We start from the raw sequence: 54,731 nt of genomic DNA, 5'->3' as shown, positions 1-54,731 counted from the left end.
GCGCCGTGAGCCAGCTGAGCCACCACAACTTCACCTGGCGGGAACGCCGTGGGGTGTACCGGCTCAACCCGCTCTACGCTTACCGGTGGGGCAGCGAGAAGCAGCTGCGCCTGGTGAAGTCGCTCAAGAAGACCCTGGTCGACCACGAGATCACCATTCCGACGGTGAGGAACGAGGCCACGCGATGAGCTCCGCTTCCATTCCTGGTTTCCACAACCCGGAGATCTTCGAGGTCCTGCCGAACGCCTGCCTGTCCCCCACGGCCCGGGACGTCTTCGACGTGCTGACTTCGCGCCAGGAGCCGGGCGGCCTGGTCAAGATCCGCCAGCAGGAGCTAGCCGAGCGCCTCGGGCTCACCCAGTCCGTGGTCTCCCGGGCCATCAGCCAGCTGCGCGACAAGGGCATCATCAGCGAGCGGCAGCGCCGCGGCGAGGTCCTCATCCACCCGCTGCTGGCCGGCTACGAGTCGCTGAGCCACATGGTCAACCACCTCAAGGCGCCCGACACGTTCGTGTGGCCGCTGAACTTCCCGACCGGCGACATCCGCCCGCCGCGCGCCCGCGACGCCCGCATCGGGACAGACTTCGACCCGGACCCCGACGGCGGCGAGGACGCCCCGCTGCCGGACGCACCGCCCGCCCTGCGACTGGCCGGATGATCCGCGACTCCTGCCCCGCCACCACGGCGCCCACCCCACCGGGAGGGCGCCGTCGTCGTTCCCGGCCGCCCCGCTGCAGCACGGTGGCCGGCCCGCTCGCCGTCGTCGGCAGCACGCTGTCTCGCGTCGTGCTGTATGCAGCAGCCGCATAGATCTTTTGGCCTGCTGTACGAGCAGCACCCTTGTCCTGCCTGGCCCATGCAAATGCTGCGCTGCCCCCGGACCCTCGCCGTACAGCAGACCGCGAGCACGACCAGGACCACGGGCAGTACCGACTACAGCACCGTCCCGGCCAGGGCCCGGCGGTCCCCCGTCAGGGCGTAGCGGCGGGCAGCGAGGCCGTTCTCGACTGTCTCCCCGATCTCGTCGCACAGGAGCGCCAGGACGTCGGCGGCCTCGGTGTCGGACAGGTACGCGGGGGCGACTTCGAGCATCAGCTCCCCGATCGCGTGGCTGCTGGCGGCGAGGTCGTCGACGACGGCGCGCAGCGCGACGACGGCCGGGTCCGCCGGCGGTTCGGCGGGCGCCGGGGGCGGCGCGCTGCGGACGTCGCGCACGGCCTGGCGGACCACGGCGCGCACCGTGGCCGTGTCGAGGGCCTGGAGGCCGCTGTGGGCGAGCGCGGCGAGTCGGCGGGTGATGATCTCCGCGACGGCGTCCGTACGGCCGGAGACGGCAATCAGGGCCCGCTGGGACAGCCCGTAGTCGAGCGCGGCCGCGGCGCCCGGGTCGCTGTCTCGCGTGCGAGACGTCTCGGGGCCGGCGGTGACCGCGTCGTGGATCGCGGCGAGCGCGCGGGCGACATCGAGGAGCCGGTACGCCTGGGCGCGGCTGATGCCGAACTCCGCCCGGCAGTACGACTCCCAGCTGCTGTGCCCGAGCGGCACCCAGACGCGGGCGGCGTGCGCGTCGCGGACCCGGGCGGCGAGGACCGCCACGGAGCGCCGGACGTCGTCCATCGCCTCGCGCAGCCCGGCCGTCATCTCCCGGGCGCGGGCCTCGCTCAGCGGCGGCCGCGCCGGTTCGACGCCGTGCTCCTGGTCCTCGCGCTGGTCGCCCACGACTCCATCGTCCTCCGCGCCGGCGGGCACCACCAGGGCGTGCGGGAGCACGAGACGCGAGCTCCGTCTCACACCCTCACAGCCTCACAGTTCACCCCGCCCACCTGGGGAAACGGCCTATGAGTCTCCTAGCCTCACAGCGTGACACCGGCACGCGGGGCGGGTCTGTCACGCTGATCCGCGACGGCGGGCGCGGGCCTGCCGCACGACGCGAAGGGGGCCCGGTGGCGGGGATCGAGCGGGAGCCGGCGGAGGTGCGGATACCCAAGGCGGCGCTGGACGCCTTCGCCGCGGCGCTGAGCGTGCGCACGGTGGCGATGCGGACCTGGCCGAACGACGGCCTGGAGTGGATGTACCCGGTGGGCACGTGGGAGGAGGCGCACCTGGAGGTCGCGCTCCTGCCCGGCGGAGAGGAGGTCTGGCTGCGGATGTCCACCGACCGCTCCAGCGTCGCCGTGTGGACCATCGAGCAGTGGTGGGAGTTCGCCGGGGAGCTGCCCGGCGCGATGCCGCCGGCCTGAGCCGCGGGCGGCCGGCGCACGGACGGCGGAAGTCGGCGTGGCTCCGGCGGGCCAGGGTCGTTGAGCACCCGGCCGGGGTGCTGGCCGCCGGAGCGACGCGAGCGAGGACCGATGCCGAAGAAGCCCCACGACCCGACGTACGGGTTCGACGCGGAGACGAACACGGTCCGGGTCGATCAGCACGACCTGGCGCGACTGCTGCTGATGTTCCGCAAGGTGATGCGCGAGCAGCCGCCCGGCACGTGGAAGCACATGAACGACTACGACCTGTCCTTCGAGCGCCTCGCGGACGCGGTCGACGCCAGCTCGGAGCTCCGGTACGGCAAGCGCTGGACGGGGCCCGATCTGCGGATGCGCTGCACCACGACCGAGGCGGCGTACGTCTGGCCGAAGGGCGCCCCGTACGACGGGGAGGCGACGTTCACCTGGCTGGTGCCGGGCTACGGCTCGCACGCCACCAAGGACGAATCCTTCCGCGGCGTCACGCACAAGGCGCTGTGCGGGTTCAGCTGGGCGAAGGACGATCGGCCGCGCCGGGTGGAGGGGCTGCCGGAGTGCCCGGAGTGCCGGCGCGAGGTGCAGCTCGGTGCCGACCGCCCGCGCGGCGCCTGGTGACAACTGCCGGGCGGATACGCGTTGCCGCCGGGTGGCAACGGGTGGATACGGCGGTGGCTACGATGCGCAACGGCCCGGCCCCGGCAGTTGCGATGCCGGGGCCGGGCCGTTGCCAGGGGTGGCTACCCGAGCCAGACGATGTTCAGGACGGTCAGGCTGTTCAGGGGCCGGTTGACCCAGTAGGTGACGGAGAGCTGGCCGACGGCCGCGTAGCGGACGTCCTCGCCCTCGTCGTCGTCGGTGTCGAACTGCCGGAAGCCGAACGGATCGCCGGCGGCCGCGGCGAGGATGTCCCACACGGTGTCCACCGCGTGCTCGGGCAGCGCGTCGAGGACCTTGGCGGCCGGGGCGGAGACGCGGACCGCGTACGGCGCCGGGCTCACCCGCGACGGCGGCGGAGCTCCGCCAGGTCGACGGCGTCGCTGTCGTCGTAGCCGGAGGCGACGAAGGCGTCGACGGCCGGGGCGTGCGCGAGGCGGCCCTGCCAGTCCTGGACGACCTCGTAGAGCCCGGCCAGGGAGAAGCTGCGGCGGGATTCCTCGAGGGCGGCCGACCAGTCGCGCTCGAAGGCCGGCACCCAGCGGTCCGCGCGCTTGTCGGCGCGCAGCTGGGCGAGGAGTTCGGCCGGCGCCCCGGGCGCGGGGGCGTAGGCGGTGACGGGTGCGTGGTCGGGCTGCGCGCTCATCGTGTCCTCCCGGCGGGTCCTCCCCTCACCGTACGCGCGCCGGGTGGCCGTGGATGCGGTCATGGGTGGATCCCCTCCTACCGGGTCAGGGTGCGGGCGATGGCCTGGGCGTGCTGGCGCAGCGGGAGGTCCTGCTTGTCCCAGGTGGCGGCCACGTAGTTGAGGAGTTCGGCCGTGGCGCGCTCGGAGTCGCTCGGGTCGCTGGTGAGCAGCTTGTCGGCGGCGAAGGCGACGTCGACGGCCGGGGTGGACAGGTCTTCCGGGGCGAGGGCGTTGCCGCGGTCGACGTCCAGGACCAGGAGGTGGCGGACCAGGTTGCGGGACTGGATGGTGATGGTGTCCTCGCACGGCGACTCCGCGTCCGCGATGACGAAGCCGGGGTGGTTGAGGATCGCCGCGGCGACGGCCTCGGTGAGAACCGGCTCGTGCAGCAGGTCGTCGTCGGTGGGCTCCGGGTCCTTGAAGGTCAGCGTGTAGTTGATGCCGGCCTCGGTGGTGAACCGCACCTTGTCGCCGCCCGGGTCGGCGTCCGCGGCTGCGAAGTGCGGGCTGCGGCGCAGCGCTTCGGCGACGCGGACCGGGTCGTGGTCGGCGTCGAACAGCGGGCTCTTGTCGCGGTCGATGGGCGGGAAATTAGCGGTCACGTATTCGCTCCTAGTCAGTAATCCAGATCGAGGTAATCGATGTCGTTGATTTCTACGTCCGACAGTCCCATAGCGCGACCGCCGCCGTCCTGGAAATAGACCTCCTTAAACCCTTCGGCGATGATTCCGCGCATCTGCTGGTCGCTGGCCCCCGCGTCGCGGGCGTCGAAGAGCTGCTGCGCGTACGTCGCGGGGAGGTGCACGGTGAGGCGGCGGAACCGTCCGTCGTCGGTCGATCCGGCGGACGACGTGTAGCCGAACCGGGCGCGAGTCTCCACCGTGATCCCGCCCGAGGTGGCGGCCTGCTTCTGCCGGCGCTTGCGTACCAGCGGCTGCCAGCGGGCCTTCACCGCGTCGTCGATCTTCGCGGCGACGTCGGCGCGGGCGTGCTTGCGGGCGCCGCGCCGGTAGCGGTTGACGGAGTCGGCGGTGACCCCGAGCTCCTGGGCGACGGCCTTGGCGCTGCCGAACTGCTTGATCAGGAACCCGATCTGGCCCTTGAGGGTCTTGGGCGGGTCCTTGGTGAACGCCTCGCGGTCGGCCCGCTCGATCGCGTCGTCGATCTCCCCCACCGGCTACTCCCCTTCGTCCAGGACGGCGTCGCCGCCCTTGATGTGGCGGGCCGGGTTGAGGCCCTTCTCCATGAGGTCGACCGCCCACAGCATCTGCTGGACGCCCTCCAGCTTCGCCAGGCCCGGGGTGGGCCCGAGGCGGAACCCGCCCGGCTGCGGCTTGCCCGAGGCGGCGTACGGGAGGAAGTCGAGCGGGGAGGTCCCCGGGCTCGGGTAGACGACGCAGTCGGACAGCACGGCCAGCGGGTACAGGCCGGTCATGTCCGCCATGTTGCGGAGCTTGCGGTGCATGTTGACCCGGGCCTTGCTGATGACGGCGGCCCGGATGTCGGGGCGCCACGTCGGCCGGGAGAGGGCCGGCCACGTCTCGCCCTCCTTGTAGTGCTTGCCCTGGGGGCGCTCGCGGAGCTTGCCGACGCCCCCCTTCACCGTGGCCTTGATCGCGGACAGGACGGCGGCCAGGGCCGGGTCCTTCTCCTTGTGGTGCTCCATCGCCGCCAGGAACTCGGTGTCGGACAGGTCCCGGGTGACGCCCATGTCGGCGAGGGTGTCGACGTAGGCGTTCTTGAGGCGGTCGTGCCACGGGTCGAGGTACGCGCCGGTCTCGCGGCGCAGGTACGCCTCGATCGGGTGCACGTCGTAGCCGAGCTCCTGGGCGTAGGCGAGGGTGTGCGTCTGGTACCAGGCCGGGCCGGTCGGCCGGGAGCCGTCCGGGGTGAACGGGGAGGGCAGGCGCGGGTCCAGCTCGATGTGGCTCAGGTCGGCCAGCCACGAGCCGGGAATCTTCGGGTTGAACTTCGGGGCGTGGAAGTGGTCGGGCGCGCTGAGGCCGACGACCAGGCGGGCCGCGGCGGCGAGGAACGCCGTGTTCAGGTCGAGGCCGACCGCCCACGGCAGGGTGCACTCCTCATCCGAGAGCGTGTCCACGTCCCGCACCCACTGGTACGCCTCCTCGTTCAGGAAGCCGCCGGTCCAGCCGGAGTTCACGACGACGGGGTGCTCCGGGGTGGCCTCCGGCGGCGCCGGGTCCATCGGCTCGGTGCCGAGGCTGCCCGCGTTGTGGCCAGACACCCAGTTCCCGGTCGCCGGGTCCTGTACGGCCTTGGTGGGCGGGCGCAGCGCCGTCATCAGCTCCAGGCCGGAGACGGCGGTAGAGCCGCGCGGAGTGATGACCCGCTGGGCGTACACGCCGAGGACGCGGGCGATGTCGGCCGGCTCCATCTCCGCGACGCCGGGCCAGGACCGCTCATCGAGGGCGTCCCAGGACAGGATCGCCAGCTGCACGCACTGCCGGTCGCGGCCCTGTGCCTTGCGGTAGATCCGCGCCCACGGGCCGAAGCCGCGCTGGGTGAGCTGCCACTTGGCCTTCGCGACCTGCTTGACGACCGGGTGGTCCTCCGGCAGGCGCAGGGAGCGGCGCTGCTCGTGGCCCTCCAGGCGCTCGGGCAGCCCGAGCTTCACGGCGGCTGCGGCGGTGAGGACGATCAGCGGGTCGCTGTCCTTGCCGTACCGGTTGAGCTTGGCGGCGCCGAGACCGGACTCGCGCAGCGTCCACTCCACCAGCTCCGGCACGGTGGTCGCCGGGCAGTCCAGCACGACACCGCCCACCGCGTACGCCGAGCCGTCACCGTCCAAGACGGCCAGCGGGCCGTGCGGGAAGCGCGGGTCGACCGCGGGCTTCGCGGCCTTCTTCGCCGCCGGACGCCGCGACGACGTCGCCGGGCGCGCGGCCGGACGGGCAGGACGCTCGGGCGCCGGCTTCACCGCAACACCGATGTCGGGCTCCGCCTCGTCCTGCTCCACGGTGGGCACGCGGGTGAACGTCTGCGGCACCTCGGACGGCGGCGCGACGGCCGGGGCGGCGGGAGCAGCGTGGGCGGGGTACTTCGCCGCCCACCCCTTGAGGAGCCGCTGGTACGCCTCCAGGCGCGGCGACTTCGGCTCGCTCCTGCCGTTCTCGTAGTTCTTGACCGTCTGCACGGTCGACTTCAACGCGGTCGCGAGCCGGGCCTGGGTGATGCCGGCGGCCTCACGGAGGCGGGCGCGCTCCGCCGGGGGCGGGAGCTGCGGCTCCTCCTCCAGCAGCGCGTCGATATTCGCGAACAGCTCCTCTTCGGATGCCATGTCGATCTCCTTTCGTGCCCTCACCCTAGCACTGTTTACCCTAGCCTTTAACCCACTTTTTTAACCCGTTCGGATTCACTGATCGGGCGGGAAATGGACGGCTCGAAGGGTCTGCCGCAGGCCCTGGCTCACACCTGACAGCCTCATCGCGCACTGCTTCCACCTGGGGAAACGCCGTGTGAGGCTGACAGCCGGAGCGTCACGCTGTCTGCTCCAGGCGAGGCGGTGCAGCCACGGTGCGCCCGGCCTTCTCGGCTCGGGCCCGGCGCAGCGCGGCGGCCTCGGTCGCAGCGGCCTGGCGGCGGCGCTGGAGGCGGGCCTGCTCGATCGGGGCCGGCGCATTGTCGGCGGCGACGTCGGACTCGGGGAACGCCCGGCGCGACAGCTCGCGCATCGCGGCGGTCTGCCGCTCCACCGCCTCCGCGATCCCCGGATCCACCCGGGACGGCGGCGCGGCCTGGCGGTGCGCCTCGATCGCGCGGCGGTAGCCGTCCGGCGGCGGCCGACGCTCCACCGCCACGGCGGGCGCGGCCGGCTCCGGTGCGACGTCGGCGCGGTCGGGCATCGGGACAGCGCCGGGCGGCAGGATCCGCAGGGCGCTCACGACCTGACGGCCCGCTGCCTTGTTGGCGGCCGCGACGACGCGGGTCTGCTCCAGGCGGGCCTTCGTCGCCCACGCCGACGACTCCGGGCACACGGTGAGCCGACCGGAGTCCGCGTCGAAGCCGACCGCCACGACGTGCCCGGCGAGCTCCGGGGCGATGGCTGCCCACCGCTCCCGCAGGGTGGCGCCGGCGGCCGGGAGCTCCCAGGCCCGTTCGGTAACCAGCGCGCCGATCGCTGCCCCGAGGCCCATCGGCTCGCGCCCGTCACGCCGCACCGTCGCACCGGTGCGCGGCTTCCTCTTCGCCTTCTGGCCGCTGCCGTTCTTCCGGGCCTGCTCCATCGCGGCCCGCAGCGCGACCCGGGCCAGGTCGACCTCGGACACCTCGCCCCCGCTCACGCCTGCCCCCAGGTGGTGTGCCCGAGGACCAGGTGGTGCGTGCCCGAAAGGCGCTGCGCTTCGTCGACCAGGCGGTTGCTGAACAGGCGCCTTGCCGACGTCTCGCCGTACTGGTCGATGTGGTCGAAGACGACGTCGTGGTCCTTCATCGCGCGCACCCGCCAGTCGCGTACCTGGTCGGGGGTCACGTCCTCGAGGACCAGCTCCTGGTCCTCGCCGACGTCGGCGGTCTCCGACTCCGGGGCGGGAACGGCGGCGGCCGGACGGGGCGCGGGCAGCACGACCGGGGCCACCGGCGCGGCCGGGACGACGTCCTCGGTCGGCGCGGCCGCCGCGGCTTCGGTGCGGGCCTGAGCTGCGGCGGCCTTCCGGGCCCGGTGCTGCTCCCACTCGTACGCCTTCGCCCACGCCCTGGCCGTCACGTCCTGGTGCAGCTGCTGCTCGGTCGCCGCACGCCGCTCCGCCTCCGAGGCGCCGGGCATCGCGGCGTCGACGGCGGCCGCGACCGCACGGCGCTGGTCGCGGCGGTCGGCCTGCTTCTCCGCGCACCGCGGGCAGTCCTGGCCGGAGTCGAGCAGCACCCGGTCGTCGCACCGCACGTCGCCGCACTGCTGACGCTGGGGCAGGGCCAGACCGATCAGCCAACCCACCGGGTCCGCGATCGGCTTGCCCAGCCGCATCTGGGTCTCCAGGTGCCGGGCGAGCCGGTCAGCAAGGACCTGCGGGGCGTCCGCGCGGCCGGCGAAGCCGATCACCCGGGCCAGCTCGCTGCGAGCGGCGGTCTCCACCAGCTTCCGGGCGCCCCGACGCTCCAGGCGCGCCCAGACCAGGCCGACCGGAGCCAGAACAACCCGCAGGTCCTCCGGCGGCAGGGGCACCCTCCCCCGCTGCTGCCTGCCCTGACCTCCGCCGTCCACGACGCGCACCGGAGCACCGGTCACCGGCCCGCGGCCGGGCTTCTCGCTGCTGATCGACGGGGACTTCTCCTGCTGTTCCCCGCGCAGCGGGCCGCCGTCCTCGCGCACGCACGCGCGGTCCGGCAGATCACCGGACCCACCACGGCCTTCGCCGGAAAAGCCACCAGAGAGAGCAAGTGAAGAGGCGGGAGTAACCAGGTGAGGGTGGTCAGTGTGAAGGGCTGCCGCAACGTCGGGCTCTGCAACATCCGCCACATCCGTCACCGGCACGCCGCTGACCTGGGGATCCGTCTCCGTCTCCGGCGCCTCACCAGCCTCTGCCGCAACGTCGGGGTCTGAAAACTCGGACTCCGGGGCCTGCGCACGGTCCTCCTGGACGTCGTCGGCGACCGTACGGCCGTGCGCGGCGGCGACCGCCGGCACCATCAGCCGCGACCGGTTCCGCAGGCCCGAGCCCGTCTTCAGACGCACCCGCAGCACCAGCTCGCGGTCCTCCAGGCGCTCCAGCACCCGCTCGCCCGCCGACGCCGTGCACCCGAGCAGCCGGGCCACCGTCGCCGCCGCGCGGCCGCGCTTGGTGTCCACCGTCCCGCCGCACTGCCGCACCCGACCGGTCTCCCGCGCCTCCAGGACCAGGAGCAGCAGCGCGAGGCGGTCCGTCGCCGCGGCGCGACCGGTACGCGTACCGATCAGCCCGGCCGGAGTGACCCGGCCGTCGCGGTGCTTCCAGCCCGGACCCATCACGGCCTCCAGCAGGCGCCACAGGGTGGCGTACTCCTTCTTCGCGAGGTTCAGCGGGTGCCCGACGACGTCCTGCGCCGCCCACAGCGGCAGCACCTTGCACTCCAGGCCGTCGTCCTGGCCGTACTCGCCCGGCGCCGTCTCCACGGAGACCACGCCGGAGCGGCGCAGCCCCGACACCACCTCGGAGGCCGTGTACGACGCGGACATCCCGATCCACCGGCCCAGCTCGGAGGTGCGGATCTCCACCACACCGGTCTCCGACGGCGTCCGCGACGCCAGCACGAGCACCGCCAGGCGCACCGCGTCCGAGGCCCCGGCCAGGCCGGCCGTGTCCAGCAGCATCCGCACCGCGCCACCCAGACGGGCGCGCGCGTCCGGCCCGAGCGATAGCGGATGACCCGCCGCCCGCTCCGGGACCGGCCCGGCCGGAGCGGACCGCAGCCGACGCCGCGAGCTCCTGCCCGGCGGGACGCCGACGGAGTTGTCGACGACGTCCCAGAAGTCGTGGTCCAGCACGGCGGCCGACGCCGCTCCCGCGCTCACAGGGACATCCCCGAGGTCAGGCGGTCAGCCGACCGGGCGTAAACGGTGTGACAGTTGGGGGTTGTGATGTACGTCACATTCCAGCCAGGGGGGACACCACAACCTGCGGTAATCACCCCAGAGGGGGTACTGACCTGGTCGTGGTCGACCTGACAAGACCTGCGGTGCTCGTGCACTATGGCGATACCAGCCTTCATATGGATCAACGCGGACGGCCCCCTGGCGGGGGCTTGACTCGATGGCTCGTGTGATGGGCGAAGGCCAGCGGCGGATCTCCTTTCCTCGGTGGTTTTCGAACTGGTGTTTCGAAGCCCTTGGCGGGGCCTCGGAACGTGAAGCGGCACTTCGGTGTTGCTGACCGCGAAGCCCCTTGGCGGGGGCCCGCGGGTACTGCAATGGCCCTGATAAGGGGCCGGTGGAAATGAGCGGCTTGATAAGCCGCGGCTCAGAACCGGTGACAGCCGGGATCTGAGCGGACCGCTCTGGTGGCGAATCCAGGCGGTAGACGGGCCGCGCGGGGCCGAAGGGGATGGCTAGTCCACTTCTTCTTGGCGCGCGCGGCCGATGGCCGGCTAGGTCATCCCAACCCCCTGAATCCGGAGGCTGGCGTCAGCATGCCCAGGCGCGCACCCGATGGCGTGATCGCGATGGAGGAACGGCGAAGCTGCGCGTGTAGTTCCGCGTCGGCGGGTAGCCTTCATCCCGCGAGCACCTCCCATCAAGGTGTGTCGCCCAACGAGGCTTAGCCCCGTTCGAGATGCCCCAGCAGACCAGGCCCGGTCGCTGGGGTTCTCGTCGTTATGGATCACTGCTGGGCACAGCCTAACCGCACGACCGGACAGAACTGTGGGACGAATTCGGGAAGCGTCCGAGGTGCCCGGAATGCCGCGCCCGCCTGACGGGAAGCGCGAAGCAATTTGCCCGCTACACGGGAAGTTCATTGGCCACCTCGCAGTTCGCGGAGGTGGGTGACGAACTCCTGGGCCTCGGAGGCGTGTCCGTAGTGAGTCTGGAGGGCCTGCCCGAGGTCGGCGGCCACCATTGCCAGGCTGGGCAGCGACTTCCGCTCCCCCGTCAGGGCCCGCTCCCCGTAGGCGAGCGCGGTGTCCAGGTCCCCCTCGCGGGCGGCGACCACCCCGAGCGTGACGCGGGCCTCCGCGATCCGCATAGGCGACCGCTCCGTCCCGTCGAAATCCGTACCCGCCCGAATGACTTCGTTGGCCAGCTGCTCCGCGAGCCGGTTCTCGCCGCTCTTCCTGAGCGCGTCCATGCGGTAGAAGTCGTATTTCGCGGGGTCGACCACGAAATGGTTCTCGATGTTCTCGGGGTACGGCAGCAGTTCGAGGATCTGGCGCCCCTTGTCGAGCGCGACCTCGGTCTGCGACCGGTCGCCCAGCCGCGCCCACGCCTTGGCCTTCTGCGCGTACAGCTGCGCGGCGACGCTCTCGGTGGGCGCCACGGCGATGCCGGCCTCCGCGGCCGCGATGACGCCGCGGTAGTCGCCCCGGGTCAGCGCGAACCACGCGCGCATCTCGTGCGCCCAGCCCTGCACGCTGAGCTCCCCGGCCTCCTGACCGAGCATCAGCGCGGCCTGCCGGGTCGCTTCGGCGTCGCGGGGCCGACCGGAGTCGTACTCGACACAGCCCACCAGGAGCGACAGTCGCCCGGCGAGCGCGATGATCTCGCGGTGCTGCGCCAGGCTGACCCGCTGGTGCTGGAGGCCGACGACGCGGGCGAGCCAGGCTTTGCCCTCCAGGAGCAGCTGGTCGGCGGGCATGTATGCGTACTCGCAGCACAACCGGTCCGCCGTGATCCGCAGCGCGTCCAGCGTCGCGACATCCACGTCCGAGGCCCGCAGCCGCGCGATGATGTCCACGGTGTCCATACCGCTGACCTGCAAGATTTCTGCGCGTCCGTCGCGGCGGGACCGCTCGGGGAAGAATGCGCCGGTCGTCGTGCCGAAGGTCTGCGCGATGGCGGACCTGTACTTCACGGGCTGAGCGTCCCCGGCCTCCCATCGCTTCCACTGCCGGAGCAGGTCCTGCTCGCTCACGACCTGGTCGTCGGGGAGCCGGACCATCAGCGCACGCACCGCGTCGACCTGCGACCAGTCGCGCGCCGCGCGCTCTTCGACCATCCGGCGTGCCCAGTCGGGACGCTCATCCATCGCCGTTCCCCTTCCCCGTACGGTCCAGCGGCGCAGCCTGCCCGACAGGGTGATGCCCGAGCGGAAGCCGGCCCTTCTGCGGCCGAGCATCGCACGGCCCCTTGATCGCGCGGAGGTGACAAGTGGCGGTGACATTCCAGATGTCACCAGCACTCGTCACTAGGCGCGGGGCCTGCCTTTGAGCACCGTCATGTAACGGAAGCGCTCCGTGAGGTGACTGGGAGGTACTCAATGGCGGCCGCCGTCAGGACGACGCAGAGCGCGGTCCAGCTCCGCCAACGTGGCGCTCGGGTCACCGGTGTAGACGAGGTGCGGTTCGTCAGCGGTGGGCGCCTCGAAGCGGTTCGCATGTCGAAGCAGGTCTTCCTCGCTGAACGAGATGCTGTTCGGGTCGATCAGCGACTTCGCGTTGCGCTTCCGGATCCTGTCCCAACGCACCTCGTGAGGTGCAGGCAGGTAGATGAGCACGGGTTCGCCGCCTGCCTCCATGACGGTCGCCGCCCACAAGGCACGCTCTTCCCGCGTCCAGAATCCGTGGTCGACTACGACCTCGTGTCCGGCCGCCAGGAGCTGCTGTACTTCCAGGGCGATGTCCTTAAGGACGGGCGCCTCCCGGACACGGAACTCGCCGCGAGGGAAGTCGCGACCGTAGTGTCCGTACCGGCGGAACATCTCCTCGTCAGGGCAGAGTCGCCGGAAGCCGGCCTCTTCCAAGGCGCGGGCGAGGGTCGTTTTGCCAGCACCCTGCAGGCCGGTCATGAGGATTGCGCGGGGCGCAGGTCCCGGCCGGCCGGACAAGGCTGCGGAGATGCGGCTGATCTCGGATCGTCCTTCCAGAGTCAGGGTGTCGGCGCGCTCAGCTCGAAGGAGCTCACCGAGGCGTGCTTCGAGACAACTGATGAGGGTGTCGTCCAGGAGGACGGCGTCGCCGGCGTTCACCGCAGCACCTGGGACGTGGTGCGCCGCGTGCGGCCAGGAGCGCCCAGGTCTACGCCGTACTCGAGGAGTTGGCCGTCGACATCCACGAACCTGGCAGTCAGCACCAGGATCGCCGCGACGGTTTCGGCGTCCAGCTCCAGGAGCTCCAGGTCCTCCTTCGTGGCGATGCGAGCGGTCTCCTCGTCTATGCGCTGCTCAACCTGCCGCCCGGTGGCTTCGGCGATGAGGTCCAGCGACAGCCCGCCCTTGAGGCGCTCGCTGCGCGCGAGCTCGGGCAGCACCTGGGCGAACTCCGCCGGGATCCAGGACGTCGAGTGGGAGACGATCCCGTGAGCGTCCCGGTATACGCGGCTGCGGCGAATCACGTCGTCACCAGGGTCGATGCCGAGCACATGCGCGACGTCCTCGGGGGCCGGCACCATGCCAGCGGTGTGGCCGGAGGACTTCTCGCCCACGCCCCACGACGACTTCGTCGTGCTGCTGCGGTCATGACGTTCCGACCCCGAGGCGAGCGACACGGGCCGCGCCATGACTTCGGTGCCGACACCCGGGATGCCGTTGACCAGCTTCTCGTCTCGCAGCAGCTTCATGGCGCGGTCGGCCGTTGCAGTGCTGACGCCCCACTGATCCGCCAGGGCCCGGATGCTCGGCAGCAACGCGCCCGGCGCGAGCTCCCCGGAATTGATGAGATCGCGGTAGTGACCCGCGATGCGCGCGTACGGCGGCCGGTTGTCGGCCCTCGGTTGCCCTGGCATGTCGCCTCGCCTCCTTCTTTTCCGTCTTAGGTGCCTCACTATACCGCTTGACACCTGAGGGTACCTGAGGCAACCTGATGTATGTAAGACGGTGATCCTCACGGAACACCGAGTAGTCGAACTACCGCAGTAGTCGTCCGCCCTTCGGGGCGGCCGGAGTAGTCCTCCCCAGCTTGCTGGGAATCCGAGGGCGCGAGAGCACCATCGAACTCCTCCGGAGCCTGACGGCCGCGACCACTGCGTGCACGTCGCAGCGCTGTGCGCTGTCTGTCCTACGGGACGTCGGCCTCGTGCCGTGCGGCCCGGCGGGCAGAGAACGCATTCGCGACGCGCCCCCTGCCACTCCGTCCACGAGGAGTCCAGATGTCTTCGACCCTTGAGCGCACCGCCCGTCCCCGCCGGAGCCGGACCCGCTCCCGCACCGTCAGCGCTCGCCCGGCGCTGGCGCTCTCCACCCTCAAGCCCCACCAGTACGACCTGCGCCCCGCCTGCGCCTCGCTGATCTGCCCCGACTGCGAGACGTGGGTGCCGATCACCGGCCTCGGTACCAAGACGACCAAGGTCGTGCCGCACGACACGGGCCGTACTTGGAAGGACGCCGCCGTCCGCTGCCGCCTGGGCAGCAACCGCCTGGTCACGGTCAACGTCACGGTCCGGAAGTGGCAGGAGCGCCTGGAGGACGGTCACGCGGAGACCGGCCACCGCCGCAAGACCACCGTGCTGCGCAAGCCGAAGGTCGCCGTCGCCCCGGCCGTCAGCCAGATCGCCGCGCAGAAGCGAACGCCGGTGGATGACGAACACGGTGACGGCCGCCCGATGTGGCTGGTGCGGAAGAGGGGATGGGCGCAGACGCAGGCCGCGGTCCGCGACGCCGACACCCGCCGCGCGCAGCTGCCCGCCGGTGCCGCGCCGCTGGGTGCGCCGCCGGTGCCGCTCACGACGCTGCACCCCCAGCGCCGCGCGAGCTGACCCGCTCCGGACGAACGACCAAGGCCCCGGCCACCCCGCAGAGGGGAGGCCGGGGCCTTGGCTGCTCGTACAAGCAGTCAGCTCCCCAACCGGGGAGTGATCGCGACAGCCCTTGGGATTGCGGCCCGGGAGCTGTCCAGGACCTGACTCGGAGGACCTGATGCAGCACAGCATGACACGCACCACGGCGCAGCCGCGGGCCGGAGTCATCGACGACATCGAGCGCGAGGACGACTCCAAGGGCTACGAGCCCGAGGACGCCGCTCGCGTCGACGTCGCCCTGGTGCTCCTGCCCAACCTGACCCTGGCGCAGGCCGGTTGGGAGGTGGCGGCGTGATCACCAGCCTCACTGACGCCGAACGCGAGGAGCTCTCGCAGAAGAACCGAGAGCAGAACCAGCGGTCGGAAGCCAACCGCCGATGAACATCCGGCAGTCCAACCAGCAGCGCTGACCCCGGCCCTGCCCGTCGTCCCCGTGCCCTCCCGGCCGGGGCCGGCGGAGAGCGCCGGGAGCTCCCCCGCTCCGGCCGTACGGCCGCCGACACAGAACAGCCCCAGGGTGGCCGCCCCGGGGCTATCTCCTGCACTGGACCTTCTGGGAGGCCCTGATGAACCGCTCCATCGTACGCACCCCGTACTACGGCGCCGTCTCCACCGACGCGCCCGCCCCTCGGCCCCGCCCGGCCTGTGCCGACGAGGACCCCGAGCTGTTCTTCCCGATCGGCGACACCGGCCCGGCCCTGCTCCAGGTCGAGGAAGCCAAGGCTGTCTGCCGTCGCTGCCCGCTGATGGAGAGCTGCCTCCAGGGCGCGCTGGAGCGGGGCGAGACCGCTGGCGTGTGGGGCGGGCTGTCCGAGCCCGAGCGCCGCTCCCTCAAGCGCCGCGCCGCCCGCAACCGCGCTGCCTGATCCGTTCTGACGGTTGCCTGATCTGCTCGCACCGACCGCTGCACCACGGCGGCCGGGACGGGCGGTGACGGGGAGCCGGACAGCCGACAGGCAGCCGATTTCGTTCCCGCCCGGTGGGAGCGGCAGACAGTTTCGGGCCCGCCCCGCAGCACTCCCCCGCACCGGCCGCCCGCCCCCTGGGAGGCCGGCCTTTCCGCCCGCCCGGAGCGGGTAGAGCCGGTGCCAGTTTCGTGATCAACCGACCGCACCGGCCGCCGTTTCGGGAACGCACCCTTCGCGTTTCGGGAGCACCGGCCGCCGTTTCGACCCCGCCCTGAACGACCCCCTTCGGAGGCCCCCATGACGATCACCGACATGCCGCAGACTGCGGCTCCCAACGGCCCCGTTTCGCACCCGCCGGGCCGCGCTTCGGACGCACCCGAGAAGGCTTCGGACACGGCCCGAGGCGTTTCGAGGCCGGACAAGCGGAAGACGATCAAGCCCAACCGCGACCGGCTGATGACCGCCCTGTCGCTCGTCGCCGCGATCGGCGGCACGCTGGTCGGCGTCATCGGCTTCGCGATGTCCTACAGCACCCTCGCCAAGGTCGCCCTGAGCTGGGGGTTCAGCAAGGAACTGGCTCCCTGGTTCCCGGTCGGCGTCGACGCCAGCATCATCGCGTTCCTCGCACTGGACCTGTACCTGATCCGCAAGAGCACCCCGTGGCCGCTCCTGCGGATGGCCGCGCACGCAATGACCGGCGCGACGATCTGGTTCAACGCCAGCTCACAGGGCCACATCGGCACCGACCCGGTGCAGGCCGCCAGCCACGGCGTCATGCCGATCCTGTTCGTGATCGGCGTCGAGGCCGCCCGCCGCCTGATCATCCAAAAGGCCAGGCTGGAGGCGGGAACGGTCACCGACCGCATCCCGCTGCACCGCTGGATCCTCTCCCCCGTCGCCACCCCGCGGTTCTACCGCCGGATGCGGCTGCACAACGTCACCTCGTACCCGGAGATGATCCGGCGCCAGCAGGAGCTCATCGGCTACGAGCAGTGGCTCAAGCGCAAGCACGACGGCGACCTCGGCAAGGCCACCGAGGACGAACTGCTGCCGATGAAGATGGCCGCCCATGGCTACACCGTCTCCGAGGCCCTTGCGATGCCTGAGCAGCAGGAACGCGCTGCTGAGGCCCGCGCGGAGGAGGCGGAGCGCCGGCGCCTGGACGCGGAGACGCGCCAGGAGCTCGCCCGCAAGAAGGCCGAAGCCGACCGGCTGGAGGCGGAGGGCCAGCTCGAGGCCGTCCGCGCCCGGGTGGAGGGCGAGACCGGCCAGGCTCGCGCCCACGCCCGAGCCCAGATCAGCGCCGCAGAGCGGGCCGCTGAGCTGGAGGAGGCCGCGCTGGAGACGGCCGTCATCGCCGAAGCCCGCGCCCGCGAGGCTGAGGCGGAGCGCAAGGAAGCCCAGGAGCGCGAGGCCAAGGCCGCCGCGGATGTCCGCGCGGCGGAGCTGGAGCGCCAGGCGGCGGAGAAGCGGAGGCTCGCGGCGGAGGCCGACCGGGTCGCCGCGGCGGAGGCTCAGGCCATCGAGACGGCGGAGATCGCGGAGGCCCGGCAGCGTGCCGCCGAAGCCGATCGGGTCGCCGCCGAAACGGAGAAGGCCGCCGCCGAAACCCGCCGCCGTGCCGCCGAAGCCGACCGGCTTGCGGCGCAGGAGAACGAGCGCAAGGCGACCGCCGACGCGAACACACAGGCGGCCCGCAAGCGTGAAGCCGAAACCGAGTACGCCGCTGCCGAAAGGCGGCTCGCCGCTGCCGAAGTCGAGCGGCGCGCGGTCGAAACCGAGGACGTGGCGAAGCTGATGCCGCGCGAGCGGGCGGTCCGCAAGGTCGCCCGCATGGCCTTCGCGGCCGGCGCGGTGTTCGTCGGCCTGGACGCCGACGGGATGCACCGCGAGCTGTGCCGGGTCGTCTCGATCGCCGACGTCCAGCGCGCGTTCGACGTGTCGTCCACCGACACCGCCTCCAAGTACCGCCAGGAGGCCGTCGCACTCATCGCCGGCGGATACCGCCCGGAGCAGTGACCTGCACAAACGAGCCGTTCGACGGTTCCACCGGCCCCCGAGATGCCGTCAACAACTCGGGGACGCGGTGAAGGCGCCGAAACGCCACGACAAAGCCTCCCAGATCGCCCCCGCCCCGAGAAGGAGATCCCCACCTCATGGATATCAACGCACTGTTCACGGATGAGGGCCTCCGGGCCTTCACCGCCACCGTCCGCGACCAGCACGTCCGCGACGCCCAGCAGTACGGGCAGATCGCCGACATCGTGCGCCGGCGCCTGGAGCAGACGCCGATCGAGGGCGACCGCTGGATGGCCAAGAAGATCCGGGCCTGGAAGGTGTCGCGGCAGCTCAAGGCCATGCAGAAGGCGTCCGGCGAGGCCGCGAGCAAGGCGGAGGCCCTGTACGCGACCTACGTCAACGAGGTCCTGGAGCTCCCGCAGCGCCGGGCGGTCGCGGAGGCCAAGAAGCTGGAGCGCAAGAACGGCCGCCAGGCCGCCGTCGGCGCGGCCGTCGCGAGCTCCCTGAACCGGACGGTGACCGCGCTCAACACCCCCCAGGAGCAGACGCCGGGCGCGATCCCGCAGGCGAGGCCGGCGGAGTTCGTGGCCCCGGACAACCCCTGGCAGCAGTGGCCGATGGCGGCCGGTGGTGAGCGGCCGACCAGCACGATCAACGACTACTTCCCGAAGGGAGAGCAGGGTTGAGCACGCCTCGGCAGACGCAAAACCGCGCGAAGCACTGGAACGCGCGGATCGCGGAAGCCACGACCGAGAAGGAGCGGGCCGGGGTCTGGTACGACGCGTGCCGGACCCTGGCCATCAAGGCCGAACGCGAAGGTCATCCCGAGGTGTGGCGCAAGCTCACCGAGGAGCTGCACGACTTCTTCAAGAACAACGGAGGGTGACGAAGTTCTTCTTCATCACCGCCTCTTCCTCGCCGCCTGGAGCACCCCAAGGCGCGCGCGTGTCGTGCGCGCGCGAGGGTGCCCCAGGCGGTGACCGTCTGTCAACTCCGAGAGGGAGACGTCATGGCCGACGACGACGGCCCGAACAACTTGATCCACTTCCCCCGCGTGGGCTACACCGCCCCTGCCGAACCCCCCGCGGAACCTCCCGCTTCGGCCCCGGTCGACGTGCCGTTCGCCGCCCCCGCAGACGCCTCTCCGGCCACTCCCGAAGCGTTTGCACCCGCGACGCGAACCGACCCGATGGACGTCATCGCGGCCCTACCCGAGCCCGGTCTCGGCACCCCGTTCAGCACCGGCACGGACCCCGCCGCGACCCCCGCGACTGCGCCCGCGGCGGGGGGCGGGATGGTCCCGGCGACGTTCCGGTCGGAGGGTGCGCAGCCCGCCGCGCCGCGCCTGGGTTCGCTGTCGCTGGCCGCGATCCTCGCGGTGTCCCTGGCGGCCATGCGCGGCATCCACTCCGCCGTCGCGGAGGGCCGGGCCAACCGGGAGCAGCGCGAAGCGGTCGCGAAGACCGCGAGCACCGCCAAGGACGGCTCCTCCGGGGGCGGTTCGAAGAAGCAGGTACAGCCCAGCCACGAGTACGGCCGCAAGACGCTCCAGCGTGGTCCTGGCGGGCCGGGAGGCCGCTCCGGCGGCTCCGGTCCGGGCAGGTCCGGGCGAGGCGGCAGCGGCTCGTACAGCGGCTCGGGCGGCCGGGGGCGCGGCGGATCGACGACCCGCTCGCCCAGCGGCTCCGGCGGTTCCGGCGGCGGCTCGCGGGGTGGGCGCGGCGGCGGTGGCTCCGGGCCCGGCCGCTCCAACTCCGGCTCCGGCGGCGGCAAGGGTGGCTCCGGGGTCACCCCGCTCAAGCGCACCTCGCAGGGCGGCGGCGTAAACCTCAAGAAGAACCGCGGCCCCGGCTCCTCCGGGTCCGGCGGCTCGGGAGGTTCGGGCGGCGGCAGGGGCCCGGGCAGCGGTGACGGTGGCGGTGGGCGCAAGCGCTCCCCCAACGGCGGCGGGTCCGGCTCCTCCGGCGGTGGCTCCACCACGAACCGCAAGCGCGGGCCCGGCAGCACCGGCGCCGGGGCCGGCGGTTCGTCCGGTGGGCCGGGCAAGAAGCGCGGACCGGGCTCCGGGACGGGCGCCGACAAGACGACCGGCCCCGGCGCCAAGAGCCCCGGCAAGGGCACGGGGTCGGGCGGGAAGGCGACGCCCGGCACCACCAGCTCGAAGGGCCCCGGCACCGGCAAGAGCTCGGGCACCGGCAAGGGCACGACGACCGGGCCGAAGAGCGGGACGAAGAAGTCGCCGCGCGGCACGACCGGCCCGTCCGGGACCCTGCGCAAGAAGCCCGGCACCACCACCTCCGGCACCGGCCCGAAGACGAAGCCGAAGGGGAAGGGCAGCGGCGGCGCGGGCACCACGGCGCCCGGCAGCAAGCGCGGAGGGAAGGGCAAGACCCACTCCGGCAAGGGCGGGACGGGCCCGGCCTCGGTGCCCAAAGCGCCGGGCGGCAAGTCCCGCAAGGGCAAGAAGGTCACGCTCACGCCGGGCATCGCGCACGGCACGTTCGCGGCGACCGACAAGTACGACTGCCGCTGCCGCAAGTGCCGGCGCTTCCGCAAGGAGTACAACCGCAAGGTCATCGGGGCGATGAAGTCCGCCGCCCGGGGCCGGACCACCTTCGGCGAGGCGGTGCACGAGGCCGCTGAGAAGCGGCTCAACCGCCGCCGCAAGAAGATGCGGTCGCCCATCGTCACGAAGGTCAAGGTCAAGAAGCCGAAGAAGAAGACCGGCCCGAAGACCAAGACCACCAAGGCGGGGAGCACCAAGCCTGCGGGCGCCGCCTCTACCGGCCCCACCGTGAAGGTGCCGACCGGTGCGGCGACCGCACCGACCCGCCGCACGCCCTGGTCCACAGCCAAGGCGCGGGCCCGCAAGCGTGCGCGGATGCGCACCACCACCGTCCCGGTCGCAGGCCCGGCACCGACGCCCGGCCCGACCGCGCCGACGGCCCCGACGGCCCCACCGGCTCCGGCCGCTGCGGTCGCCGGAGCCACCACCGCCCCGGCCCCGCCGGGCGGCGGCACGGTGCCGGGCACCGGCACACCGCGCCTGTCGCCGTTCGAGGCGATGGGCCTGGCCACGGCGGTGTCCGCTCCGGCTGAACCGATCACAGTCGAGCGGGCCGACTCCCCCGGAGACGCGTCCGACAGCACCTCGAGCACGAAGGAGAACAGCGTGAGTGACGCGTTCAAGACGGGCGGCCTCGTAGCGGCGAACCCGGAGCGCGACTCCTGGATCCAGCGGTGGGGCAGCAGCGGCATCGCGGACATGGACGCGCAGCACGAAACCGAGGTCACCCTCGACGACACCCTCGACGTCCTGGAGGAGCTCACCAAGCAGTCCTTCAGCGCGCACGAGACGTGCCTGAAGCTGTCCAGGAAGGCGCGGGAGATCCGGCACGAGCTGGACGAACTCGCCGCCGACCTGCGCTCCACCCACAACGTCATCGGCCGCCTGACCGGCGCCGCGATGGCGAAGCTGGCGGAGTCCATGGAGCTCCTGGCCCGCAAGGCCGACGAGATGTCCGTCAAGTCGCTGGCGGCCGCGGAGGTCTCCGAGACGACGGAGAACGCGATGTTCGACGCCTACCGGCCGTTGCAGCAGGCCACCGAGGACGCCGGTCTGCTCGTGCCCGCCGCCCGCATCCACAACGAGAACTGAGAGGAGATCAGCACGTGAGCGACAACCTCCCCGCCATCCCGGGCATGAACAACGGCGTCGCCAGCAGCACCGGCAACGCCAGCAGCGGCAACGGCTTCCTCGCCCTGGCCGGCCGCACCGCGAAACTCGCGGCCTCCGCCCTCTTCCTCAAGGAGGGCATGCACCTGCTCCGCTCCCACATGAAGGCCAACGCGAATGCGGCCAGTCGCCTGTCGGAGATGAACCACCAGGCCGAAGTCGAGCCCCAGTTCATCTCCATGATCGCGGACGTCTCCACCCACCTCAACGCGGTGGCGGAGGCGTCCGGCGAGATGGTGAACGCCGCCGACGCCGTCGACACCGACGCCCGCGGCTTCAACGGCGCGCACGAGCAGGAGTACCGCCCCGGCTACGAAGCCTCCAACGGCTCCGGAGTCCGGCAGGCCAAGCCCGGCTACTACCGGCGCTCCGGCCGCCGCAGCTGACCCACCCCCACCCCCGCAGCAGCCGGGGCCGCACCCGGACACCGGGCGCGGCCCCGGCTGCGCCCTGCCCCGAAACGGAGGCTGTGTTGAGCACCATCGACCAGGCGGCCCCGGCCGTCGACACCACCAAGGCAGTCCCGGGCCACGTCATCTACCGACGCGTCCTGGCCGAACGCACCTCCTACGCCCTCGCCGCGGCCGGTATGGCCGTCGGCCCGCAGCTGGACGACAGCGCTTGGTCCTACCTCGCCTCCGGCGGGATCGGACTGGGCACCCTGGCCTGGCTGTACGCGAAGACCAAGGACCCCGACCAGGGCCTGGGCGTGCTGACCCGGGCGCAGCGGGCGATCCCGTTCCTGACGGCCGCCGGCACCTACGTGGCGAACCTGATCACCCCGGGCTTCAACTGGTGGGAGGTCGTCGCCCCGGCCGCGTGGGCGGGCCTGATGGGATGGATGGCGCCGCTCACCCGCAGCGCCGGCCTAGTCCTGGAGCTCAGCGAGCAGCAGGCGCAGGCCGACCCCACCCGGGAGCTGACGTACACCGAGTTCCTCGCCGCGAAGTGGCAGCAGGCCACCGGCGACGGAACCCGCCTGGTGTCCATCACCCCGTTCCGCGCCGACCGGCCCGACTTCGAGGCCGTCGTCGTCGCCCAGGCCGGGAAGGCGGTGCCCACCTTCACCGACGTGCAGCTCGCCGCCGCGTTCGACTTCCCCGTTGGCACGGTCAAGCTGCGCCCGGTGCAGGGCTCCGGGCCCGGCCGGATGCGGCTGGTCGCCCGCCCCACTTCCGAGGACGTCGAAGCCGTCGCCGAAGGCATCCGCGGGCTGTGGGAGACCGCAGTCGCCGCCCCGGGCAAGGCCGCCCCCGGCGTCGACCTGATCGACTACCGGGCCGAACCGCACCGCATCGTGCTGCTGGTCGCCTCCCCGCCCGGCAAGGAGATCCACCTCCCGCACACCGCGATCTGCTCCGCCTTCGGCATCGACGACCCCTCCCGGCTGGTCATCGAGACCGACGGCATCCGCCAGGGCGTCGTCTCCATCTACAAGACGAACCCGCTGATGAAGGTCCGCAAGGCCACCGTCGAAGACCTCACGATGGACTCCAAGGGCCGCGTCACCATCGGCGTCTGCCACGACGGCAAGCCCGCCCGGATGCGGCTGTGGGATCCGAGCCAGGGCGCGCTGCGCGGCATCACCGCCGGCGTCACCGGCGCGGGCAAGTCCGTCCTGCAGAACCTGATCCTCGCCGCGGAGAAGCGCTCCGGCGTCGTCTCTTGGGTCGGCGACGTCCAGGGCGGCATGTCCCTCCCGGAGGCGGAGGGCAGGGTCGACTGGTTCGCCAAGGGCCCGGTGGAGACGCTCCTGATGCTCACGGCCGCGCACGCGGTCATGAAGTACCGCGAGCGGATCTCCAACGAGATGGGACGCGGCGACTTCGCCCTCGGGCGGCCCTGGCCGCTCATCAACATCACGCTGGACGAGATCAACCGGCTGCTGTCCCACCCGGACGAAGCGATGCGCAAGGCCACCGCCTACCTCATCGCCGACATCCAGAAGACCGGCCGCAAGGTCGGCATCGGCATCCGGCTCGCCGTCCAGTCCCTGCACCTCAAGGACCTCGGGGACGACGACGCGATCCGCCAGCAGGGCAAGGTCGGCGCGCTGTTCCTCATGCGCACCGCCTCCTCCTCCACCAAGGAGATGGGCCTGGACGGCATCGCCCCGGCCGGTTTCCAGATGGAGAACATCCCCGCCCGGATCTACGAGAACGGGCAGATCGAAGCGCTGTTCTCCGGCGCCGACGACGAGGACGGCGAGTCCACGGCCGGGATGGCGTACATGTTCCTCGACGGGCGCGCCAAGTTCATGCGCACGTTCTTCGCGGAGAAGGTCGACGGCGTCTACCCCGACCTGATCGCCCTGTACGGCGACGAACCCGCCAACGGGCTCACCGAGGGCGAGGCCCGTGCCGCGCAGGCCGGGGCCGCGATCTACGGCGTGCGGCACACCAACCCGTACGCCGACTGCGACACCCTCGCCCAGGCGTTCGCCGGCACCGACGACAGCGCCCCGTCGGCCGGCACCCAGGCCCCGGACGCCGACGCTGACAGCGACGGCGGGGAGCCCGCGGCGCCCTTCTCGGGCCCGTTCGGCGACATCCCGTTCGGCCTCGCCAACGACCCCGGCGAGGAGCCCGGCCTCCAGGACCAGATCCTCGATCTGCTCGCCGACGGCCCCGTGAGCCTCAAGGACCTGCGGGCCGCGCTACCCAGCTTTCAGCCCTCCAGCGTCAGCAACGCCTGCTCCCAGCTCAAGGCGAAGGGCCTGGCCAAGACCGTCAAGCGCGGCGTCTGGCAGCTCGCCGACAACTGACCCGCACCCACCACCCACTCACCGAAGGAAACCGATACCCATGGCCCTGTCGATCTCCCTGGTCGTCCTGCTCGGCATCATCGTCTTCGTCCTCGTGCGCACCGGCTACCAGCGGATCATGCCGGGCATCGCGGTCTGCCTGTTCGGCTTCTTCCTCGCCAGCACCGGCATCGCCCCCACCATCACCGGCGCCGTGTCCTCGCTCACCGGCTGGATCAGCAGCTTCTGACCAGCACCGCCCGACCCCGCCGAACCGAGAAGGAGAACACGACGATGAACCGCCCCCTGGTCCTGGTGGTCGACGACGCCGCCGCCGTCCTCGCGGCCAGCCCCGAGGCCCGCGCGCTCGTCACCGAGCTGCTGCGCACCGGCCGCCGCGACGGCCTGGTGGTCCGCTCCGAGGACCGCCGGCCGCTGACGCAGTACCCGACGGCCGCCGCGCTCGAGGCCGCCGCCGACCAGCAGTAGCCCCGCCCGCTCCCCCGCTCCCCCGCCCCTGCGCCCTCCCCGCCGACCCGGCGGGGAGGGCGCCCCGCGTCTGCCTCTGAAACGGAGATCACCGTGGACTTCGACCACATCACCCGCCCGCTCACCGACGCCGAAGCCAAGGCCGAAGCCGAGCGGATCATCACGCGGTCCTTCCAGACCGAGACGCCGCCCGTGCGGCAGTTCCCGACGTCGTTCCGCGACAACACCAAGGTCCCGGCGTACGGCGACACCCCGCCCGTCCATCAGGACGACAAGCGGATCGTGCCCGCGTGGGCGGCCGGGATCGCGGTCGCCTCCATCGGCGTCGGCGCCGGCATCACCGGCATCGGCTGCGGGGCCTGGCTCGTGCTCCAGGGCCTGTCCTCCGTCACGCTCTACGGCGTCCTCATGGTCACCCTGCCGTTCGCGGGCGTCGCCATGGTCGCCACCGCGATCGGCGGCGCGATCAACAAGGCCCGCAGCGCCGTCACGAACAACGTGTACGAGGCGCCCGTCGTGCAGAACACGCAGATCAACAACACCAGCAACCAGCGCGGGATGTTCTCCCGCACCCGCAACGACGTCCGCTGACCTCCGGGCGCCCTGCCTCGTATCCGACTCGCCCGCAGGCCGGGCTTCGGGTGCGGGACAGGCCGTCCGGCCTGGCGGATCAGTCGTAGTCGATCCAGATCCGGCCGTCGCCGTCGACCTCGGCACCCCGGATCTGACCGCCGACGATCGCCCCGTTGATCGTCACCTCGACGTCGTAGTCCACGTCGATCCACAGCACACCGTCGTCGTCGGTGAACGCGGGCCAGATCGTCCCGTCCGTGTCCACGACCTCTTCGAAGACGACTTCCTCCGGCTCATCGCGGGTGAACCACCCCATCGCAGCCGCCTCCCCTCTCCGGTCCTGTCGCACACAGCTTGTCCCACTCGCACGCTCCGTGAACACCACATCGACACCTTGGAGTTGACCGTGCCGTCCAACGACAACACCCCCCGCCCCGACCGCCAGGAGCTCACCTACCTCCCCGTGCCGTTCCCGAAGGCGCCGCCCAAGGAGCCGCGCCTCGCCGCGCTGCGCGAGCGGCTGCGCGAGGGGTGGAACCGGGCCTGGGACGTCGACGGCGTCCTCTACGAGATGTGGCAGGACGTCCTTCGCGCCCCCGAGGACGGCCCGCGGCACATGGCCCCCTGGATCCGCGCCGTGCTGATGGTCGCCGGGGTGTCCTTCGTCGTGCTGATGGCCAAGGCCGCCGGCGCAGTCGTCCTGGACGCGCTGCACCAGATCCTCACCGCCGTGCCCAAGGTGCAGGTCGGCGTCGACACCTCCAGCGGAGTCGCCGCCGTCGTCGACCAGCCGGTGCGCACGTACATCGCGCAGCACTCCGCCGGCCTCGCCGTCGAAGGCTCCACCGTCTACACGCTGTGGCTGCTCACCGGCATCGTCGGCCTGGTCCTCGGCTACCTCTCCCGGAACAACGGCGTGCGGGCGATGTGGACGGCGTGGGGCGCGGCCACCGTGTTCATGGTCTGGACGACCACCCCGGAAGCCGGACGCACCGTCGCGGCCGGGCTCGCCGTCCTCGCCTGGACGTTCCTTTCCGCGTTCGCGATGCGCGGCCTGACCCTGCGCCGCCGCGTCGTCGCCGGGCGCCCCGCGAAGGTCACCGTCAAGCCCGAGATCCACGTCCCCGTCCAGCCCCCGGCCCCGGCCGCCGAACAGCACCCGCACACCGGCTGCCCCTTCCGGGACTGACCTCCGGTCGCTCCGCCTGGTCCTCGCCCACCCCGCTCGGGTGGGCGAGGGCCGGACAGGCCGACCGGCCGCCTCGCCCCGCGCCCCGCCGACACCAGCACGACGTCGACGGGGCGCGGCGCGTGCTGTCCACCGACATCAGGAGGACCCGCTCGTGCTCATCCCCCGCCCGCGCCGCCGGATCGGCCGGCCCCGCCCGCAGCGTCCCGGCCCCCGCTACCCGCACCGCCCCCACCAGCTCCCCGGCGCCTGGAGCCGGTGATGCCCCGCCCCCGGAAGAAGCGCCGCCGCGAGATCAAGCGCGTGCCGCGCAGCACCGCGACGCTGGAGGAGTTCGACCGGCGCGCTTGTCCCGAGGGCCTGGTCACCCGGCGGCAGTTACGCGAACTCGGACTGAGCCCCGGCGGACACGGACCGGTCGCGGTGCTGCGCTGCAAGGGCTGCTCGTACCGGCCCGACCAGGCGTGCATCCATCCCACCCGGGCCTGGCTCTACAGCGTGGCGCTCGCCCGCCCGAAGCGCACGCCGACGCTCGCGCAGGAAGAGGCGCTGGACCGGGCGATGGCCGCGAGGTCCACGTGCCCGGAGTGCGGGCGCCGGTACTACTTCTGCCTCCCGCTGCGCACCCAGGGGTGCTGCGACCCCTGCGCCCGCGGCTACGAGCCCAGCCCGGACACCTACCTCGCTTCCACGGCCCCGGTGACCCACCGGCTCGCCGCCTGAACAACGAACCCCGTCAAGGAGAGTCACCGTGCCACTGTTCACCCGCACCGCCCCCGCGCCCGAGACCTGGACGCCGGAGGGCACGGTCGTCTCCCAGCGCTACAGGGCGCTGGAGGGCGCGACCGTCCTCGTCTTCACCGCCGACAACGGCCAGGGCACCTCCCGCTACGCCGCCGCGTGCCTGGGCTGCACCTACCGCTCGGACCGCAACGCCCGCGGGAACGTGATGACCGAGCCGGAGGCCGCGCAGGACGCCAACGCGCACGCCACGGAGTGCCGTGCGGTCCCGCGCGGTGTGCCCGACCGGCCCGACGACGCCGAGGCCGCCAAGCTGATCCGCACCCGGCTGTGGGCCCGCCGCTACGGCAGCGCCCCGCACCAGGTGCGGCTGTCCGACTTCACCGGGCTGCGCGTTGACCTCCAGCGCCCCAACACCTGGATCAAGGACCTGTTGAGCGACGTCGCGCAGGCCGATCCCGGCTTCCTCACCGCGATGTCCTCCAGCTCCGGGCAGGGCGTCCGCTTCACCGTCCAGCCCTTCACCCGGCCCTGACGGTGCGCGTCCGAACCGCCGTCCTGGTCGCGGCCGCCGTGCCCGTCATGGTCGCCGCGGCCGCCGCCGTCCTCGAGGCCGGCCGCTGGCGGCTGTACGCCGACCGGCACCGCATCGAGCTCCAGCCCCGGCCCCGCCGCTCCTGCCCCGACTGCCGGGGCGCGGGCGGCTGGTGGGTCGACGGCGCCAACCCGGAGATGGAGGCGTGCGGCTGCTGGGCGACCCGGCGCGAACTGCGGATCCGGTTCCAGCCCGTCGCGGCCTGGCCGGACGAACCGCCGTTCTAATAGGTCGTTGGTGAGCCCAAACACGGCAGTGCAAGGGCCCCGATGCGAGATGGAAGCCTGCCGCCGTTCTGGGACTTTGATCCCTGTGTTCAGACCGGCTCTGCCTCGCCCACGCTCTGCCGGGCGGAGACCTTCGGTAGTTCCGGGACCTTGATCTCTCGTCAAAGACCGGTCTCGCCCGGCAGGGACACGGATCCAGGTTTCATGTCCTCAGCCCGCCGACAGGGGCCACCTCTCAGCAGTTCGCGAGCCATGAGCTCTGCAGCAGACCGAGGTCCCTGTCGGTTGCTGGAGACACGAACGGCTCATGAGATGGCGTGCCTCGAGCACTTCTATTAGAGCGCCGCGTGCTCCGCACGGGTCCGACCTGCAGATTCATACGGAGGCACAAGGTTGAACAAGATCTTCTGCGGCATTGACTGGGCGGAGGGGCACCACGACATAGCCCTGGTCGACCAGGCCGGAACCCAGGTTGCGAAGCTAAGGATCAGCGACGACAGCGCTGGCTTTCACGCACTGATGGAACTTCTGACCCAGCATGGTGACAGCGCAGCAGATCCGGTGCCGGTCGCCATCGAAACGCCTCGCGGGCTTCTCGTCGCCGCCTTGCGGGCCACCGGCCGCCAGATCTACGCAATCAATCCATTGGCCGCGGCACGATATCGCGACCGTGCCAGCGTGTCCCGAGCCAAGTCCGACGCAGCAGACGCCCGAGTCCTGGCCAACATCCTGCGGACCGATCGGCACGCCCACCGGCCCCTGCCCGACGACAGCGAGACCGTGCAGGCCGTAGCCGTCCTGGCCCGCGCTCACCAGGACGCCATCTGGGACCGGCAACAAATGATCAACCGGCTCCGGTCACACCTACGCGAGTACTATCCAGCCGCCCTCACCGCCTTCCACGGTGCTGGCAAACCCGGACTCGACTCTCCACGCGCTCGCGTGATCCTGACCGCCGCACCCACACCGGCCGACGCCGCCAAGCTCACCCGCAGCCAGCTGCGCGCGTTGCTCAAGCGCGGTGAACGTCCACGTTGTGGGATCGAAGCCGAGGTCGAGCGACTTCGGACAATCTTCCGCACGGACTCCCTCCAGCAGCTGCCGCAGGTCGAGCGTGCTCTGGGACAGCAAGCAGTGGCACTCATCCGACAGGTCGACGCCGCTTGCGTCAGCGTGGCCCAGTTGGCAGTAGCGACGGAAGAGACATTCCTCGTGCACCGGGATGCCGAGATCATCACCAGTTTCCCGGGACTCTCAGTTCTTTCTGGAGCACGCGTCCTCGCAGAGATCGGAGACGACCGCGAACGCTTCACGGACGCCAGAGCCATGAAGGCATACGCCGGCGCGGCTCCCGTCACACGAGCCTCCGGCCGCAGCCACGTGGTTGTGGCCCGGACCGTCAAGAACCAGCGACTGGCCTCTGCCGGACACATGTGGGCCTTCGCAGCCCTCCGTACGCAGGCTCCACGCGCCCACTATGACCGACGGCGTGCTGGTGGAGAACGCCATACCGCAGCTCTCCGGAACCTGTTCAACAAGCTACTCGGCTGCCTCTACCACTGCTTGCAGAACCGCATGACCTACGACCCTGAACGGGCCTTCGCTGCCCCCGTCGGGCTCGCCGCCTAGAGCTTCGGGCCCACGAAGATGTCGACTGCGACCGCGGTCCAGCCGGGCTCGTTCACTGAAACACGGACTTGCCGCCTACCAGCTTCACCGATGAGGCTCACGAAGCGCGTCACACCCATGACATCACCGATGACCAGCCGTCCGTCAGCCAACGACATCGGCCTCTCGAAGACAGTCGTGAAGGAGGGATCAGGCCCCAGCCCCTCGTCGACGGGCTCGGTGAAGAGTCGGACCTTGATGAGTTGCACCTGAGCCTGAACCCGGACCACCACATGGGTGTCGCATCCGACCGCGGCCTCGCTTCCCAGCTCCAACGCCGGCAGCCAGTCGGTCGACCCCAATGCTAGAACCGGGTGATTCACCAGAAACTCAACGCCAGCGACCTGCATGTTCGGTCCTCTCCGGTGTCCGCCCTACGACGCGCGGCGATGATATCGGGCGGCTACGACATGTCATCCCACTTGCCTCCGACCACCGGGGCCGGACGTTACGCCAGCACCCACCGAGTTGACCTCCAGCGACATGAGATGTCTGAACGACCTCCGCCCCGGCCACGCAGGCCGGGGCGGAGCCCGCTCACGGGGTCGGCCGCAGCATCGGCAAGAGGCCGGCCGCCCCACTCCCTCACCCGCATTCGAGATCAGGAGAACCCCAGCATGCACCGTCCGTCCCTCACCACCGAGCGCCTGGCCCTCTTCGGCACCCTGCTGGCCACCTTCGGTGAACTGCACCCCGCCTGTGACCACTGGGTCCAGGGATCGAAGACGGCTTCGCGGAAGCGGCTCTACGGCAAGGACCTGGTCCACGCCGACGGCTCCCCCGCCGCGCCGGACTCCACCCGCCCGACCATGACCACCAGCGCCCTCGGCAGGCGGGCGGTGGCCTGCCACGTCGCCTCGTACACCGCCGTACAGCTCGCCGCGACCGTCGGCATCACCCGCGCCTTCGGCTACCGCGTCACGCCGACCGCGCTGCTCGCCGGCGCGGCCATCAACGCCGGAACGCACGCCGCGATCGACCGCGGAGCCCTTCTGCTGTGGCTGGCGAAGAAGACCAAGAAGACCGGCTACATCGAGCACTGCCAGGCGGTCCGCCTCGACGACGAAGGCGCGGTCACCAAGGAGATCACCGGGCCGGGCAGCGCGTGGATGGAGCTGGACGCGGCGCTCCACCGCGCGATCGGCATCGGCGCCGCCGCCGTCACCACCTGGCTCACCACCCGCCCCGGCGGCCGCCGGTGAGCCGCACCCGCCTGGAGCGCGTCCGCGCCGCGGTCGGCATCGCCTCGCTGGCTCTCCAGCAGATCGAGGACGACCTCAGCGCCGACGACGTCGACCAGGAGCAGCTCGCCGCGATCCTGCGCGAGCTCATCGAGGACACCGACCCGCCCGGCGGGTTCATGGCGGCCGTCGCGCAGCTGCTCACCGTCGCCGCGCGCCGTGCCGAGCAGGTCGAACCCGACCGCGACGGCGACGCCTCCTGCCCGCTGCACGAGGCCGCCGCCCTGATCACGGACAACGCTGGGCAGCGCCTCATCTGGGCTGCCCGCGCCCTTCACCCGCAGGGAGCGAGCTGAGATGGCGAGCGCGAAGGCCACGAACCCGCCCAAGGGGCAGTGCACGCAGTGCTGGTTCCACGCGTACGCCAGCCGCGAGGCCCACGCCGGGCTCGGTCCGCGTCAGGACTGCCCCCAGTGCGTGGACCACATGAAGAACGGCCACCCCGACCACATGATCGTCCGCTGACCGCGCTGCGCGAAGCCCCCGCCCTGCTCATCGCCCACGCCGGGCAGCGCACCCTCTGGGCTGCCCGGCGCCCTCACCCGCAAGGAGATCTCGCATGACCGAGCTGATCTGCTACCCGCCGATTCCCGAGCACAGCCTGGTGATCCTCATCGGCCCGTCCGGCGCCGGGAAGTCCACGATCGCGCGCACCTGGCCCGCCTCACAGGTCCTGTCCCTGGACGCGCTGCGCGAGGTCGTCAGCGACGACGCGGGCGACCAGGACGCGACCGGCGACGCGGTCGCCGCCATGCACCTGCTCCTGGAGGCGAGGATGCGCCGCCGGCTGTTCACCGTCGTCGACGCGACCAACGTCACCAGGTCCGCCCGGGAGCCGCTGCTCGCCGCCGCCAAGCGGCACGACATGCTGCCCATCGCGGTCATGGTCACCACGCCCGGCAGCGTCTGCATCGAGCGACAGGGCCCGCGGCCGGCCAACCGCACGGTGCCAGAGGACGTGGTCGTCAAGCAGCACCAGGCCATGGTCGCTTCGCACCGGACCCTCAAGGCCGAAGGGTTCCCCGAGGTCGTCTTCTCCGACAGCCTCTACCGGCTGCTGCCGTTCCTGGAGCGCCTGAGCGGGATCCGGCAGGCCGACCTCGGACTGGACGGCAGCGAGGGCCTCGGTGAGCTGAACCTCGTACGCCGCATGTTCGGCGACGAGATCCTGCCGTTGTGGCAGTGGAAGCCCGGCTCGAACGTCGCCGGCGGCGACCGCGTCGCGGAGATCCGCCTCGGTCAGCAGTACCTCACCCTCGCCCTGCGCACCGACGTCGACGGCGAGGGCGACGTCGGGTTCGACGTGATGGTGCCGTGCCCGCACGACGACGAGTGCACCGGCTACGCCTGGGTGCCCGCCTACAGCGTCACCTGCCTGTTCCGCGCGCTGAACGGCGACCTGGCCGACGACGAGGACATCGTCTGCACCGTCCACGGCCCGAACAACGACGACGACGACCAGGACGACGACGTCGACGGCCGCGCCGACCTCGAAGAGCAGGCCCTCGAAGCGATCCGCAGCTGACGGACCTCCGTGCCGCCCCGACCCCGGCCCACCGCCGGGGCCGGGGCGGTCGCGGTGGCCCCTCACACCGCGATCACGAGAGGAGATGGACGTCATGACCCAGCCCCCGAACTACGAGGTCGACGTCCCTATACGGAGCACCGAGACGCCCGGCCTGGAAGGCGTGCACGTCTTCACCGGCTGGGCGGACAGCCGCAGCGCCGCCGTGAAGGCCGCGCACGAGGTCTACGACGCGGCGCGGGCCGCGGCGGAGGCCGGACACGAGATTCCCCACGGAGGTTCGGGCGGCTGGTCGGCCTGCGGATACCGGCCCGGCTGGGAGCTCGACTGGCCCGCCGCGACGGCCGGCCCCTGGAACGACCCCTACAGCTGGCTCAACTCCAGCCCCTTCGAGATGTAGCTCTGCCCCGGGACAGCCGCTCTGCTTGACCGGCTTCGACGGCTGCCCCGGGCCCACCCAACCCGTACGAGACGAGAGGGAGATCCTCAGTATGGACTCCGTCCTGCACACGACGGGCCGGTTTGGCCCGCGCACCCTCCTGATCACCGCCGCCGCCGTGCCGCTGACCGGCTGGGCCGTCCACGCGACGGTGCTGCTCAAGCAGATCGCCGCCAAGGAGAAGGACCCCCTGACGGGCCTTCTGCGCCGCGACACCTACACCGCCCGCGCCCGCCGGCTCCTGGCCCGCCACGGCGACGACACGGTGCTGGTCATGGTCGACGCCGACCACTTCAAGCAGATCAACGACACGATGGGCCACCCGGCCGGGGACGCCGTCCTCGCAGCGTTCGGGGCCCGGCTCACCGCGTGGGCGGGACCGCGCGCGTCCGTCGGCCGCCTCGGTGGCGATGAGTTCGCCGTGGTCCTGGCGCTGCCCGCCGACCGCCGTGCGCAGCGCCTGGAGCAGCTGGTGCGGATGCTTCACACCCCGGTCGTCCTGGACGACGGCCGCACCGTCTCCGTCGCCGCCTCGGTCGGCGCCGCGGCCCCGGCTGCGGTCGGCTCGCGCGACCTGACCGTGTTGCAGAGGGCCGCCGACGCCGCTCTCTACGACGGCAAGCACTCCGGCCGCGCGGTCCTCGCGACGGCGCAGCACCGCACGGTGCCGTCCATCAACGGACGCCGGGCCGGGCGCCCGGGCACGGCGGTGTGGGGGCGGGCCGCATGAGCGCCGTGACACTGCCCGAGGGCGACTGGATCCGCGGCATCAGCATCCGGCAGCCGTACGCGGCCTGCATCCTCGCCGGGGACAAGACGGTGGAGAACCGTCCCGTCCGGTGGCGGACCGGCTGGGTGCTGCTGCACACCAGCCAGACCGTCGACCGGCCCGCCCTGCGCGTCCCGCTGATCGGCCGCACGATCCGCGACCGCCAGCTGGTCACCGGCGCGGTCGTCGGCGTCGCCCGGATCACCGACTGCCACCAGGACCTCAAGGGCGCGCCGCTCTGCTCGCCGTGGGCGCACCCCGGGGCCTGGCACCTCGTGCTCGCCGACGTCCAGGAGCTCCCCCTGCCCGTTCCCGCGCGCGGACAGGTCGTGCCGTGGAAGCCGACGCCGGACCTGCTGGAGCGCGTGTTCCAGCAGCTGCCCGGCTTCCGGCCGTGACCACCCGGAGCAAGAAGAAGCCGCCGTTCGAGCCGGGCCTGGTCCCGGCTCCCGGCGCGCTTCTGGAATGGCGCGACAGCCAGCATTTCGACCACTGGCAGGACCGCCCCTGCGTGCTGTGCGACAAGCCCACGCCGATGCGCTCCCACTCCGGGGAGCCCGTCCACAAGGCGTGCGCGGAGGACTGGATCGCCGCGAACCCCGTTGAGGCCCGCCTCGGCAGGTTCGCCTCCGACACCCAGCCCAAGAGCACCAAGCGCGCCACTCACGCCTGAACCCCTCCCACCGGAGGCCCCCATGAGCAGCACCGACCGCGACGTCGACCACGCGCTCGCCTACCCCGAACCGCCGGCCTCTCCGCTGTGGCACCGCCACGGCGACGCGAAGGCCCGGCCCCTCACCCCCGCTGAGCAGAAGCGCAACTGCGAGCTCCTGGTGCTCGCGCAGCGCACCCCCCGACCCCGCTCCCCTCGCACCACCGAGCCCCTGGCGGAGGCCAGCTGATGGACACCAAGCACTGCGCCGTCGACGGCTGGGTCGACGCGATCCCCGTTCCCGGCCGCAGCTCGGACACGGCCACCTTCGACCTGATCGTCCGGCCCGCCGACATCGACACCCTCGCCGACGACGCGCCCGACACGGTCGTCTCCTGCACCAGCGGCGACCCCCGGATCACCCACGCGCTGCTCACCGGCATACAGCCCGGCGACCTGCTGCGCGTCACCGGCACCCTGGTCCCGCCGCAGACGCCCGGCGAGGCCGCCCACTTCACCGTCGACGCCCTGGAGGTCCTGGACACCGCGCTCATCCCGACCCTGAGCGACATGGTCCTCGACCGGTACGCCCACTACGTCGTCGTCTTCGACGGAGAGCGCGACCAGGTCCCCGTCTTCACCGCGAGCGGCCGGTGGGTCGGCCTGGCCGACAACCCCGACGCCATCGCCACCCTCATCGACACCGACCAGCGCGTGAACGGCGGTGACGCCTGATGGCCACCACCGCGCCCGCCCGCACCGTCCTGGAGAGGTTCCCCGCCGGCCACCCCCGCGGCTCCTGGCCCGCCGACGAATACGCCGCCGCCCAGCGCGATCAGGGCCTCGACGCCCACGTCGTGATGGACCTGCGCACCGACCAGTTCCTCGTGGTCACCGACACCACCCACTGATCCACTTCACCGAGAGGTACACATGACCGAGAGCGAGACCACCCGCTACACCGCCGACGTGGTCGCCCTGACGCCCGACGGCAATGTCCTGCTGATCGAGCGCGACTGGCCGCCGTTCGAGGGCGCCTGGGCGTTGCCGGGTGGCCACCAAGACGAGGGGGAGTCCAGCCGCCAGGCCGCCGCTCGGGAGCTCCTGGAGGAGACGGGGGTGCCCGTCGACCCCGACCAGCTGCGCGCGATCGGCACCTGGGACCAGCCGGGCCGCGATCCGCGGGGCAGGTACAGCACCGACGCCTACCTCGCGGCCGTTCCCGCCGGCACTCCGATCGTCGCCGGGGACGACGCCCGCACCGCCCGCTGGTGGCCCCTGGACGCCCTGCCGGAACGACTCGCGTTCGACCACGCCGACATCCTCCGCGCGGCCACGGCCTCCTGAGCCACCGCCACGCGACACCAAGCGCCGCGCCCCGACCGGAAGGCCGGGCGCGGCGCTCCCCTGTTCTCTCCCCTCACCAGCACACCAGAGGAGCCCCCGCGTGTTAGCCACCCTGATCACCGCCGCCCTCGCGATCGTCGCCACCCTGCTGGGCGCGATCGTCTCCGGCCGCTTCCAGGAGCGCGCCGCCGAACGGCAAGTGCGCGTCAGCCACGGCGAGGCGATCCGACGCGACCGGCTGGAGGCCGTCACCGCGCTCGCCTGCGCCGCCAGCGACCACCGCACGGCGATGTGGAGGCGCGGCGACGCGATCCTCAAGGGCGCCAGCCCCGAGCGGATCGAAGCCCTGCGCAGTGAGAGCCACCTGACCCGCAGCGCGGTCACCCGCCCGCTGGTCGCGCTCCGCGTCCTCTTCGAGGACCAGGCCGTGCGCGCCGCCGCCGACCGCATGATCACGCTCACGTACGCGATGCGGGATGCGTACGCCACCACCGAGGACCTGACCGCCGCCCGCGAGGCCGCGAAGGACGCCCACGACGACTTCGTCAACGCCGCCGCCCACTACCTGCGCCCGGCGAGCACCCACCCCACCTCCGAGCAGGAGCCCACCCGATGAAGCGCCTCTCCTTCCGCCGGTGCGGGACCGCGCCCGGCGCCCTCTCCCCCGAGGACCAGGCCGTCGTCGACCAGTTCCGCGCGATGCTCACCGCCGTACGCAACCCGCAGCCCTGGATGCCCGGCACCGCGCAGGACATCGCTGTACGGGTCGGCCCGTTCGTGGAACGCGCGCACACCCGGCCCGGCGACGACCACGGCCCCGACGTCATCGCCGTCGCCCTGGTCCACCCCAACACCCCGTACGCCGCGGCCTACCTCCACAGCCGCCAGCTCCGCTACACCGAACGCGGCTGGCTCCGCTGCCCGACCAACGCGATCCTCGGCTTCTGGCAGCCCGGCTACACGATGCTCACCCACGCTGCCGCGAACCTCCCCCTCCCCGACGATGTCGGCATGGAGCCCGCGTACTACGCCCTCTACATCGAGGCCCGCAAACGCGACGACAGCCTCGACGGCTTCACCCTGCTGCGCCTCGGTCCGTACACCCAGACCCAGCACGCCCAACAGGACTACGACGACCGGCTCACCGCCGCCCTGGACGGACGGGAGACCACCCTCGTGCCCGGCTACCGCGTCAGCGTGCGGTTCGGGCCGTTCGACGTCAGCGGCCACCAGCTGTTCGCTGACCCTTACGAGGCCGACGCCGCCGCGCTCCTGGACGCCGCCGTCGCCAGGGTCAGCGCATGACCATCCCGACCCTGGCAGCTTGAAGACGAAGGCCCGGCTCCCCCGCAATCAGCTGCGGAGGAGCCGGGCCTTCTTGCGTTTCAGGGCCAAGAACGGGGTGAGGCCCAACCGCCGGCGGTTGGGCCTCTGAGGTTTTCTGACTGACCAGGCTCCACCCCGCAGGGTGATGCGCAGCCAGGATGCTGTCCGTCGGGACGGGCAGGCTCCCCGTTCTCAGGGAAGCACCTCGAACCTGACCCTGTTGTCCCATGACCAGGAGGGTCAGCGCAAGCCAACCCGCCCTATGCGGCGGGGTGTTCGAATTGCCTGGTCAGCGGCTTCTCCACGTTGAACGGAAGCGCCCCGACCAGTCCAGCGACCAGGCGGGGCGATCCAGTGTTTCACCCGCTACGGTTGCGGGCTATGCGAGAAACACAAGGAGAGACCGTACAGGTTTCGCCATTGAGCGACGACCTGGCATTCCTCGACATCGTCACCGAGTGGGACGTCGACTCGACCTTCCACGAGTGGAGGGCCGGCATCGTGGTGCCGGCGACCTTCCTGCCGGGTTCGCTGCCCCGCGTCATCGCCATCTGCAACCAGAAGGGCGGCGCGGGCAAGACCACGACCGCGCTCGAGTTCGCGATGGCCCTCGTTGCCCGCGGCCTGCGCGTACGGATCATCGACGCCGACCCGCAGGAAGCGTCCCTGTCGGTGTGGCTGCGGTACTTCTACCCCGAGGGCCTGGAGCCGGCCGACCGCAAGAACCTGATGCACCTGTACTTCGACCAGTCGGTGACGTTGCAGGAGATCACCTACGCCACCCCGTTCGAGGGCCTGTACTTCGTCCCGTCCTTCCCGGACCTGGACGACGTTGAGACCAAGCACCCGACCGGCACGGAGACGCAGCTCCAGTTCCACCTGTCCAAGGCCGACGACGGCATCGACGTCAACATCATCGACTGCGGACCGAAGCTTGGACCGCTCACGGTGTCCGCCCTCGTAGCGGCTCACGATGTCGTCATCCCGGTCCAGGGAGCCAGCGGTCTCGACGTGCGAGGCGCCGCTGCCCTCAACCGGACGATCACCTCCGTGCAGGCCCGGCTGAACACCGAGCTGCGCGTCGCGGCCGTCGTGCTCACCGACTTCGAGAAGTCCACCCTGTCCCGGCAGATCGGCGGCAGGCTCGCCAAGGCGTACCCCAACGCCGTGATCCTGCCCGCCCGTACCTCGGTGCGCATCGGGGAAGCCCAGCTCGCCAAGCAGCCGCTGCGGGTCTTCGCGCCCGGCGCCACCACGGTCCTGGACTACGACCGCGGCGCCAGCATCCTCTTCGGGAACGGAGCGGCTGCCTGATGCCCAGCTACGACGCAACCGATGCCCTGGACGACCTCTTCGGCGAAGAGGAGAGCTACTCCTCCGGGGGCGGAGCCGCCGTCGTGACCCGCACCGAGGCGATCCTCGACGGACCGGCGCCGGCCTCCAGCATCGACGCCGTACTCCGCCTCGCGGACGGACTGCCGAGCCTCGACGACGTCCAGGCCGTCGACGACCACGACACCTCCGAGCTGACCGAGACGGAGCTGGAGCAGAAGGAGCAGACCGAGGCCGTCATCAGCACGGCGCTCGCTGCGGGCGATGCCGCCGTCTGGGTCATCGCGCAGGGCCTGGAACGCGCAGCGAAGGGCCGGTGGTGGCGGCGCACCCACACCAGCCTCGGCAGCTACGTGGAAGCGAAGATCGGCCGCTCCGCTGTCTACGGCCGCCAGCTCCGCAAGAACGCGCCGCTTGCCCTGGAGACGGCCCACAAGACCGGCACCGTCCCCAAGCCCTCGCAGGTGAAGGTCACCAGCAAGACCGAGGAGCAGTACGGCCGCGAAGCCGCCGTCACCCTCTACGAGGTCGTCCGCGACGTCAGCTCCGAACTGGGCGCCCACCCCACGGCCGACAGCCTGATGGCGGTGCACAAGAGCTTGCCCCGCCAACTGCCTGAAGAGCCCGAGCAGCAGCGGGAAGTGATCGTCCAGACCACCCGGCGCACGCTCGGGCTGGGAACCGAAACACCCGCGTTCGAATCTGACTCGAACAAGAGCGCTTCAATTGAAGCGCCTTCGTTCGAATCCGAATCGAACGGCGGTGCTCCCGGGGAGATCCCTCACGGCGACGAAGAGGAACGGACGGAGGCGTCCGAGACCTCCGGCGACGCTGAGGACGACATCCAGGACGCCGAGATCGTCCCCGAGCACCTGGTCACCCTCAAGGACGCGCTCAAGACGCTCAACGCAGTGAACCGAGCCGTCACCAAGGACGTCTTCGCTCAGGCCGCCGCCAGCCCCGACGACGCGGTGGAGTACGAGAAGGTCCGGCAGGCCATCATCGCGAAGACCACCGCGATCCGGAACAAGGCACTGCACGCCCCCAAGGTCTGACCTCCCCGGCGAACTGACCACGGCCCATGACCCCCCGGTCGTGGGCCGTCGGCGTCCCTGCTCGCGGTCAGGGGCCGGTGAGGATGTCATGGGTGCCGATGCGACGCCAGATGATGTGCCGCTCGCCAGGACGGCATGAGGCCCCGTACTGCCAGGTGGCTCGCCCAGCCGGGCCGGTGCCTGCGGACCAGGTGAGTTCGTAGATGCCGGGGAACCCGCTGACCTGCTTGACGCGGAGGCCGGCGCGGAAGTGCCCGTCGGTGTCGCGCAGGTCGTGGACGAAGGCGGCCACGGCCCGGCGGAAGCGGCGGCGCTGTTCGGGGGTGAGGCGGCGGAGGTCGTGGTTGAAGCGGGTCAGAGTTTCGTAGGTCGGCACGTCGGTCCTTCAGGCAGCAAGAAGCCCCCGGCATTGCCGGGGGCGAGAGTGGGTGACGTGGTGCTGGGTGCGGCGTCCTCGGCCGCTGGGTGGGGGAGCGGTACGCAGTAAGGCGCTCGTTGACGCTGGACGCGTCTACTTGCGGTTTTCGGGGCGCGTGAGGCGTGTGTGGCGGGGTGGTCGCGCAGCATTTGCCTGGCCTCGGAGGGCGTTCGCCAGGCGGGCCGGACGTCGTCGCGGGCGCCCGTCCGGCGGGATCGGCCGTGAAGTTCCGGTGAACTCTCCCGCCGTACGGGATCGGTCTTTTTTCGCAGGTCAGAGCCGTGTTCGCTGCGGGGATGCTGAGTGTCGCGAAGGTTCAGAGGCGAAATTCCTGGCGTTACTACGTACGCGGTGTTGCCTTGGGTGACGGCCGCCGTCCGGCCCGCCAGGCGTTGAAGGACGCCCAGGAGAAGGCCGGCCTTCCGCCCGGGGTGTGGATGGGGCGCGGCCTGGCCGCCCTCGGACTCACCGCCGGGCAGACGCTGACCGAGCGGCAGATGGAGCTGGTCTTCGGGCAGGGCCGGCACCCGGACGCCGACCGGATCGAGCGCGAGCTCCTGGACGACGGCGCCGACCCGGAGACGGCCCGGCTCGCGACCGCCCTCGGGCAGCCGATCGAGGAGATCGAGAGGCGCAAGGCGACTCCCCTGCTCGCCCTCGACTTCACCTTCCGCCCGCAGGCGTCCCTGATCGTGCTGTGGGCGCTGGGCGACGACCACACCCGCCGCGTCATCGAGCGGGCCCACGAGAGAGCCATCGAGACCGTGCTGCGCTGGCTGGAGGATGAGGTCGCACAGACCCGGTGGTCCTCCGGCCGCCAGCGCGCGAAGGCGCCGGCCCTGGTGGCCTCGAGGTGGCGGCACTTCGACAACCGGGACGGCTTCCCGCTACTCCACGACCACCTGCTGATCCTCAACCGGGCGCAGCGCCCGGACGGGACCTGGGGCGCGCTCGACACCCGCCGCCTCTACCAGCACATCGTGGCGGCCGGGACGCTCTACACCCTCACGATGACCACCGAGGTGTGTGAGGAGCTGGGTCTGGCGACCGTGCCCCGGGAGGTGACGCCGGGTCTGCGCCCCGTGATGGAGGTGGCCGGGGTGGAGCAGGACCTCATCGACTGGTCGGCCACCCGCCGCGAGCAGATCGACCAGGCGCTGGTGGGACTCACCGACCGGTACGTCAAGAAGCACGGGCGCCTGCCCGGAGAGCGCGCCCGCCACGGGCTGGGCTGGTGGGCGGCGCAGGACACCCGCAGGGAGAAGAAGACCCCCAAGCCGCTGGAGCAGCTGCGCGCGTGGTGGCGTGCGTCGGCGATCCTGCGCTTCGGCCAGAAGGTGGTCGACGGGCTGCTGGAGCGGTGCCGGGCGGCCGGTGCGGTCATCCGGGCCCGGGTGAGACCGGTGGTCGACACCGCGCTCGCCGCCGTCGACGTCGCGGCCATCGTCTTCACGGTGCGCCGCTCCTTCGCCCGCCGCCACGTCCTGGCCGAAGCACGCCGGCACCTCTTGGAGACGCTGCGCGGCCGCGGCTTCACGCGCGGCCTGGACGACTACATCGCGGATGCGGCCCTGTCCCGCCACGCCCGTCAGCTCACCGTCCCCGTGCCCGGCCGCCGGACCCCGGCACCGGACCAGCTCACCTACACCGCCGACTTCGCCTGGCCGCACCGGTGGTGGGTCGCCGGGGTCGACGGGAAGCCGCCGCGGGAGTCGTCCCGGTACGAGCGGGCCCGTGTGGCCAGCCTCGCCCTGCAGAACGCGATCCGGGACGCCCGGATCCTGGCCGCCCTGGGTGGCGAAGCGCCGGCCGCGACGACGTCGGCCGCCGCGGGCGCCGTCGACCACCAGGACCAGGCGGCGCCGCACGGCGTCGACCACCCGGGCCGGGACGCCGCCCTCACCCCGGCGCAGCGGGCCGCCGCCGTCCACGTCCATCAGCAGGCCGCGATGCCCGAGGAGTACCTGGAGGGCCGTACGACCGATCCCGCGACGTGGCTGTACACACCGAAGAACCTCGCCCTGCTGGCCGCCTTCACGCAGGCATCCGAGGCCCGGGGCCGCCTCATCGCGGACGGAGCACAGCCGAAGCAGCCGGCCAAGGACGCGGCGGCCGACCCCGCCCGCCAGCAGCAGCACCCGGCGCAGCCGGATCAGGGCAGGGGAGCGGGCCCCAACCGCTGACGAGGATGCCAATCGGTGAGTGGACGCGGTGGACCCCACCGCCTACTCGGTGGGCGGTCGGGCGCCAGGGGGAGTGGAGCCCACCGTGAGGCTCCACCCGAGGGAGTAGAGGCCACCGTGAAGCGCACCGGGTGGGAGTGGGCTCCACCGTGACGTCGGGTGGACTCCACTGCGGCGCACCCGGCCGGTGGGAGGTGCGGGACATCGAGGCATCCGGTGCGCGCACCTGTCCTGGTGGTGCGCACCGTGCGGTGGCGGTGAACGGCATCGGAGCGCACCGGTGCGCGCACCGAGGCCATCGCGCACCGCCGGGCACCGCACCGTGGTGCGCGCGCCAGGCGGTGCGCACACACCGGTGAACTCTGCCCTGCGCACCTCCATCCGACCGGCAGGCGGCGGGCACCAGCGAACCAGCCCCAACCCCTCTGAATGTGATCTGCCGCACAATAGGGGCCCGCATAACGCGCATTCGGGACTCCGGGCAGATCACGGTCAAGGGGGCGTGTGATATAGGAACCCGGCTCCGGCCGGGCCTCCTTGGCGACCGGGCCGCGTACCGCACCGTACGGACCGGTGCGCACCACCAGGAGCGCGCGGCGCACCGCACCACCGCACCGGTGCGCACTACCGCCCGAACGGTGCGCGCACCGACCGCACCACCGCACCGCACCACCGCACCGGCAGTGCGCGCACCGCATCAGCGCACCGCATCGGGTGCGCACCAGCGCACCGCACCGAGCGCACCACTGCACCGGGAGTGGACTCCACCGTGCGGAGTGGACCCCACTCGGTGGACCCCACCCGCACCCGATGGCCGGCGGGGGTGGACTCCACTCGATCCACTACGCCGGGCGGGAGTGGATGGCGGCACGGCGGGGGAGTGGGCGCCACCCCGTTCCACCGTCCACGGCGGGCCGTGCACCCCCCTTGTCGACCTCCGCTACCTCCGACATCACCACTGAAAACGGGCAGCGCCCGGGGAGGAGATATCTCCGTCCCCGGGCGCTGTCTGGCCTCCGACTCAGTTCAGGCCGTAGCCGCTCCGGAACCCCGCGCCGACGTTCTCGCGGATGTCGTCCAGGAACTGACCCACCTGGCCCACCTCCTGCATGCACTCGATCAGGAACCCGGCCGCGATCCACGCGGTGTGCGCCCCGGCCCCGCTCGCCAGGCACCACCGCTTGAGGTACCGGCTCGCCACCGTCACCAGCTTCCCGGCGACGTACGCGGACTCGCAGTCGGCGTGCTCATCGGGCACGGCGGTGAGGTAGTCGGACAGCAGCAGCGCACCGAACTCACCGATCAGCCGCGCCAGCTCGGGGCCGTCCGCGTGGAACTCCGCCAGCGCGGCCTTCTCCTCCTCGCTGTCCTGCTCCCGCCAGACCAGCTCCACATAGTCGGCGGCCCGCCGGATCTGCTCCGGGGCGAGCTGGGTCTTCGGCGACGTCGTCATGACGGGCTCCCTCTGTTCGCCGGCCGGGCGCCCGCTGCGCCCCGCCTGTCGATCACACCCTCGGAGCGCGGACCTGTGGACAGAGGACGCGCACGCGGGAGCGGTGCCGCCGCATGTGGCGCTGGTCACGGACAAACCCGCACGACAGGGGCCTAGTCGCGGAGCAATCGGACACCCGCTGCCGCTGACCGTCAGACGACGGTCAAGGGGTGCTTCCTCACGGTGGCCCCGGCTCGTGTGCAGATCCGCGTGCGGGCCGGACGACTGCCGACCCGGCCGTGTACGGCCGGAGAAACCCGAGGACGCGATGACCACCGCACCCGACCCGCACACTCCGCCGGCCCTGGCGGACACCGCTGCGACGGCGAGCCCTACGGCGAGCCCCGCGACAAGCCCCGCTCCCAGCCCCGCAGCTCCCGGCCGTCGCTTGAGCGTTGTCGCTGATCAGACCCCCGATTCGCCTGCTCCGGCCGGTTGCAACTCCTCTTCTCTAAGTACTGATGTACCTGGAGAAGCGTCCCGGGCCCGGAAGGCCGCGGCGACGAAGGCGGGCGCGGACCTCCGCGGCGAGGTCCTGCTCACCCTCGCCCAGCTGCGCCTGGCCACACCCCGCCAGCTCAAGGCGCTGCTGCTGCCGCGTCAGCAGGGCACCGACCATGTCCGCCGCGCGCTGCGCAACCTGCTCGCCGAATCCCCGGCCCTGGTCGGCCGGACCCACCGTGCCCAGCAGAGCTACTGGTATTGCACCCCGGCGGGCCTCGCCGAAGCCGCCGCCTCCGGTGAGCTCGCGCCGACGACCGGCCGGACGACGGGTAAGCGCATCGCGGCCAGCAAGACGGGCCTGCGCGAGCACGGCCTCGCCCTGGTCGACACCGTCATCGCCTTCCACCGGGCGGAGATGGCCGACCACGCCGACTGGCGGGTGGAAGTCGCCCACCCCACCCCGGCCGGGAACCTCGTGCCCGATGCCGTGGTGCTCCTGGACGACGGCTCCAGCGCGTTCGTGGAGATCGACCGCACCATGTCGTACGCCCGCCTGCTCGCCAAGCTGGAGCGCTACGACGCCTACCGTGGCGCACCTGCGTCCGGGCGCGGGAACGCCGCCCGCGCCCCGCGCTCCCATTGGCAGGAGACCTACGCCGGGCCGTCGCTGGAGCGGCCCTTCCCGCCGGTGCTGTTCGTGTTCGCCCCGGCTCCGCGCCGCGCGGCCCCGGACACGAGGGAGGCCGCCTTCCACGACCGTGCCCGGCCGAACTGGCGGATCACCGTGGCGACGACGACCCTGCCTCAGCTCACCCGCGACGGGGCCGACCGGCCCGTGTGGCGGGTCGTCGGCCACGGTGAGGGCCGGCGGGCGCTGACTGCGCTGCCCAAGCCGCGGTGAGCACAGCGGGCCCGGCCTCCACCCAGGCCGGGCCCTGCACCTCCTGGTGTAGCGACCGCGCCGCACAGGCGGAGCGCCTGCAGATTCCCGAGCCGAAAAGTTGTCCACAGATCGCAGCTCAGGGCCCACTTTTCGCCGCGCTCTATCCACAGGCCAGCCGCTTTACGGTTCGTGTCCGCTTCCGGGTGTGAGGTGCCGGGACGCAGATCGAAAGGGCACGGCCATGGCACAAACCAAGTTCGACAAGCAGCTGGAGAAGGAAGCTGACTCCCTCGCGCGCGGGATCGGCAGGGTCCTGGCCGGCCGGGACCTGGACGGCGTGAAGCGCACCGACGCCACGTTCTGGCGCGCGGGCACCCGGGTCCTGCCGAAGGTGGAGGGCAAGGTCCGGCGCCGCTCCTACAAGCCCGGGTGGCGGCGCTTGTCCTTCCGCGTCGCGCTGGGGGCCGGGGTCGCGGAGAGCGGCTACCTGGCCACCCAGGACCTGGACGCCACCGTGCGATGCGTCCAGGAGCTGTGGGAGAACCGGGAGGCGGCGCTCGCCGCGCTGGAGCCCGGCGGGATCGGCGCGGCCTCCGTCCTGACCGTGGGCAGCGCGGCGTACATGGTCCTCACCCGCGAGCACCGGGAGCTGATGCGCGAGTGGGTCCAGCCGCTGCACGACGCGATCCACCGGCCCCTCGGCCTGGCGGAGCAGACCGACCCGCGCCGCTACCTCCACGTCCCGAAGAACTTCAGCGACGACGACGCGGAGATACGCATCGACCTGCCCCGGCATCTGGGCTTCTCCCGCGACGTCGTCGCCGACCTCGTCACCCAGAAGCTCGCCCTGGAGGGCGTGACGTTCGACTGGCACCCCGAGGGCAGCAAGCCGTACGTGCGGGTGAAGAAGACCCGCAAGCCTCCGGCGAAGGCCCTCTTCAAGGACCCCAAGACGCGGGAGCTGGTGGCCAAGGCCAAGGAGTCCGCGCCGATCATCGGGTTCGGCGCCGGCGGGCAGATCGTCTCCGTCGACCTGGACGCGGAGTCCCCGCACATCCTGGTCAACGCCTCCACCGGCGGCGGCAAGTCGGTGACCCTGCGGTGCATCGCCTGCCAGATGCTCCACCACGGCAGCCGCGTCATCGTCCTCGACACCAAGCGGATCTCCCACCCGTGGGCCAACGGCATCGACGACGTCACCTACTGCCGCGACATCGCCGACATCCACGACCAGCTCATCGCCCTCGGGCAGGAAGGCCGGCGCCGTACCCGCGTCGCCGACGAACTCGGCATCGACGCCGACCCCAAGGCCATCGGCCAGCGGCTGCTGATCCTCCTCGAAGAGGTCAACGCCACGATGAAGCAGCTGGCCCGCTACTGGGAGAAGATCCGCGAGTCCGGCGACCCGAAGACCTCCCCGGCCGTCGACGCGCTCAACGAGATCCTCTACATGGGCCGCCAGCTGCGCATGCACGTCCTCCTGGTCGCGCAGTCCGCCACCGCCCGCGCCCTCGGGGGCCCGGAGGTCCGCGAGCAGTTCTCCACCCGCATCCTGGCCCGCTACAGCGTCAACGCCTGGCGGATGCTCGCCCCGGAAGTCCACCCGGCGCCGAAGTCCACCAAGCACCGCGGCCGCGCCCAGGTCGTCTCCGGCGGGTCCGCGCGCGAGACGCAGATCCTGTTCTTCACGGAAGCCGAAGCCCGCGAGTGGGCCACCACCGGCAAGACGGCCGCCGACGCCTCCGTCCCGGTCCCGGTGCAGCTGCACAAGCCGCCCGTTGACACCCCGCCCAGCACCGGCGAACTCCCGCCCGCCTCCGAGCCGCCCACGGACGAAGACCGGTCCGCTGACGCCCGGAACCCGGCGACCGCGTCCGGTGAGCTCGCTACCGACACCACGGTGCCGCCGGCCACCCCGGCCCCGGCCGTGGCCGACGAGGACCAGGCGGTGGGGCTCCGCGAAGCCGCCGAACACCACCTCCCGTACACCGTCGACGCGCTGCGCTTCGCCCGCCACAAAGACCCGACCTTCCCCCGCCCGGCAGGCAAGCGCGGCGCCGAACTCCTCTACCGCGTCGGCGACCTCAAGAAGTGGGCCCGCAACCGGCCCCGCGCCGCCACCGGCACCACCGACCTCGACTGACCCCTCGGCGGCGAGCGGGTCGGAAATCCGACCCGCTGCCCACCGATCCGGACCTGTCCGCTTTCCCCGACACGATCCCCCCGGCCCTGGAGAACACCCGGTTCACCAGGCACCACACAGAACAGGAACACCGCCGCCATGACGAAGACCGCGCTCCCGACCATGCTCAGCTTCTCCGCCCCCGACCTGCGCGAGCAGATAGAGGCCCTGCCCGAGGGAACCGCCCTCATCGGCATCAGCACCGACGGCCGCGCCATCGCCGTCGACCTGACCGCCGAATGCCCGCACGTCCTTGTCTGCACCTCCACCGGCGGCGGCAGCACCACCGTGCTGCGCTCCCTGACCGCCCAGTTCCTCCACCAGGGCGCGCACGCCCTGGTCCTCGACCCCAGGCGGATCTCCCACCTGTGGGCCAGGGGCCTGCCGACCGTCACCCACCGCGGGAACGTCGCCGGCATCCACGACGCCCTGGTCGGCCTCGGAGAGGAGATGACGCGCCGCCTCGACCTCACCGACACCGAGCTCGACGCCGCGCCCCGGCTCATCGTCTCCATGGACAGCGCCAACAGCACGCTGCGCCAGCTCACCCGCTACTGGGAGACGTTCCGCGACAAGGACGCCCCGCGCATGTCCCCGGCCGTCACCGCCCTCGAGGCCGCGCTGTGGACCGGACGCGCCGCCCGCGTCCACGTCATCCTCGACGGCACGCCCGCCACCAGCATCCTCGGGGCGACGCCGCACGAGATGTTCGGCACGGTCGTCCTGGCCCGGGTCACGGCCAGCACCTGGCAGCGCCTCGCCCCGCTCGCCGGCCCCGCGCCGAAGCAGAGCCCGCGTGCGGGCCGCGGCCACGTCGTCCAGCACGACGAGGTGCACGAGACGCAGGCGATCTGGATGACCGACGCCGACGTCGTCACCTGGCTCACCGACCCGGACGACACCCACATCTGATCGAGCGCCGGACACGCCACGGGCCCCGGGGGGATCAGCTATGACATCCCCGGGGCCCGGAATGGGTTCACGCTGTCCAACGACCATGCCGACCGGCGGTCACTATGGCCTGCCAACTCATCTTCCCCACCTTGGCAGTTCACGCCGATACCCTGCCGTCCATGGGTGGCCTTGATGACGAGATCCGAGCAGCACGAGCCCGCGCCGACTCCTGGGTGAACGCTGACCAGCGGCGAGTCGAGCGGGAACAGAGCGAGGCAGCAGAGGTCCAGCGGCTCCTGGCGGAGGCGGTGGAGCGCTTGAGGCCGTACGGCTCCGAAGTCCTCGTCCAGGTGAAGCCCGCGCTGTTCCGCGGCGGGTACTCCGCGAACGGCCAGCGGCTCCGGGAGGTCGCCCGGCATCGCTGCTGGAAGCTCGCCAGCATCTCCGGCCGTCGGCGCGACGAAGACGGTGATCTGGAGGACGACTGGATGGAGTCGCCGGTCCTGCTGCTGGAAGACGGCACGGCAGGCCGCTTCTGGCTGGACAACGACGTCCGTCCCGAGCGCGAAGGAGAGTACGTGTCTTCCTACGCCCCGGACCCGATCACGAAGAAGACCTTCGTGGACACGTCGAACAGTGACCTGCCCGCGCAGGTCAAGCGGCGCTTGGGCGAAGCCATCGTCAGCTACGAGCGCGCGGGGAAGTGACGGTCGGCGGGGGCGCCGACGCCGGAGTCCCCGCACTCTCCCGGAGGCGGCCTTGACGTCGGTCCCGGGCTGCGGGACGGTCTGCGCAACTACGCGCAACCGAGTCACTGGGGAGTACGTGATGACGCTACGGTTCGTCGGGATCGACCCCAACACCGGCGGTGAGGGATCAGCGACGGTGTGGGTGGAAGAGGAGAGCGCGGACCTGGTCCTCCAGGGCGAGGAAGCCGACGCGCTCCTCAAGTCCCTGGTCGGCTCCACCGAGTGGGTGGCCGGCCACAAGACGGGGATCCCGCCGCACGAGCGGGTGATCCGGATCCCGTTCCACATGGTGCAGATCTTGAGGGAGGCGTGCGATGCCGCTGAACGCGCAGCAGCTGAACACCGCGACGTTCGCTGAGCTGCTCGCCGACACCCACCACACGGCGGTCCACCTGGAGATGCGCGACCTGTACGCCGTCGGCGACGAAGCCGACGACTACGCCGACTTCCTGGCCACCGGCGTCCCCAACCTCGACCCGGCCCGCTCGTTCTGGCCCCAGTGGATGCCGCTCGTGCAGAGCGCGGTCGCCCGCGGCGTGGTGATGCGCCGCGCCCGGATCGTCTCCGAGCCGGTCACCGACTACATCCGCTACGAGCACGCCATCACCCCGCTCAACCTCCAGGCCGGGGAGGACGTGCGCTGGCTGCCCCGCCGCCGCGCCTCCGACATCGCGCTGCCCGGCAATGACTTCTGGCTCCTGGACGACCGGCTCGTGCAGTTCCACCACTTCACCGGCACCGGCGACTGGGCAGCCGACGGCAAGGAGCGCACCACCGACCCGGCCGCCGTCGCCCTGTGCCGCGCCGCCTTCGAGACCGTGTGGGAGCGCGGCGTCCCGCACGAGAAGTACACCGTCCAGAACCACTGAGCAGAGCACCGTGAGCGCATCCCCATCGTCCAGCGCACAGGCCGCCCGCGAGGCCCTGGCCGTGCGCCTCAGCCACCTGCGTAAGGACGCCGGCCTTTCCGGGAAGGACCTGTCCGCCCGGTGCGGCTGGCATCCGGCGAAGACCACCCGCATCCAGAAGGCCGACGCCCCGCCCTCCGACGCGGACATTCGCGCCTGGTGTGCGGCGTGCGGCGCGGACGACCAGGCCGACGACCTCATTGCCACCGCCCGCGCCGTCGACTCGATGTATCTGGAGTGGCGCCGCCTGCACAAGGACGGGATGCGCAAGGTCCAGCAGAGCTGGAACACCCTGCACGAACAGACCCGCGTCTGCCGGGTCTACGTCTCCAACGTGTTCCCGGGCTTCTTCCAGACGCCCGGCTTCGCGACCGCCCTCATGGAGCAGATCACCCGCTTCCAGGGCACCCCCAACGACGTCACCGAAGCGGTCGCCGCCCGCATCGCCCGCTCCCGCTTCCTCTACGAGGGCGGGCACCGCTACGTCGTGCTCATGGAAGAGTCCGTCCTGCGGTTCCGCACCGCCGACCCCGAGGCGATGCGCGGGCAGCTGCGCCACCTCCTGGCGGTGATGCCGCTCGCCTCGGTCTCGCTGGGCATCATCCCCTTCACCGCGCAGCGCACCGTGTGGCCGCTGGAGGCGTTCTACCTCCACGACGACACCGTGGCCGTGGTGGAGACGCTGACGGCGGAGATCAAGGTGACGCAGCCGCGCGAGCTCGCCGACTACGCCAAGGCGTTCGCCGGCCTCACGGAGATGGCCGTCTACGGCGAAGCCGCCCGCGACCGCATCACGGCCGCGATCGACGCCCTGGGGTGAACTTCCGCAATTTCCCGCAATCTCGTTGAGGACGGAGCCGGAGCCTCCGTAGCGTCGAACGACACCGACGCGACTCAGCACACGGAGGCGGTGCCCATGCGCGCACCCACACCCGACGGCCCCGCACCCGACGGACCCGGCCTCCAGCGGCCCGACTTCGGCCGGCCTTCCCCCGCGCTGCTGGAGCGCGCCGTACGCGGCTACGCCCGCTTCCTCGCCGACCCGGACCCGGACGCCGACAGGGGCGACCACGGCCAGGCCGACGACGCGGCGGGCGTGCGGTGAGCGGGGCCTACGCCGTGCTCCACGATCCCGAGGGCCTCATGGACGCCGAACTGCCCCTGGACCGTGCCCCGCACGAGGCCCTCGTCACCGCCGTCCTCGCCTGGAAGGACCCGGACCTCGCGCCCCGCGACTACGAGCAGATCGCCCTCCAGCTCACCGGACACGCCCGCGCGGTCTCCGCCGACGTCCGGCGTCTCGCCGCCGCCCTGCCCAAGAGCGACGGCCGCGGCGCCCTCGCCGAAGTCATCCTCCGCGAAGCCGACGGCCGCCTGTCCGCCCCGCTCCAGGGCACCGCCCGCTGCGTCCAGAACCGCGCCCGCCTCGTACAGGCCCTCTACACCCGGCTGGACCGCCTCACCGAACCCACTCCGGCCACCGCCTAGTTCGCCGGGGGAGCGGCCCGAAGATCCCAGGGCCTACACGCACACCAGTGCGATGCTCCCGGCTCAGAACCCCGGGCATCGCACCCCAGTGCGTGTAGGACCTGGGAGCGGCGCCGCTGGCCCCGGACAGCGAAGGACCCCGGGCGCCCGTGCGCTCGGGGTCCTGTCGCCTCTATCACCGCCGCCGCTCACCAGTCGTCAGGCGCACTGCCCACCCACGCGATCGGCCGGCCCTCGCTGGTGCGGCCCCAGTGCGGTTCCTCCATCGAGGTCTCGTGCCCGCCGGGCAGCACGCAGATCCGCCCCCAGCGCCCGTGCTTGCCCCCACAGAGCCCGGCGAGCCCGTCCGCGTCGCCCGCCGCCACGGCCTGGTCGTAGCGGTCCTGGAACGGCTGGAGACGGGCGCACAGCTCCAGCCCGAGCTCCGTCTCCGCCGCCTCCACCCGCTCCCGCGCCGCCTGCACCCCCGGATCGAACAGCACAGCCGAGATGACGTCCTCCGCCTCCTCGAAGGCCCTGGTGCGCGCGTGCCGCCGCACGGCGTCCCGCACCCGCTGCTCCCCGGCCGCCTGGTCGCCCGCGCTCATCACGCCGCCCCTTCCGTGGCCGCCCACTCCAGCCCGAGGCCGGCCAACGCGGCGAGCTTGTCGACGGTCAGCTTGGCCCGGCGGCTCCTGCTGTTGCTGAGGAACACCCCGAGCTTGACCTCCGTCCCGTCCGGCAACGCCTCTACGTGGGCCCTGGGGACCGTCACAGAGCCCGTACGGGCCTTGTACTGCGCCAGGGCCGCAACGCCCCTCTCGAAGGCGCTCACGGGCGCCGTGGACGCCTCCGTCGGCGCGGCCAGCTCCATCGGGGCCGGAGCGGCGAGCGGGGTGACGCCGACGGCCTCCAGGCGCTCGCGCTGCCCGTCGGCCAGGGCCGCCCACACCTCGGGCTGCCGCTGCCGGGCCAGCCACTTGCCGACGTCCATGCCGTGCACGGTGAACCCAGGCAGGACCTCCGCAGGGCCTTCCTCGTCACGCACCAGCTCGCGCAGCGCGGCGTAGTGCCGCTGCCACTCGGTCGGCCACGACGGGTTCCAGTCCTCGTCCACGGCCAGGAGCGCGGCCTCCCACTCCGGGTGACCCTCCAGCGCACCCGGACGGCGCAGGTTGGACAACCACTGCCCCACCGGCTTGTCGAGCGCGGCCGCCGCCCGGGGAGCGCACAGCGTCCAGTGCTCCTGGAAGTACACCCGGGCCGCCGCCAGGTTCTCCTGGAACCGCGCATCGGCCGCCGACCAGGCCATGCCCAGCTTCTCCAGCCGCGCCGCCCGACGGCCGCTCATCTGCCCCGCCCCGAACGCCCGTCGCTGCTCCGCGACCCACTGCCCGAGCGGGAACGCGCCCTCCTTGTGCTCGTACGGCACCCGGGCGTGGCCCTCGCGCTCCGCGTAGTCCTTGAGCTTCGCCCAGCCGCGCGCCCAGTCCTGCCGCTCCGTGTCGATCACGTTGAAGGACACCCAGTTGGCGACCATCACCGGATCACGCGGAGCCGCAAACCGGAGCAGGAGACGGGTTTCTTCCTCGTTATCGGCGGGCGCGGCACCGATGTATTCGGAGGGCTGCGCGACGTCCTTCTGAGGCTCCTGCGGAATCGCCAGCAATTCGACGGCCTCTTCATCGTGAGCCCGAAGACCCTCAAGGACCTTCACCAACGGCTTATACGAACCGGAGGTGAACATGTCCTCCGGGCTTTCATCGGGCTGGAGAAATACCGGCACGATCAGAGAGGCGAGCTTTCCCTGTCCGGGCTTCTGGCGCAGTGCGCGGCCGATGGCCTGGACGATGTCGTGCGGGGCGCCCTTGGGGTCCAGGAGCGCCACTGAGTCCACGGCCCGGATGTCCACGCCCTCCCCGAGGACGCGGCAGTTGGAGAGCACGGCCCGCCGGGCGGTGGTCCCGAACTTGCCCAGGACGTCCCGCCGGCGCTCGGGGACGTGCTCGCCGCACAGCCAGTCCGCCCAGATCTCGGACGGGTACTTCTCGGGCTGGTCGGCGTGCAGCCGCTTGGCCACGCGCTGAAGGCCCTCCGCGTACGCCGCGGCCTCTATGGTCCGGTGGTGGAAGGTGATGCACGTCGACAGGTTGTGCTGCTCCATCGTGTGCAGCAGCGCGGCCTGGAGCGCCCCGAGGCGCTGTCCGCGGACCTCCTCGGTGTGCCGCTCCTCGCCCATGAGCCGCTCGGGCGTCACGACCGGGTCCTGGAGCTCCAGGACGATGATCTGGTACCGCGCCAGCAGCTTCCGCGACACCGCCGATGCCAACGAGAGCTTGTAGAGGACCGGCCCGAAGACCTTCTCGTCGTCCATCGAGGCCGCCATCTCGCGCGGCAGCGGGTCACGCACCCCTTCGGCGACCTCGCGGTTCAGGCGCTCCTCCCAGATCCGGGGCGTCGCCGTCAGGTACAGCCGGCGGTGCGCCGGGATCTTCGTCTGGTCGTGGATGTCCGCCCACGCCTTACCCATCGACCCACTGGTCCGGTGCGCCTCATCGACCACCGCCAGGTCCACCGGCGCGAGCTTCTGCCCGTAGGCGCCCTCGAACGCCTCCACGAGCACGCCCAGCGAGGCGTACGTGGCGTAGATGGTCACCGGCCCGGCGCTGTGCCACAGGGCCAGCTGCACGGGGTTCGTGGTGGACCGCACCCCCAGGTGGAACAGCTCCGGGTCGTCCAGCGGCGAGCACACCATCACGGCCGGCCCCTTGTGCCCGGCGCCGCTCCACGCCTTCACGGTCTGCGCCAGGAGATCGAGGGTCGGCACCACCACGAGAATGCGGCCCTTGGGCACAATCCGCTTTGCGGAGGCCGCCGCGATGATGGTCTTTCCCGTCCCGCACGCGGCGTGCACCTGCCCGCGCAAGCCATTCCAGGGAATGCCGCCCGGCGGGATATCGAGGCCGCGCACGATGGCGGCTACGGCCTCAATCTGGTGTTCACGCAGTTTCACGGCCATTCCCGTGTTCTCCTTTTCGCGGAATGCGACGCGTAATAGGAATGAGAGTCCGGCGCGGTGAGTGGCGGGCCGGGGTGATGGTGTCTGGTCCCAGACTCTACACACTGAGCACCCGTGATGCATCACCCACGCGACAGCTTCCCCCTGTAGGCTGATGCTTGGCTGAATCTCGCCCCACACGTACGGTTCATAGGGTATGCTGGCGGGGTATTGGTAGGCGTGAGCGGCCGGTTTCGAGGGAGGGGGAGGGGTTCGGGTGAAGCGCAGCGGAGCCCGTCACTACGGTGAGGCCGGCACCCGATCGGGCCGACGGTCCGTCACCCTCGTTGCGGGGGTGATGGCTGGGAACCCCAAGCCCTACACAGTCCCGCGAGTGATGCACCTCCCCTCATAGCCAGCCCGGGTGATCGCGCTTGCGCGGTCGCCTCCAATTCGCGCTTGCGCGAATTGCATTCCGTCAGGAATTCCGTTTACGGAATTCCATTCCCGCGCTTGCGCGGGAATCCGAATTGCGCTTGCGCAATTCGCGCTCTATGCCCCGGCTTGCCGGGGCATATCC

General features: G+C 71.7%; 64 protein-coding genes (1 of these 64 running past the window's edge). 47 read left to right on the top strand and 17 right to left on the bottom strand.

Features of this window, described 5'->3' with window-relative positions; all coding sequences use genetic code 11:
* Positions 1-188, top strand: partial view of a replication/maintenance protein RepL gene (locus ACFV9M_RS35735; RefSeq protein ID WP_362499913.1) — the 3' end only. Its footprint begins 370 nt before the window's first position; 188 of the gene's 558 nt are visible here — the last part of the coding sequence; its start codon lies off the left edge, out of view; its stop codon occupies positions 186-188.
* Complete coding sequence (locus tag ACFV9M_RS35730; protein WP_224291230.1) at positions 185-658, top strand: helix-turn-helix domain-containing protein; 474 nt, start codon at positions 185-187, stop codon at positions 656-658. The genes ACFV9M_RS35735 and ACFV9M_RS35730 overlap by 4 nt, the downstream gene beginning before the upstream one ends.
* A 275-nt stretch (positions 659-933) precedes the next feature.
* Here ACFV9M_RS35730 and ACFV9M_RS35725 read toward each other — a convergent pair whose 3' ends face one another.
* On the bottom strand, positions 934-1,770 hold the full coding sequence (locus tag ACFV9M_RS35725) for a hypothetical protein (RefSeq protein ID WP_385072840.1): 837 nt from the start codon (positions 1,768-1,770) through the stop codon (positions 934-936).
* 173 nt (positions 1,771-1,943) lie between these two features.
* Between ACFV9M_RS35725 and ACFV9M_RS35720 the strand changes: the two genes are divergently transcribed.
* The gene (locus tag ACFV9M_RS35720) at positions 1,944-2,240 is read left to right on the top strand and encodes a hypothetical protein (RefSeq protein WP_385072843.1); all 297 of its coding nucleotides are present in this window, start codon (positions 1,944-1,946) and stop codon (positions 2,238-2,240) included.
* A gap of 111 nt (positions 2,241-2,351) precedes the next feature.
* Positions 2,352-2,855, top strand: a complete 504-nt coding sequence (locus tag ACFV9M_RS35715; protein ID WP_385072845.1) for a hypothetical protein — start codon at positions 2,352-2,354, stop codon at positions 2,853-2,855.
* Positions 2,856-2,977: 122 nt separating this feature from the next.
* Here ACFV9M_RS35715 and ACFV9M_RS35710 read toward each other — a convergent pair whose 3' ends face one another.
* The 10 genes from ACFV9M_RS35710 to ACFV9M_RS35665 form a co-directional block, all read right to left on the bottom strand.
* Positions 2,978-3,238, bottom strand: a complete 261-nt coding sequence (locus tag ACFV9M_RS35710) for a hypothetical protein (protein WP_369384208.1) — start codon at positions 3,236-3,238, stop codon at positions 2,978-2,980.
* Complete coding sequence (locus ACFV9M_RS35705) at positions 3,235-3,540, bottom strand: DUF6247 family protein (RefSeq protein ID WP_385072993.1); 306 nt, start codon at positions 3,538-3,540, stop codon at positions 3,235-3,237. The genes ACFV9M_RS35710 and ACFV9M_RS35705 overlap by 4 nt, the downstream gene beginning before the upstream one ends.
* 77 nt (positions 3,541-3,617) lie before the next feature.
* The gene (locus ACFV9M_RS35700) at positions 3,618-4,184 is read right to left on the bottom strand and encodes a hypothetical protein (protein ID WP_385072848.1); all 567 of its coding nucleotides are present in this window, start codon (positions 4,182-4,184) and stop codon (positions 3,618-3,620) included.
* A gap of 14 nt (positions 4,185-4,198) precedes the next feature.
* Positions 4,199-4,756, bottom strand: a complete 558-nt coding sequence (tpg, locus tag ACFV9M_RS35695; protein WP_385072851.1) for a telomere-protecting terminal protein Tpg — start codon at positions 4,754-4,756, stop codon at positions 4,199-4,201.
* A gap of 3 nt (positions 4,757-4,759) precedes the next feature.
* Entirely contained in the window at positions 4,760-6,880 is a 2,121-nt protein-coding gene (tap, locus tag ACFV9M_RS35690) for a telomere-associated protein Tap (RefSeq protein ID WP_385072853.1), read from the bottom strand.
* A 199-nt stretch (positions 6,881-7,079) separates the two neighbouring features.
* Positions 7,080-7,883 carry a DUF721 domain-containing protein gene (locus ACFV9M_RS35685; RefSeq protein ID WP_385072856.1) on the bottom strand — a complete coding sequence of 268 codons (804 nt, stop codon included), beginning with the start codon at positions 7,881-7,883 and terminating at the stop codon, positions 7,080-7,082.
* The gene (locus ACFV9M_RS35680) at positions 7,880-10,087 is read right to left on the bottom strand and encodes a hypothetical protein (protein WP_385072859.1); all 2,208 of its coding nucleotides are present in this window, start codon (positions 10,085-10,087) and stop codon (positions 7,880-7,882) included. The genes ACFV9M_RS35685 and ACFV9M_RS35680 overlap by 4 nt, the downstream gene beginning before the upstream one ends.
* A gap of 937 nt (positions 10,088-11,024) precedes the next feature.
* On the bottom strand, positions 11,025-12,254 hold the full coding sequence (locus tag ACFV9M_RS35675) for an XRE family transcriptional regulator (protein WP_385072862.1): 1,230 nt from the start codon (positions 12,252-12,254) through the stop codon (positions 11,025-11,027).
* A gap of 228 nt (positions 12,255-12,482) precedes the next feature.
* The gene (locus ACFV9M_RS35670; RefSeq protein ID WP_385072865.1) at positions 12,483-13,193 is read right to left on the bottom strand and encodes an AAA family ATPase; all 711 of its coding nucleotides are present in this window, start codon (positions 13,191-13,193) and stop codon (positions 12,483-12,485) included.
* Positions 13,190-13,948: a GntR family transcriptional regulator gene (locus ACFV9M_RS35665; RefSeq protein ID WP_385072867.1), complete on the bottom strand. Its 759-nt coding sequence runs from the start codon at positions 13,946-13,948 to the stop codon at positions 13,190-13,192. The genes ACFV9M_RS35670 and ACFV9M_RS35665 overlap by 4 nt, the downstream gene beginning before the upstream one ends.
* A gap of 363 nt (positions 13,949-14,311) precedes the next feature.
* Between ACFV9M_RS35665 and ACFV9M_RS35660 the strand changes: the two genes are divergently transcribed.
* The 12 genes from ACFV9M_RS35660 (at position 14,312) to ACFV9M_RS35605 (ending at position 25,445) form a co-directional block, all read left to right on the top strand.
* Positions 14,312-14,917, top strand: a complete 606-nt coding sequence (locus ACFV9M_RS35660; protein ID WP_385072870.1) for a hypothetical protein — start codon at positions 14,312-14,314, stop codon at positions 14,915-14,917.
* Positions 14,918-15,089: 172 nt separating this feature from the next.
* Positions 15,090-15,254 carry a hypothetical protein gene (locus tag ACFV9M_RS35655; RefSeq protein ID WP_385072873.1) on the top strand — a complete coding sequence of 55 codons (165 nt, stop codon included), beginning with the start codon at positions 15,090-15,092 and terminating at the stop codon, positions 15,252-15,254.
* Between the two features lie 271 nt (positions 15,255-15,525).
* The gene (locus ACFV9M_RS35650) at positions 15,526-15,825 is read left to right on the top strand and encodes a WhiB family transcriptional regulator (RefSeq protein WP_082415443.1); all 300 of its coding nucleotides are present in this window, start codon (positions 15,526-15,528) and stop codon (positions 15,823-15,825) included.
* Positions 15,826-16,164: 339 nt separating this feature from the next.
* On the top strand, positions 16,165-17,886 hold the full coding sequence (locus tag ACFV9M_RS35645; RefSeq protein ID WP_385072876.1) for a DUF2637 domain-containing protein: 1,722 nt from the start codon (positions 16,165-16,167) through the stop codon (positions 17,884-17,886).
* Positions 17,887-18,023: 137 nt separating this feature from the next.
* Positions 18,024-18,572 carry a hypothetical protein gene (locus ACFV9M_RS35640; protein WP_385072879.1) on the top strand — a complete coding sequence of 183 codons (549 nt, stop codon included), beginning with the start codon at positions 18,024-18,026 and terminating at the stop codon, positions 18,570-18,572.
* Entirely contained in the window at positions 18,569-18,772 is a 204-nt protein-coding gene (locus ACFV9M_RS35635) for a hypothetical protein (protein WP_385072882.1), read from the top strand. The genes ACFV9M_RS35640 and ACFV9M_RS35635 overlap by 4 nt, the downstream gene beginning before the upstream one ends.
* A gap of 123 nt (positions 18,773-18,895) precedes the next feature.
* Positions 18,896-21,544: a hypothetical protein gene (locus ACFV9M_RS35630; RefSeq protein ID WP_385072885.1), complete on the top strand. Its 2,649-nt coding sequence runs from the start codon at positions 18,896-18,898 to the stop codon at positions 21,542-21,544.
* Positions 21,545-21,558: 14 nt separating this feature from the next.
* Positions 21,559-22,008, top strand: a complete 450-nt coding sequence (locus ACFV9M_RS35625) for a conjugal transfer protein TraB (RefSeq protein WP_385072888.1) — start codon at positions 21,559-21,561, stop codon at positions 22,006-22,008.
* 86 nt (positions 22,009-22,094) lie between these two features.
* Complete coding sequence (locus ACFV9M_RS35620; RefSeq protein ID WP_385072891.1) at positions 22,095-24,386, top strand: hypothetical protein; 2,292 nt, start codon at positions 22,095-22,097, stop codon at positions 24,384-24,386.
* Between the two features lie 40 nt (positions 24,387-24,426).
* Positions 24,427-24,615 carry a hypothetical protein gene (locus ACFV9M_RS35615; protein WP_385072894.1) on the top strand — a complete coding sequence of 63 codons (189 nt, stop codon included), beginning with the start codon at positions 24,427-24,429 and terminating at the stop codon, positions 24,613-24,615.
* Positions 24,616-24,659: 44 nt separating this feature from the next.
* Positions 24,660-24,854, top strand: a complete 195-nt coding sequence (locus ACFV9M_RS35610) for a hypothetical protein (protein ID WP_385072897.1) — start codon at positions 24,660-24,662, stop codon at positions 24,852-24,854.
* A 93-nt stretch (positions 24,855-24,947) separates the two neighbouring features.
* The gene (locus ACFV9M_RS35605) at positions 24,948-25,445 is read left to right on the top strand and encodes a hypothetical protein (RefSeq protein WP_385072900.1); all 498 of its coding nucleotides are present in this window, start codon (positions 24,948-24,950) and stop codon (positions 25,443-25,445) included.
* Positions 25,446-25,524: 79 nt separating this feature from the next.
* On the opposite strand, the gene ACFV9M_RS35600 is transcribed toward ACFV9M_RS35605, so the two are convergent.
* Positions 25,525-25,743: a hypothetical protein gene (locus ACFV9M_RS35600; RefSeq protein WP_018569247.1), complete on the bottom strand. Its 219-nt coding sequence runs from the start codon at positions 25,741-25,743 to the stop codon at positions 25,525-25,527.
* A gap of 90 nt (positions 25,744-25,833) precedes the next feature.
* On the opposite strand from ACFV9M_RS35600, the gene ACFV9M_RS35595 reads away from it, so the two are divergent.
* The 5 genes from ACFV9M_RS35595 (at position 25,834) to ACFV9M_RS35575 (ending at position 29,808) form a co-directional block, all read left to right on the top strand.
* A complete protein-coding gene (locus tag ACFV9M_RS35595) occupies positions 25,834-26,616 on the top strand; it encodes a hypothetical protein (protein WP_385072903.1) in 783 nt (260 codons plus the stop codon).
* 261 nt (positions 26,617-26,877) lie between these two features.
* Positions 26,878-27,339 carry an RRQRL motif-containing zinc-binding protein gene (locus ACFV9M_RS35590; protein WP_385072906.1) on the top strand — a complete coding sequence of 154 codons (462 nt, stop codon included), beginning with the start codon at positions 26,878-26,880 and terminating at the stop codon, positions 27,337-27,339.
* A gap of 28 nt (positions 27,340-27,367) precedes the next feature.
* A complete protein-coding gene (locus ACFV9M_RS35585; protein ID WP_385072909.1) occupies positions 27,368-27,892 on the top strand; it encodes a hypothetical protein in 525 nt (174 codons plus the stop codon).
* A gap of 2 nt (positions 27,893-27,894) precedes the next feature.
* Positions 27,895-28,179, top strand: coding sequence for a hypothetical protein (locus ACFV9M_RS35580; RefSeq protein WP_385072912.1), 285 nt, complete (start codon positions 27,895-27,897; stop codon positions 28,177-28,179).
* A gap of 393 nt (positions 28,180-28,572) precedes the next feature.
* Complete coding sequence (locus ACFV9M_RS35575) at positions 28,573-29,808, top strand: IS110 family transposase (protein ID WP_385072915.1); 1,236 nt, start codon at positions 28,573-28,575, stop codon at positions 29,806-29,808.
* Here ACFV9M_RS35575 and ACFV9M_RS35570 read toward each other — a convergent pair.
* Complete coding sequence (locus tag ACFV9M_RS35570) at positions 29,805-30,197, bottom strand: hypothetical protein (protein ID WP_385072917.1); 393 nt, start codon at positions 30,195-30,197, stop codon at positions 29,805-29,807. The two genes, ACFV9M_RS35575 and ACFV9M_RS35570, sit on opposite strands and share 4 nt — an antisense overlap.
* Positions 30,198-30,464: 267 nt before the next feature.
* Here ACFV9M_RS35570 and ACFV9M_RS35565 point away from each other — a divergent pair, with 267 nt between their 5' ends.
* The 16 genes from ACFV9M_RS35565 (at position 30,465) to ACFV9M_RS35490 (ending at position 39,533) form a co-directional block, all read left to right on the top strand.
* Positions 30,465-31,049 carry a hypothetical protein gene (locus ACFV9M_RS35565; protein ID WP_385072920.1) on the top strand — a complete coding sequence of 195 codons (585 nt, stop codon included), beginning with the start codon at positions 30,465-30,467 and terminating at the stop codon, positions 31,047-31,049.
* Complete coding sequence (locus ACFV9M_RS35560; protein ID WP_385072923.1) at positions 31,046-31,384, top strand: hypothetical protein; 339 nt, start codon at positions 31,046-31,048, stop codon at positions 31,382-31,384. The genes ACFV9M_RS35565 and ACFV9M_RS35560 overlap by 4 nt, the downstream gene beginning before the upstream one ends.
* A gap of 1 nt (position 31,385) precedes the next feature.
* Complete coding sequence (locus ACFV9M_RS35555) at positions 31,386-31,553, top strand: pRL2-8 (RefSeq protein WP_360428491.1); 168 nt, start codon at positions 31,386-31,388, stop codon at positions 31,551-31,553.
* 94 nt (positions 31,554-31,647) lie between these two features.
* Positions 31,648-32,613 (top strand): AAA family ATPase, encoded by a 966-nt coding sequence (locus ACFV9M_RS35550; RefSeq protein WP_385072926.1) that lies wholly within the window; start codon positions 31,648-31,650, stop codon positions 32,611-32,613.
* Positions 32,614-32,707: 94 nt separating this feature from the next.
* Positions 32,708-33,013 (top strand): hypothetical protein, encoded by a 306-nt coding sequence (locus ACFV9M_RS35545; protein ID WP_385072929.1) that lies wholly within the window; start codon positions 32,708-32,710, stop codon positions 33,011-33,013.
* A gap of 91 nt (positions 33,014-33,104) precedes the next feature.
* On the top strand, positions 33,105-33,782 hold the full coding sequence (locus ACFV9M_RS35540; RefSeq protein WP_385072932.1) for a GGDEF domain-containing protein: 678 nt from the start codon (positions 33,105-33,107) through the stop codon (positions 33,780-33,782).
* Positions 33,779-34,219, top strand: coding sequence for a hypothetical protein (locus ACFV9M_RS35535; RefSeq protein ID WP_385072934.1), 441 nt, complete (start codon positions 33,779-33,781; stop codon positions 34,217-34,219). Before ACFV9M_RS35540 ends, ACFV9M_RS35535 begins: the two co-directional genes overlap by 4 nt.
* Positions 34,216-34,494: a hypothetical protein gene (locus ACFV9M_RS35530; RefSeq protein ID WP_385072937.1), complete on the top strand. Its 279-nt coding sequence runs from the start codon at positions 34,216-34,218 to the stop codon at positions 34,492-34,494. The genes ACFV9M_RS35535 and ACFV9M_RS35530 overlap by 4 nt, the downstream gene beginning before the upstream one ends.
* Before the next feature lie 22 nt (positions 34,495-34,516).
* Positions 34,517-34,723 carry a hypothetical protein gene (locus ACFV9M_RS35525; RefSeq protein ID WP_385072939.1) on the top strand — a complete coding sequence of 69 codons (207 nt, stop codon included), beginning with the start codon at positions 34,517-34,519 and terminating at the stop codon, positions 34,721-34,723.
* Positions 34,723-35,208 (top strand): hypothetical protein, encoded by a 486-nt coding sequence (locus ACFV9M_RS35520; protein WP_385072942.1) that lies wholly within the window; start codon positions 34,723-34,725, stop codon positions 35,206-35,208. The genes ACFV9M_RS35525 and ACFV9M_RS35520 overlap by 1 nt, the downstream gene beginning before the upstream one ends.
* On the top strand, positions 35,208-35,384 hold the full coding sequence (locus ACFV9M_RS35515; protein WP_385072945.1) for a hypothetical protein: 177 nt from the start codon (positions 35,208-35,210) through the stop codon (positions 35,382-35,384). The genes ACFV9M_RS35520 and ACFV9M_RS35515 overlap by 1 nt, the downstream gene beginning before the upstream one ends.
* A gap of 22 nt (positions 35,385-35,406) precedes the next feature.
* Positions 35,407-35,820 carry an NUDIX domain-containing protein gene (locus tag ACFV9M_RS35510; protein ID WP_385072947.1) on the top strand — a complete coding sequence of 138 codons (414 nt, stop codon included), beginning with the start codon at positions 35,407-35,409 and terminating at the stop codon, positions 35,818-35,820.
* A gap of 100 nt (positions 35,821-35,920) precedes the next feature.
* A complete protein-coding gene (locus tag ACFV9M_RS35505; RefSeq protein ID WP_385072950.1) occupies positions 35,921-36,436 on the top strand; it encodes a hypothetical protein in 516 nt (171 codons plus the stop codon).
* Positions 36,433-37,125 (top strand): hypothetical protein, encoded by a 693-nt coding sequence (locus tag ACFV9M_RS35500; RefSeq protein WP_385072952.1) that lies wholly within the window; start codon positions 36,433-36,435, stop codon positions 37,123-37,125. The genes ACFV9M_RS35505 and ACFV9M_RS35500 overlap by 4 nt, the downstream gene beginning before the upstream one ends.
* A gap of 441 nt (positions 37,126-37,566) precedes the next feature.
* Positions 37,567-38,460, top strand: coding sequence for a ParA family protein (locus ACFV9M_RS35495; RefSeq protein WP_385072954.1), 894 nt, complete (start codon positions 37,567-37,569; stop codon positions 38,458-38,460).
* A complete protein-coding gene (locus tag ACFV9M_RS35490) occupies positions 38,460-39,533 on the top strand; it encodes a hypothetical protein (protein ID WP_385072957.1) in 1,074 nt (357 codons plus the stop codon). Before ACFV9M_RS35495 ends, ACFV9M_RS35490 begins: the two co-directional genes overlap by 1 nt.
* Before the next feature lie 67 nt (positions 39,534-39,600).
* On the opposite strand, the gene ACFV9M_RS35485 is transcribed toward ACFV9M_RS35490, so the two are convergent.
* Entirely contained in the window at positions 39,601-39,909 is a 309-nt protein-coding gene (locus ACFV9M_RS35485) for a hypothetical protein (protein ID WP_385072960.1), read from the bottom strand.
* 338 nt (positions 39,910-40,247) lie between these two features.
* On the opposite strand from ACFV9M_RS35485, the gene mobF reads away from it, so the two are divergent.
* Entirely contained in the window at positions 40,248-42,134 is a 1,887-nt protein-coding gene (mobF, locus tag ACFV9M_RS35480) for a MobF family relaxase (protein ID WP_385072963.1), read from the top strand.
* 1,021 nt (positions 42,135-43,155) lie between these two features.
* Here the strand turns inward: mobF and ACFV9M_RS35475 are convergent.
* A complete protein-coding gene (locus ACFV9M_RS35475) occupies positions 43,156-43,587 on the bottom strand; it encodes a hypothetical protein (protein WP_385072965.1) in 432 nt (143 codons plus the stop codon).
* 427 nt (positions 43,588-44,014) lie between these two features.
* Between ACFV9M_RS35475 and ACFV9M_RS35470 the strand changes: the two genes are divergently transcribed.
* The 9 genes from ACFV9M_RS35470 to ACFV9M_RS35430 all read left to right on the top strand — a co-directional run bounded on the left by ACFV9M_RS35470 (position 44,015) and on the right by ACFV9M_RS35430 (position 51,174).
* Positions 44,015-44,971, top strand: a complete 957-nt coding sequence (locus tag ACFV9M_RS35470) for a replication-relaxation family protein (protein ID WP_385072968.1) — start codon at positions 44,015-44,017, stop codon at positions 44,969-44,971.
* A gap of 223 nt (positions 44,972-45,194) precedes the next feature.
* Positions 45,195-47,096 carry a helicase HerA domain-containing protein gene (locus ACFV9M_RS35465; protein ID WP_385072971.1) on the top strand — a complete coding sequence of 634 codons (1,902 nt, stop codon included), beginning with the start codon at positions 45,195-45,197 and terminating at the stop codon, positions 47,094-47,096.
* 138 nt (positions 47,097-47,234) lie between these two features.
* Positions 47,235-48,047: a hypothetical protein gene (locus tag ACFV9M_RS35460; RefSeq protein WP_385072973.1), complete on the top strand. Its 813-nt coding sequence runs from the start codon at positions 47,235-47,237 to the stop codon at positions 48,045-48,047.
* Positions 48,048-48,178: 131 nt separating this feature from the next.
* Entirely contained in the window at positions 48,179-48,736 is a 558-nt protein-coding gene (locus ACFV9M_RS35455; RefSeq protein WP_385072974.1) for a hypothetical protein, read from the top strand.
* A gap of 121 nt (positions 48,737-48,857) precedes the next feature.
* On the top strand, positions 48,858-49,136 hold the full coding sequence (locus tag ACFV9M_RS35450; protein ID WP_030699965.1) for a hypothetical protein: 279 nt from the start codon (positions 48,858-48,860) through the stop codon (positions 49,134-49,136).
* Positions 49,093-49,647, top strand: coding sequence for a DUF6879 family protein (locus ACFV9M_RS35445; RefSeq protein WP_385072977.1), 555 nt, complete (start codon positions 49,093-49,095; stop codon positions 49,645-49,647). The genes ACFV9M_RS35450 and ACFV9M_RS35445 overlap by 44 nt, the downstream gene beginning before the upstream one ends.
* Positions 49,648-49,657: 10 nt before the next feature.
* A complete protein-coding gene (locus ACFV9M_RS35440; RefSeq protein WP_385072980.1) occupies positions 49,658-50,506 on the top strand; it encodes a helix-turn-helix domain-containing protein in 849 nt (282 codons plus the stop codon).
* 96 nt (positions 50,507-50,602) lie between these two features.
* Positions 50,603-50,791, top strand: coding sequence for a hypothetical protein (locus ACFV9M_RS35435; protein WP_385072983.1), 189 nt, complete (start codon positions 50,603-50,605; stop codon positions 50,789-50,791).
* Positions 50,788-51,174 carry a DUF6415 family natural product biosynthesis protein gene (locus ACFV9M_RS35430; RefSeq protein WP_385072986.1) on the top strand — a complete coding sequence of 129 codons (387 nt, stop codon included), beginning with the start codon at positions 50,788-50,790 and terminating at the stop codon, positions 51,172-51,174. The genes ACFV9M_RS35435 and ACFV9M_RS35430 overlap by 4 nt, the downstream gene beginning before the upstream one ends.
* Positions 51,175-51,362: 188 nt before the next feature.
* Here the strand turns inward: ACFV9M_RS35430 and ACFV9M_RS35425 are convergent, their stop codons facing one another.
* Together ACFV9M_RS35425 and ACFV9M_RS35420 are read right to left on the bottom strand one after the other, a co-directional pair.
* Positions 51,363-51,761, bottom strand: coding sequence for a hypothetical protein (locus ACFV9M_RS35425; protein ID WP_385072988.1), 399 nt, complete (start codon positions 51,759-51,761; stop codon positions 51,363-51,365).
* A complete protein-coding gene (locus ACFV9M_RS35420; RefSeq protein ID WP_385072990.1) occupies positions 51,761-54,172 on the bottom strand; it encodes a Helicase associated domain protein in 2,412 nt (803 codons plus the stop codon). Before ACFV9M_RS35420 ends, ACFV9M_RS35425 begins: the two co-directional genes overlap by 1 nt.
* Positions 54,173-54,731: the final 559 nt, after the last annotated feature.

Source organism: Streptomyces sp. NPDC059895, from assembly GCF_042731035.1.
GTDB lineage: Bacteria > Actinomycetota > Actinomycetes > Streptomycetales > Streptomycetaceae > Streptomyces.
This window is presented reverse-complemented; position numbering and strand designations above follow the sequence as displayed.

Excerpts from the sequence above, each read along its gene's own strand:
- ACFV9M_RS35660 (WP_385072870.1), top strand. The coding sequence starts at position 14,312 with ATGTCTTCGACCCTTGAGCGCACCGCCCGTCCCCGCCGGAGCCGGACC.
- ACFV9M_RS35590 (WP_385072906.1), top strand. The coding sequence starts at position 26,878 with ATGCCCCGCCCCCGGAAGAAGCGCCGCCGCGAGATCAAGCGCGTGCCG.
- ACFV9M_RS35460 (WP_385072973.1), top strand. The coding sequence starts at position 47,235 with ATGACGAAGACCGCGCTCCCGACCATGCTCAGCTTCTCCGCCCCCGAC.
- ACFV9M_RS35450 (WP_030699965.1), top strand. The coding sequence starts at position 48,858 with ATGACGCTACGGTTCGTCGGGATCGACCCCAACACCGGCGGTGAGGGA.
- ACFV9M_RS35515 (WP_385072945.1), top strand. The coding sequence starts at position 35,208 with ATGGCCACCACCGCGCCCGCCCGCACCGTCCTGGAGAGGTTCCCCGCC.
- tap (WP_385072853.1), bottom strand. The coding sequence starts at position 6,880 with ATGGCATCCGAAGAGGAGCTGTTCGCGAATATCGACGCGCTGCTGGAG.
- ACFV9M_RS35565 (WP_385072920.1), top strand. The coding sequence starts at position 30,465 with ATGCACCGTCCGTCCCTCACCACCGAGCGCCTGGCCCTCTTCGGCACC.
- ACFV9M_RS35705 (WP_385072993.1), bottom strand. The coding sequence starts at position 3,540 with ATGAGCGCGCAGCCCGACCACGCACCCGTCACCGCCTACGCCCCCGCG.
- ACFV9M_RS35520 (WP_385072942.1), top strand. The coding sequence starts at position 34,723 with ATGGACACCAAGCACTGCGCCGTCGACGGCTGGGTCGACGCGATCCCC.
- ACFV9M_RS35425 (WP_385072988.1), bottom strand. The coding sequence starts at position 51,761 with ATGAGCGCGGGCGACCAGGCGGCCGGGGAGCAGCGGGTGCGGGACGCC.
- ACFV9M_RS35675 (WP_385072862.1), bottom strand. The coding sequence starts at position 12,254 with ATGGATGAGCGTCCCGACTGGGCACGCCGGATGGTCGAAGAGCGCGCG.
- ACFV9M_RS35655 (WP_385072873.1), top strand. The coding sequence starts at position 15,090 with ATGACACGCACCACGGCGCAGCCGCGGGCCGGAGTCATCGACGACATC.
- ACFV9M_RS35730 (WP_224291230.1), top strand. The coding sequence starts at position 185 with ATGAGCTCCGCTTCCATTCCTGGTTTCCACAACCCGGAGATCTTCGAG.
- ACFV9M_RS35500 (WP_385072952.1), top strand. The coding sequence starts at position 36,433 with ATGAAGCGCCTCTCCTTCCGCCGGTGCGGGACCGCGCCCGGCGCCCTC.
- ACFV9M_RS35540 (WP_385072932.1), top strand. The coding sequence starts at position 33,105 with ATGGACTCCGTCCTGCACACGACGGGCCGGTTTGGCCCGCGCACCCTC.
- ACFV9M_RS35555 (WP_360428491.1), top strand. The coding sequence starts at position 31,386 with ATGGCGAGCGCGAAGGCCACGAACCCGCCCAAGGGGCAGTGCACGCAG.
- ACFV9M_RS35645 (WP_385072876.1), top strand. The coding sequence starts at position 16,165 with ATGACGATCACCGACATGCCGCAGACTGCGGCTCCCAACGGCCCCGTT.
- ACFV9M_RS35610 (WP_385072897.1), top strand. The coding sequence starts at position 24,660 with ATGAACCGCCCCCTGGTCCTGGTGGTCGACGACGCCGCCGCCGTCCTC.
- ACFV9M_RS35600 (WP_018569247.1), bottom strand. The coding sequence starts at position 25,743 with ATGGGGTGGTTCACCCGCGATGAGCCGGAGGAAGTCGTCTTCGAAGAG.
- ACFV9M_RS35545 (WP_385072929.1), top strand. The coding sequence starts at position 32,708 with ATGACCCAGCCCCCGAACTACGAGGTCGACGTCCCTATACGGAGCACC.
- ACFV9M_RS35550 (WP_385072926.1), top strand. The coding sequence starts at position 31,648 with ATGACCGAGCTGATCTGCTACCCGCCGATTCCCGAGCACAGCCTGGTG.
- ACFV9M_RS35420 (WP_385072990.1), bottom strand. The coding sequence starts at position 54,172 with ATGGCCGTGAAACTGCGTGAACACCAGATTGAGGCCGTAGCCGCCATC.
- ACFV9M_RS35475 (WP_385072965.1), bottom strand. The coding sequence starts at position 43,587 with ATGACGACGTCGCCGAAGACCCAGCTCGCCCCGGAGCAGATCCGGCGG.
- ACFV9M_RS35665 (WP_385072867.1), bottom strand. The coding sequence starts at position 13,948 with ATGCCAGGGCAACCGAGGGCCGACAACCGGCCGCCGTACGCGCGCATC.
- ACFV9M_RS35650 (WP_082415443.1), top strand. The coding sequence starts at position 15,526 with ATGAACCGCTCCATCGTACGCACCCCGTACTACGGCGCCGTCTCCACC.
- ACFV9M_RS35615 (WP_385072894.1), top strand. The coding sequence starts at position 24,427 with ATGGCCCTGTCGATCTCCCTGGTCGTCCTGCTCGGCATCATCGTCTTC.
- ACFV9M_RS35570 (WP_385072917.1), bottom strand. The coding sequence starts at position 30,197 with ATGCAGGTCGCTGGCGTTGAGTTTCTGGTGAATCACCCGGTTCTAGCA.
- ACFV9M_RS35435 (WP_385072983.1), top strand. The coding sequence starts at position 50,603 with ATGCGCGCACCCACACCCGACGGCCCCGCACCCGACGGACCCGGCCTC.
- ACFV9M_RS35445 (WP_385072977.1), top strand. The coding sequence starts at position 49,093 with ATGCCGCTGAACGCGCAGCAGCTGAACACCGCGACGTTCGCTGAGCTG.
- ACFV9M_RS35465 (WP_385072971.1), top strand. The coding sequence starts at position 45,195 with ATGGCACAAACCAAGTTCGACAAGCAGCTGGAGAAGGAAGCTGACTCC.
- ACFV9M_RS35630 (WP_385072885.1), top strand. The coding sequence starts at position 18,896 with ATGGCCGACGACGACGGCCCGAACAACTTGATCCACTTCCCCCGCGTG.
- mobF (WP_385072963.1), top strand. The coding sequence starts at position 40,248 with ATGCTGAGTGTCGCGAAGGTTCAGAGGCGAAATTCCTGGCGTTACTAC.
- ACFV9M_RS35535 (WP_385072934.1), top strand. The coding sequence starts at position 33,779 with ATGAGCGCCGTGACACTGCCCGAGGGCGACTGGATCCGCGGCATCAGC.
- ACFV9M_RS35640 (WP_385072879.1), top strand. The coding sequence starts at position 18,024 with ATGGATATCAACGCACTGTTCACGGATGAGGGCCTCCGGGCCTTCACC.
- ACFV9M_RS35715 (WP_385072845.1), top strand. The coding sequence starts at position 2,352 with ATGCCGAAGAAGCCCCACGACCCGACGTACGGGTTCGACGCGGAGACG.
- ACFV9M_RS35510 (WP_385072947.1), top strand. The coding sequence starts at position 35,407 with ATGACCGAGAGCGAGACCACCCGCTACACCGCCGACGTGGTCGCCCTG.
- ACFV9M_RS35490 (WP_385072957.1), top strand. The coding sequence starts at position 38,460 with ATGCCCAGCTACGACGCAACCGATGCCCTGGACGACCTCTTCGGCGAA.
- ACFV9M_RS35525 (WP_385072939.1), top strand. The coding sequence starts at position 34,517 with ATGAGCAGCACCGACCGCGACGTCGACCACGCGCTCGCCTACCCCGAA.